The 56,900-nt window shown below is 59.0% G+C and carries 50 protein-coding genes and 1 pseudogene (1 of these 51 running past the window's edge); 22 read left to right on the top strand and 29 right to left on the bottom strand.

All coding sequences use genetic code 11. From position 1 onward, the window contains the following. The 7 genes from epd to L8H52_RS26800 form a co-directional block, all read left to right on the top strand. Positions 1–809: the 3' portion of an erythrose-4-phosphate dehydrogenase gene (gene epd / locus L8H52_RS26830; RefSeq protein WP_242209569.1), read on the top strand. 244 nt of this gene lie to the left of the window's left edge; only the last 809 of its 1,053 coding nucleotides appear in the window; its start codon lies off the left edge, out of view; it ends in the stop codon at positions 807–809. A 12-nt stretch (positions 810–821) separates the two neighbouring features. Beyond that, on the top strand, positions 822–1,985 hold the full coding sequence (locus L8H52_RS26825) for a phosphoglycerate kinase (protein ID WP_242209568.1): 1,164 nt from the start codon (positions 822–824) through the stop codon (positions 1,983–1,985). A gap of 34 nt (positions 1,986–2,019) precedes the next feature. Then, positions 2,020–2,241, top strand: a complete 222-nt coding sequence (locus L8H52_RS26820) for a hypothetical protein (protein ID WP_007913756.1) — start codon at positions 2,020–2,022, stop codon at positions 2,239–2,241. Between the two features lie 57 nt (positions 2,242–2,298). Next, a complete protein-coding gene (locus L8H52_RS26815; protein ID WP_016987235.1) occupies positions 2,299–2,631 on the top strand; it encodes an MliC family protein in 333 nt (110 codons plus the stop codon). 237 nt (positions 2,632–2,868) lie between these two features. Further along, a complete protein-coding gene (fba, locus tag L8H52_RS26810) occupies positions 2,869–3,933 on the top strand; it encodes a class II fructose-bisphosphate aldolase (protein ID WP_008081027.1) in 1,065 nt (354 codons plus the stop codon). Between the two features lie 157 nt (positions 3,934–4,090). Beyond that, positions 4,091–4,342 carry a helix-turn-helix domain-containing protein gene (locus L8H52_RS26805; RefSeq protein ID WP_099759367.1) on the top strand — a complete coding sequence of 84 codons (252 nt, stop codon included), beginning with the start codon at positions 4,091–4,093 and terminating at the stop codon, positions 4,340–4,342. After that, complete coding sequence (locus L8H52_RS26800) at positions 4,335–5,618, top strand: type II toxin-antitoxin system HipA family toxin (RefSeq protein ID WP_242209567.1); 1,284 nt, start codon at positions 4,335–4,337, stop codon at positions 5,616–5,618. The genes L8H52_RS26805 and L8H52_RS26800 overlap by 8 nt, the downstream gene beginning before the upstream one ends. Positions 5,619–5,799: 181 nt before the next feature. On the opposite strand, the gene L8H52_RS26795 is transcribed toward L8H52_RS26800, so the two are convergent. The 4 genes from L8H52_RS26795 to L8H52_RS26780 all read right to left on the bottom strand — a co-directional run bounded on the left by L8H52_RS26795 (position 5,800) and on the right by L8H52_RS26780 (position 7,970). Continuing rightward, entirely contained in the window at positions 5,800–6,072 is a 273-nt protein-coding gene (locus tag L8H52_RS26795; RefSeq protein ID WP_242209566.1) for a hypothetical protein, read from the bottom strand. A 284-nt stretch (positions 6,073–6,356) separates the two neighbouring features. Beyond that, entirely contained in the window at positions 6,357–6,608 is a 252-nt protein-coding gene (locus L8H52_RS26790) for a helix-turn-helix domain-containing protein (RefSeq protein ID WP_242209565.1), read from the bottom strand. Positions 6,609–6,827: 219 nt separating this feature from the next. Continuing rightward, positions 6,828–7,190: a DUF6124 family protein gene (locus L8H52_RS26785; protein WP_242209564.1), complete on the bottom strand. Its 363-nt coding sequence runs from the start codon at positions 7,188–7,190 to the stop codon at positions 6,828–6,830. A gap of 369 nt (positions 7,191–7,559) precedes the next feature. Then, positions 7,560–7,970 carry a hypothetical protein gene (locus L8H52_RS26780; protein WP_242209563.1) on the bottom strand — a complete coding sequence of 137 codons (411 nt, stop codon included), beginning with the start codon at positions 7,968–7,970 and terminating at the stop codon, positions 7,560–7,562. Between the two features lie 376 nt (positions 7,971–8,346). On the opposite strand from L8H52_RS26780, the gene L8H52_RS26775 reads away from it, so the two are divergent. Then, entirely contained in the window at positions 8,347–8,748 is a 402-nt protein-coding gene (locus L8H52_RS26775; RefSeq protein ID WP_242209562.1) for a hypothetical protein, read from the top strand. Positions 8,749–8,849: 101 nt separating this feature from the next. On the opposite strand, the gene L8H52_RS26770 is transcribed toward L8H52_RS26775, so the two are convergent. After that, a complete protein-coding gene (locus tag L8H52_RS26770) occupies positions 8,850–9,518 on the bottom strand; it encodes a polysaccharide lyase family 7 protein (protein WP_093429873.1) in 669 nt (222 codons plus the stop codon). Positions 9,519–9,839: 321 nt separating this feature from the next. Between L8H52_RS26770 and L8H52_RS26765 the strand changes: the two genes are divergently transcribed. Genes L8H52_RS26765 through L8H52_RS26755 form a run of 3 tightly spaced genes read left to right on the top strand, consistent with a single transcriptional unit; the run spans position 9,840 to position 12,823 of the window. Then, positions 9,840–11,963, top strand: a complete 2,124-nt coding sequence (locus tag L8H52_RS26765; protein ID WP_242209561.1) for an EAL domain-containing protein — start codon at positions 9,840–9,842, stop codon at positions 11,961–11,963. A gap of 44 nt (positions 11,964–12,007) precedes the next feature. Continuing rightward, positions 12,008–12,502 carry a M48 family metallopeptidase gene (locus tag L8H52_RS26760; protein ID WP_242209560.1) on the top strand — a complete coding sequence of 165 codons (495 nt, stop codon included), beginning with the start codon at positions 12,008–12,010 and terminating at the stop codon, positions 12,500–12,502. A 24-nt stretch (positions 12,503–12,526) separates the two neighbouring features. Next, positions 12,527–12,823: a winged helix-turn-helix domain-containing protein gene (locus tag L8H52_RS26755; protein WP_007913779.1), complete on the top strand. Its 297-nt coding sequence runs from the start codon at positions 12,527–12,529 to the stop codon at positions 12,821–12,823. 187 nt (positions 12,824–13,010) lie between these two features. Here L8H52_RS26755 and L8H52_RS26750 read toward each other — a convergent pair whose 3' ends face one another. Next, complete coding sequence (locus tag L8H52_RS26750) at positions 13,011–13,463, bottom strand: GNAT family N-acetyltransferase (RefSeq protein ID WP_034153611.1); 453 nt, start codon at positions 13,461–13,463, stop codon at positions 13,011–13,013. A gap of 255 nt (positions 13,464–13,718) precedes the next feature. Here L8H52_RS26750 and L8H52_RS26745 point away from each other — a divergent pair, with 255 nt between their 5' ends. Continuing rightward, positions 13,719–14,456, top strand: coding sequence for a transporter substrate-binding domain-containing protein (locus tag L8H52_RS26745; protein WP_242209559.1), 738 nt, complete (start codon positions 13,719–13,721; stop codon positions 14,454–14,456). A 121-nt stretch (positions 14,457–14,577) separates the two neighbouring features. On the opposite strand, the gene yccS is transcribed toward L8H52_RS26745, so the two are convergent. From yccS to betI, 10 genes and pseudogenes are all read right to left on the bottom strand, one after another. After that, complete coding sequence (yccS, locus tag L8H52_RS26740) at positions 14,578–16,770, bottom strand: YccS family putative transporter (RefSeq protein WP_242209558.1); 2,193 nt, start codon at positions 16,768–16,770, stop codon at positions 14,578–14,580. A 230-nt stretch (positions 16,771–17,000) separates the two neighbouring features. Next, positions 17,001–18,179, bottom strand: coding sequence for an NAD(P)/FAD-dependent oxidoreductase (locus tag L8H52_RS26735; protein WP_242209557.1), 1,179 nt, complete (start codon positions 18,177–18,179; stop codon positions 17,001–17,003). A gap of 34 nt (positions 18,180–18,213) precedes the next feature. Continuing rightward, positions 18,214–18,303, bottom strand: a pseudogene (locus L8H52_RS26730) (metal ABC transporter ATP-binding protein); the annotation flags it as partial. A gap of 28 nt (positions 18,304–18,331) precedes the next feature. Beyond that, a complete protein-coding gene (gene dbpA / locus L8H52_RS26725; RefSeq protein ID WP_008085781.1) occupies positions 18,332–19,717 on the bottom strand; it encodes an ATP-dependent RNA helicase DbpA in 1,386 nt (461 codons plus the stop codon). Positions 19,718–19,797: 80 nt separating this feature from the next. Further along, a complete protein-coding gene (gene mdtD / locus L8H52_RS26720) occupies positions 19,798–21,225 on the bottom strand; it encodes a multidrug transporter subunit MdtD (protein WP_242209556.1) in 1,428 nt (475 codons plus the stop codon). Positions 21,226–21,368: 143 nt separating this feature from the next. Beyond that, positions 21,369–22,706 carry a TldD/PmbA family protein gene (locus tag L8H52_RS26715; protein ID WP_242209555.1) on the bottom strand — a complete coding sequence of 446 codons (1,338 nt, stop codon included), beginning with the start codon at positions 22,704–22,706 and terminating at the stop codon, positions 21,369–21,371. Next, positions 22,706–24,148, bottom strand: a complete 1,443-nt coding sequence (locus L8H52_RS26710; RefSeq protein ID WP_242209554.1) for a TldD/PmbA family protein — start codon at positions 24,146–24,148, stop codon at positions 22,706–22,708. Before L8H52_RS26710 ends, L8H52_RS26715 begins: the two co-directional genes overlap by 1 nt. Before the next feature lie 257 nt (positions 24,149–24,405). Continuing rightward, entirely contained in the window at positions 24,406–26,109 is a 1,704-nt protein-coding gene (gene betA / locus L8H52_RS26705; protein WP_242209553.1) for a choline dehydrogenase, read from the bottom strand. 153 nt (positions 26,110–26,262) lie between these two features. Beyond that, entirely contained in the window at positions 26,263–27,735 is a 1,473-nt protein-coding gene (gene betB, locus L8H52_RS26700; RefSeq protein WP_123376206.1) for a betaine-aldehyde dehydrogenase, read from the bottom strand. A gap of 88 nt (positions 27,736–27,823) precedes the next feature. Next, a complete protein-coding gene (gene betI, locus L8H52_RS26695) occupies positions 27,824–28,417 on the bottom strand; it encodes a transcriptional regulator BetI (RefSeq protein WP_034153602.1) in 594 nt (197 codons plus the stop codon). A 429-nt stretch (positions 28,418–28,846) separates the two neighbouring features. Here betI and betT point away from each other — a divergent pair, with 429 nt between their 5' ends. Next, complete coding sequence (gene betT / locus L8H52_RS26690; protein WP_277930564.1) at positions 28,847–30,844, top strand: choline BCCT transporter BetT; 1,998 nt, start codon at positions 28,847–28,849, stop codon at positions 30,842–30,844. A 350-nt stretch (positions 30,845–31,194) separates the two neighbouring features. On the opposite strand, the gene choV is transcribed toward betT, so the two are convergent. From choV to L8H52_RS26675, 3 genes are all read right to left on the bottom strand, one after another. After that, entirely contained in the window at positions 31,195–32,373 is a 1,179-nt protein-coding gene (gene choV, locus L8H52_RS26685) for a choline ABC transporter ATP-binding protein (RefSeq protein ID WP_064119193.1), read from the bottom strand. After that, positions 32,370–33,215 carry a choline ABC transporter permease subunit gene (gene choW, locus L8H52_RS26680; protein ID WP_007962645.1) on the bottom strand — a complete coding sequence of 282 codons (846 nt, stop codon included), beginning with the start codon at positions 33,213–33,215 and terminating at the stop codon, positions 32,370–32,372. Before choW ends, choV begins: the two co-directional genes overlap by 4 nt. Before the next feature lie 66 nt (positions 33,216–33,281). After that, positions 33,282–34,226: a choline ABC transporter substrate-binding protein gene (locus L8H52_RS26675; protein ID WP_242209552.1), complete on the bottom strand. Its 945-nt coding sequence runs from the start codon at positions 34,224–34,226 to the stop codon at positions 33,282–33,284. A 437-nt stretch (positions 34,227–34,663) separates the two neighbouring features. Here L8H52_RS26675 and L8H52_RS26670 point away from each other — a divergent pair, with 437 nt between their 5' ends. Together L8H52_RS26670 and L8H52_RS26665 are read left to right on the top strand one after the other, a co-directional pair. After that, positions 34,664–36,040: an L-serine ammonia-lyase gene (locus tag L8H52_RS26670; RefSeq protein ID WP_242209551.1), complete on the top strand. Its 1,377-nt coding sequence runs from the start codon at positions 34,664–34,666 to the stop codon at positions 36,038–36,040. Between the two features lie 548 nt (positions 36,041–36,588). Further along, a complete protein-coding gene (locus L8H52_RS26665; protein ID WP_007949927.1) occupies positions 36,589–37,692 on the top strand; it encodes a GlxA family transcriptional regulator in 1,104 nt (367 codons plus the stop codon). Between the two features lie 159 nt (positions 37,693–37,851). On the opposite strand, the gene L8H52_RS26660 is transcribed toward L8H52_RS26665, so the two are convergent. From L8H52_RS26660 to L8H52_RS26635, 6 genes are all read right to left on the bottom strand, one after another. After that, entirely contained in the window at positions 37,852–38,115 is a 264-nt protein-coding gene (locus L8H52_RS26660; protein ID WP_007962640.1) for a hypothetical protein, read from the bottom strand. A gap of 384 nt (positions 38,116–38,499) precedes the next feature. Continuing rightward, positions 38,500–39,663 (bottom strand): gamma-butyrobetaine dioxygenase, encoded by a 1,164-nt coding sequence (locus tag L8H52_RS26655; RefSeq protein ID WP_242209550.1) that lies wholly within the window; start codon positions 39,661–39,663, stop codon positions 38,500–38,502. A gap of 24 nt (positions 39,664–39,687) precedes the next feature. Continuing rightward, a complete protein-coding gene (locus L8H52_RS26650; protein WP_242209549.1) occupies positions 39,688–40,164 on the bottom strand; it encodes a thioesterase family protein in 477 nt (158 codons plus the stop codon). Between the two features lie 346 nt (positions 40,165–40,510). Further along, a complete protein-coding gene (locus L8H52_RS26645) occupies positions 40,511–41,476 on the bottom strand; it encodes an L-carnitine dehydrogenase (protein WP_223027356.1) in 966 nt (321 codons plus the stop codon). Positions 41,477–41,619: 143 nt separating this feature from the next. Next, a complete protein-coding gene (locus L8H52_RS26640) occupies positions 41,620–42,507 on the bottom strand; it encodes a 3-keto-5-aminohexanoate cleavage protein (protein ID WP_016983621.1) in 888 nt (295 codons plus the stop codon). A gap of 109 nt (positions 42,508–42,616) precedes the next feature. Continuing rightward, positions 42,617–43,561 carry a choline ABC transporter substrate-binding protein gene (locus tag L8H52_RS26635; RefSeq protein WP_242209548.1) on the bottom strand — a complete coding sequence of 315 codons (945 nt, stop codon included), beginning with the start codon at positions 43,559–43,561 and terminating at the stop codon, positions 42,617–42,619. 205 nt (positions 43,562–43,766) lie between these two features. On the opposite strand from L8H52_RS26635, the gene L8H52_RS26630 reads away from it, so the two are divergent. Continuing rightward, positions 43,767–44,756: a GlxA family transcriptional regulator gene (locus tag L8H52_RS26630; RefSeq protein ID WP_242209547.1), complete on the top strand. Its 990-nt coding sequence runs from the start codon at positions 43,767–43,769 to the stop codon at positions 44,754–44,756. On the opposite strand, the gene L8H52_RS26625 is transcribed toward L8H52_RS26630, so the two are convergent. From L8H52_RS26625 to L8H52_RS26610, 4 genes are all read right to left on the bottom strand, one after another. Continuing rightward, positions 44,753–47,506, bottom strand: coding sequence for an RHS repeat-associated core domain-containing protein (locus L8H52_RS26625; RefSeq protein WP_242209546.1), 2,754 nt, complete (start codon positions 47,504–47,506; stop codon positions 44,753–44,755). The two genes, L8H52_RS26630 and L8H52_RS26625, sit on opposite strands and share 4 nt — an antisense overlap. Positions 47,507–47,594: 88 nt before the next feature. Next, on the bottom strand, positions 47,595–48,011 hold the full coding sequence (locus L8H52_RS26620; protein ID WP_242209545.1) for a DUF3010 family protein: 417 nt from the start codon (positions 48,009–48,011) through the stop codon (positions 47,595–47,597). Positions 48,012–48,040: 29 nt separating this feature from the next. Beyond that, positions 48,041–48,364 carry a helix-turn-helix transcriptional regulator gene (locus L8H52_RS26615; RefSeq protein WP_242209544.1) on the bottom strand — a complete coding sequence of 108 codons (324 nt, stop codon included), beginning with the start codon at positions 48,362–48,364 and terminating at the stop codon, positions 48,041–48,043. A 101-nt stretch (positions 48,365–48,465) separates the two neighbouring features. After that, complete coding sequence (locus L8H52_RS26610) at positions 48,466–48,867, bottom strand: lysozyme inhibitor LprI family protein (RefSeq protein WP_242209543.1); 402 nt, start codon at positions 48,865–48,867, stop codon at positions 48,466–48,468. Between the two features lie 234 nt (positions 48,868–49,101). On the opposite strand from L8H52_RS26610, the gene L8H52_RS26605 reads away from it, so the two are divergent. The 6 genes from L8H52_RS26605 (at position 49,102) to L8H52_RS26580 (ending at position 56,895) form a co-directional block, all read left to right on the top strand. After that, positions 49,102–50,079, top strand: coding sequence for a dipeptidase (locus L8H52_RS26605; protein WP_242209542.1), 978 nt, complete (start codon positions 49,102–49,104; stop codon positions 50,077–50,079). Between the two features lie 106 nt (positions 50,080–50,185). After that, on the top strand, positions 50,186–50,716 hold the full coding sequence (locus L8H52_RS26600) for a DUF5943 domain-containing protein (RefSeq protein ID WP_005792152.1): 531 nt from the start codon (positions 50,186–50,188) through the stop codon (positions 50,714–50,716). 15 nt (positions 50,717–50,731) lie between these two features. Further along, positions 50,732–52,792 (top strand): dimethylglycine demethylation protein DgcA, encoded by a 2,061-nt coding sequence (dgcA, locus tag L8H52_RS26595; protein ID WP_016983627.1) that lies wholly within the window; start codon positions 50,732–50,734, stop codon positions 52,790–52,792. Positions 52,793–52,945: 153 nt separating this feature from the next. Then, on the top strand, positions 52,946–54,895 hold the full coding sequence (gene dgcB / locus L8H52_RS26590) for a dimethylglycine demethylation protein DgcB (RefSeq protein ID WP_160042128.1): 1,950 nt from the start codon (positions 52,946–52,948) through the stop codon (positions 54,893–54,895). Beyond that, positions 54,895–56,115 (top strand): electron transfer flavoprotein subunit alpha/FixB family protein, encoded by a 1,221-nt coding sequence (locus L8H52_RS26585; RefSeq protein WP_242209541.1) that lies wholly within the window; start codon positions 54,895–54,897, stop codon positions 56,113–56,115. The genes dgcB and L8H52_RS26585 overlap by 1 nt, the downstream gene beginning before the upstream one ends. A gap of 9 nt (positions 56,116–56,124) precedes the next feature. Continuing rightward, entirely contained in the window at positions 56,125–56,895 is a 771-nt protein-coding gene (locus tag L8H52_RS26580) for an electron transfer flavoprotein subunit beta (RefSeq protein ID WP_242209540.1), read from the top strand. Positions 56,896–56,900: the final 5 nt, after the last annotated feature.

The following is a 56,900-nucleotide window of genomic DNA, read 5'->3' as shown; positions in this document are numbered from 1 at the left end:
TGCGCAGTGCCACTCCCGAAGGCATCGATTGGGCGTCGCTGGGCGTCGATCTGGTGCTTGAGTGTTCCGGTGCCTATAACACCCGTGAAGACGGTCAGCGCTTTCTCGATGCTGGCGCGCCACGCGTGTTGTTCTCGCAGCCAATGGCCAGCGAGGCGGATGTCGATGCCACAATCGTTTACGGCGTCAATCAGGATTGCCTGACTGGCGACGAACTGCTGGTGTCCAACGCCTCCTGCACCACCAACTGCGGCGTGCCGTTGTTGCGCCTGCTCGACAAGGCGATCGGCCTCGATTACGTGTCGATCACCACGATTCACTCGGCGATGAACGATCAGCCAGTGATCGACGCCTATCACCACGAAGACCTGCGCCGCACCCGTTCGGCGTTCCAGTCGGTGATCCCGGTGTCCACCGGTCTGGCGCGCGGTATCGAGCGCTTGCTGCCGGAACTTGCCGGGCGAATTCAGGCCAAAGCCGTACGCGTGCCGACGGTCAACGTGTCCTGCCTCGACATCACGATGCAGACCGCCACCGCGACCGACGCCAACGAGGTCAACCGGATCCTGCGCGAGGCCGCCACCAGCGGCCCGCTCAAAGGCCTGCTGGCTTACACCGAGTTGCCGCACGCCAGCTGTGATTTCAACCATGACCCACATTCGGCCATCGTCGATGCCAGTCAGACCCGTGTTTCCGGCCCCAAACTGGTGAACATCCTGGCCTGGTTCGACAACGAATGGGGTTTTGCCAACCGAATGCTGGACGTTGCAGAACACTATCTGCAAACAGCAACTTCAAAAAAACCGTAGGAAGTGCGACCCATGACCGTGTTGAAGATGTCCGACCTCGATCTGCAAGGTAAGCGCGTATTGATCCGCGAAGACCTCAACGTCCCAGTCAAGGACGGTGTTGTCACCAGCGATGCGCGTATCCTGGCTTCGCTGCCGACCATCAAGCTGGCCCTGGAAAAAGGCGCGGCCGTGATGGTCTGCTCGCACCTTGGCCGTCCGACCGAAGGCGAGTTCTCCGCCGAGAACAGCCTCAAGCCTGTCGCTGACTACCTGAGCAAAGCGCTAGGTCGTGAAGTGCCGCTGGTGGCTGATTACCTCGGTGGTGTTGACGTCAAGGCCGGCGACATCGTGCTGTTCGAAAACGTGCGCTTCAACAAGGGCGAGAAAAAGAACGCTGACGAACTGGCCCAGCAATACGCCGCCCTGTGCGACGTGTTCGTGATGGACGCGTTCGGCACCGCTCACCGTGCTGAAGGTTCGACCCACGGCGTGGCCAAGTTCGCCAAAATCGCTGCCGCAGGTCCACTGCTGGCCGCTGAACTGGATGCACTGGGCAAAGCCCTTGGCGCACCGGCTCAGCCAATGGCTGCCATTGTTGCCGGCTCCAAGGTGTCGACCAAACTCGACGTGCTGAACAGCCTGAGCCAGATCTGCAACCAATTGATCGTCGGCGGCGGCATCGCCAACACCTTCCTCGCGGCCGCCGGTCACCCGGTTGGCAAATCCCTTTACGAGCCAGATTTGCTCGATACCGCACGCGCCATCGCTGCCAAAGTCAGCGTGCCGCTGCCGGTCGACGTGGTGGTTGCCAAAGAATTCGCCGAAACCGCCGAAGCCACCGTCAAACTGATCGCTGACGTCGCTGCCGACGACATGATTCTGGACATCGGCCCGCAAACCGCAGCCAACTTCGCTGAACTGCTGAAATCGTCGAAAACCATTCTGTGGAACGGTCCGGTCGGCGTGTTCGAATTCGACCAGTTCGGTAACGGCACCAAAGTGCTGGCTCAGGCCATCGCTGAAAGCTCGGCGTTCTCCATCGCTGGCGGTGGCGACACCCTGGCCGCGATCGATAAATATGGCGTGGCTGAGCAAATCTCCTACATTTCCACCGGTGGTGGCGCGTTCCTCGAATTCGTCGAGGGCAAAGTGCTGCCAGCCGTTGAAGTCCTGGAAAGCCGGGCCAAGGCCTGAGGCCGCCCGTTTGGCCAGGCAAAGGAGTGTTTACATGGTCAAGTCGTTAGCACTGTTGTTGCTGACCGGTACGCTGGCGGCCTGCGGGAGTAACCCGAAGGCCGAAGCCACGCCGGCGCCGAGCGAGTCGCAGAAGGGCTGCTATCAGGCCGACTGGCAGGCCGAAACCAACCCGGTGCTGAACAAGCGCTCGGGCCCGGACGGTCTGGACAAATACGAGACGCAAACCCCGGCCAAGGAACATGGTTGTCCTTGACGGGTCTGACTCTTTAACTCAGGGCTGGCGGCGTGCGCCGTCAGTCGAGGAACACGGATGAAAGGCTTGATCGCCATTGCGGCGTTGGCATTGTTGGGCGGTTGCGCGCAGTTGAACCTGTTTCAGTCCTCCGCCCCGGCGGATAACTGGACGACCTGGACCTGCGACAGCCAGGCCAAAGTGCTGTGGCGCTACGCCGACGCCGGCCAGAAGGAAGTCGACGTCCGACTGGGTGGCGGTGATCAGGTCTATCGCCTGAAAGAAGAGCCAGGCGCCTCGGGCACGCTGTACAGCGACGGCATGCTGGCGTTTCACGTCAAGGGTGAGGAAGGCCTGGTGTACTGGGTCGCCACCAATGACCTGATCGGGCGCGGCTGCAAAGCGCAGTAACTGACACACCACAGTTCTAATGTGGGAGCGAGCCTGCTCGCGAAAGCGGTTCAACAGGCACTGCATCAGCGACTGCAAGATTGCTTTCGCGAGCAGGCTCGCTCCCACAGGGCAGGATTTTGCTTTATCGAATCACCAGACCGGGCCTCAACCCCCGATCTGCAATCACTTGAATAGCCGCCGCCGCTCCGGCAGGCTGGCACGATTAACGACCCTCAACCGGGAGAGACACACACAATGGCACTTATCAGCATGCGCCAGATGTTGGACCACGCAGCCGAATTCGGCTACGGCGTTCCAGCCTTCAACGTCAACAACCTTGAGCAGATGCGCGCCATCATGGAAGCCGCTGACAAGACTGACTCCCCGGTGATCGTTCAGGCCTCGGCCGGCGCTCGCAAATACGCCGGCGCGCCATTCCTGCGTCACCTGATCCTGGCCGCGATCGAAGAATTCCCGCACATCCCGGTGTGCATGCACCAGGACCACGGCACCAGCCCTGACGTCTGCCAGCGTTCGATTCAACTGGGCTTCAGCTCGGTGATGATGGACGGCTCGCTGGGCGAAGACGGCAAGACCCCGACCGACTACGACTACAACGTCCGCGTTACCCAACAAACCGTAGCCATGGCGCACGCCTGCGGCGTCTCGGTAGAAGGCGAGCTGGGCTGCCTGGGTTCGCTGGAAACCGGCATGGCCGGTGAAGAAGACGGCATCGGCGCCGAAGGCGTTCTGGATCACAGCCAAATGCTGACCGACCCGGAAGAAGCCGCTGACTTCGTCAAACGCACCCAGGTCGATGCCCTGGCCATCGCCATCGGCACCAGCCACGGCGCCTACAAGTTCACCAAGCCACCTACCGGTGACGTGCTGGCGATCGACCGCATCAAGGAAATCCACAAGCGCATCCCGAACACCCACCTGGTGATGCACGGTTCGTCCTCGGTGCCACAAGAGTGGCTGGCGATCATCAACCAGTACGGCGGCGACATCAAAGAAACCTACGGCGTACCGGTTGAAGAAATCGTCGAAGGCATCAAGCACGGCGTGCGCAAGGTCAACATCGACACCGACCTGCGCCTGGCCTCCACCGGCGCAATGCGTCGCCTGATGGCCACCAACCCGAGCGAATTCGACCCGCGTAAATTCTTCGGCGCCACCGTGACCGCAATGCGTGACGTGTGTATCGCTCGTTATGAAGCGTTTGGTACTGCCGGTAATGCTTCGAAGATCAAACCGATTTCGCTGGAAGCGATGTACCAGCGTTATCTGAAGGGTGAGTTGAACGCCAAGGTTAACTAAGCCTGAGTGTTGAACTGCTTTAAAAGAAACCCGCCGTGAGGCGGGTTTTTTGTGGGTGAAATGTTTGGTAGTGATACTTGAAAATCCGCACTTGAAATGTCACCTATAGTGAACTTTAATAATTCTTATCAGCTTAAAGTCCGGTATAGGTGACATTTTGATCCTGAATAATCCTGCGATTTTCGCCGAACGCATTCGTCAGCTGCGAAAAGCCAAGGGCTATAGCCAGCTAATGCTTGCGCACAAGGCCAAATGCAGTCGCAAGACCATCATCGATCTTGAGGCCGGTGAAAACGTCGCTTTTTATACGGTATTCCGGGTGATTGCCGCGTTGGGCATGGCGCTTGAAATTGTCGACAACCGAATCGATCTCAAGTCACTTGCCGATCTGGTAGAGCATGATGAGTAAGGTCAAACGACTCAACGTCATGACGCCGCAAGGCTGCGCGGGTGAGCTGTCCAAAGGTTCGCAGTTCTCGTTTGCCTACCAGACGGCAGAAGCGTCTCGGGAAGTCTCGTTGGTCATGCCCTATGACCCGACGCCCGCGGTGAGCAATGTGCTGCACCCGATCTTCGATATGAATGTGCCGGAGGGTTTTCTGGCCGATCAGATCAAGCGCCGAATGGCCAAGCATATGCAGGTCGATGAAATGCGCTTGCTCTCGGTCATTGGCGGCAATCAGATTGGTCGCCTCACCTATGAAAATATGGCTGAGCCGTCTACCGCTGTGCGCGCACAGGTCGGTCTGCAAGACATTCTGTCTGCCGACGCCTCTCAGGGTGTTTTCAACTTTCTGGTTGAAACCTACTTTGAGTCGGGTATTTCCGGAGTGCAGCCCAAGGTACTGGTGCCTGACCTGGACAAACTCGCCGGTAGCCGAAAAACCATGCTCAGCTCCGACCTTATCGTCAAATCAGGAGCCGAGGAGTATGAGCACTTGGCCCAGAACGAGTTTTTGTGTCTGGAAGCGGCACGGCTGGCAGGTTTGGAAACGCCACCGTTCTGGCTTTCCGAGAGCGGCGAGCTGTTCGTCATGGAGCGGTTTGACCTGACGTCGTCCGGCCGGTTCGGCTTCGAAGACATGGCGGTACTGTTGGGTCTGAACAAAGATCCTCACGACAATTACAAGTATTCGCAGAGCTATGAAACCCTCGCGGCTGTGATCCGCCAGGTATGTCGCCATGCCGATCCGATACGGGAGCTGGAGCGATACTTTTCCTCTGTCTGCCTTTCGGTGATGGTGCGCAATGGCGATGCACATTTGAAGAACTTCGGCGTGATATACACGCAGCCCGCGGCTCCAGAAACCGTGCAGTTGGCCCCGATTTACGATGTTACGACCACCACGGTCTATGAAAACTACAATCCGAAGTCCGGGCGGTCACTGGTTGACCGTACCCTGGCAATCAAAATGAATAAAACCAAAGACTACCCGGATCGCCAGCAACTGATCGATTTCGGCCGCAAACACTGCTCGGTGGATAGGCCGGCATTGATCATTGAGCGGATAGCTGAGGCAATGAGTCAGGCACTGGCTGCTCATAGGTCCCGAGTGGATGCTGAATTGTTTGTGGGGATGCAAAGTGAATGGGATGCCGGACGTACAGTTGCCTTGAATGACTCGGTTGGGGCGGGATTGAAGCGTAAGCCTGTATTGGATGCGAGGAAGAAACGCTCGAAGTGAGTTTGCCAGGATCGGGTGCTCATCAGGTGGCGGCGTTCTATATTTCAGTTTTATTGGAGGGGAGTCGAACATTTGGCTTCAGCTCGGGCTGGTTTTTTAACTGCATAAATAAAAAGCCGCCTGAAAGGCGGTTTTTTATAGTTGGTTAAAGCAGATAGTATAGGTTTCTAAAGTTTTTAAACTATTCAACCTTGAACTTATATACGTCTGACCATTTTGTGTTGTCAGCGAGCCCATTTACCAAGGCTGTTGCAACAACATCTTGTGAGCCTTTATTTGGGAAACTAATTAAAAATCCAAAATTTCCGTTTCCGTTAGAATCTCCTTCTCCTAACTGAGTCGCGCCGTGTGGAGATAGTGTGACGTAGATCCTGCGGTTAGGAACGGATGTTCCGGTAATGAAAAAGGCATTTACGTCTTTTCGGATGGCTGTGATACGTGTTTCATTAGCCATGTTTATTACTCCTTGTAATGTTTGTGGGAGCTTGCCCGATTTCTGAATGAGGCAAGTTCAGCCAATTGTATTTCTGTGCTTACCCTTGGCTTGAGGGGATTTTAATCGGTTATCTTATAAGGTGAACCTGTAATAACTGACAGGTTTTAATGTTCATTGGCGATAAATTTGTTCTGGGTTATTACTTTTATGCTGAATTCAGGTGGCGCGTTGAAGGGGCATCTTGTTGTTTTAAATCGTTCTGATAAATAACCCGCCAAGAGGCGGGTTTTTTATGGGTGTGATCAGACAAATATTTCCGCTACTTCTTCAAGCGTGGGCATCACTGCTGGAATGACGGTGAGCTCGCAATCCAGAGCGGCAATAACACGTGCATAGGCGTTCATGCTCACGGAAAGGTAGCCTTTCTCTATAGCGATGACTTTCTCTCGCGTCACTCTCGCGAGGTCGGCGAGTTGCGCTTGCGTTAGTCCGCGCGCCCTACGCTTTATGCGTAATTGGGCGGCGAGGCGGCTCATTAATAGAACGTGATCCATGTACTGTCTCTTTAACTTTCAAAGTTAAATGTGGCGTAAACGCTACATTTGATCGTTATGAGTCCGCCCGCCCGCGCCGCGCCTACTTGATCTTCCAGACCCTTTTTCAAGCTGCTTGCGCCGCCTTCTCCACAGTGGCACTTCACAAGGCACAGCTAACTGAATGGCACCTGTAAAGGAAGTTTGGAAGATTTTTCGACGAAAGTCCTTTATCAGTGACTACTCCTTCAGTTCAACGTGATCCAGTGCCTGATTCACCGCCAGTTCTCCAAGCATGACGACTTGCGCAATGCCCAGCGCGGTCTTGCGGTGGGAGGTGTCGAGCATGGCGGCGAAGTTGTTGAGCATTTCGCTGGCTGAACCCAGGGTCTCGCTGGCGTTGGCCAGCAGGGATTCGGTGTTGTACTTCGGGTTGGCGAGGTACATGGGTTCGGGTTTATGCATACTTGCCATGATGAAGGCGGACGGTTTGAGGTAATGGTCGAGGGCGCGCTCGGCGGCGTCGTTGAGTTTTTTTGAGTCGAGGGATTCGTAGGGGGATGCGGGATCTGTTTCTGGCGGGTGTGGCGTTGATTTAATCATTAGCTGAAAACTCCTGATGGAGCCGCTTCGTCTTCTCTACTAAAAGAAGGGTGGCAGCTGTGCGCAGGTTAGTAGACCGGGGAGTATTCAGCATTGACCGGCGCGCCGAAGCGCCCTGCACACAGCCACCATCAAGTCGGACAGCAATGACCGACGGATGCGCTTTGCACATAACTGAAAAACACCACGGGCTACTAAACCCGATCACTGGAAATCAGTGACGCGAATCAAGTTACCGATGGCCCGCCAGGCGCACAAGCCGGCGGATTCTGGCGTAGTGGTAGGCAACGGCGCAAGCTGTTGTAGGCATCCGGACGTAACTGCTGACAGATCTAAACAGCGCTGTTTAAAGGCTGGATTTAAAACAGGTCAACCGAGCATCCAGCGCTTCAACTGAACGAATAATCCACCGTAAAGCGGTGCCTCCGCACTTGAATGAGCGCAGTGTTTTGACTGGGGAGGAGGCTTCTCTTTCAAGTGATAACCGGTCAGGGCATGGCGCCCGCCTCCCGTGGCATGAGCGCGGATGGCGCTGAGTGTCGGGTAACCTCTCAAAAAGTCCATTTCTCCTTGCCAGCTGTCTTTTGCATCGGCGATGTCGGTCATGAACCAAACGTCGGTGTAGGTACTGTCTCGGTGGTAATAAGACCCGGCAATCGGGTAGCTCTGAGCGTTATCTTTCAGCGTGCCCCATAACTGACCGTTGTTTGCGTTTGCATGGGTAATGTCTATGCAAAAGCTGTTGTCGTCGTTGCAGAAGTTTCCGAGTGGACCAGGCATGGGCGGCTTCTTGGCGGATTGATGTGTCAACAACGTTATCGGGGTTGGTTAACAGGGCCAACTGTCAGGTCTGACAGGTTTTTATATCTTTTTTGGATTTCTGTACGTTTTTTAATTCCGTTTTGAATGTAACGGAAATGGTTGTTGTGCCTAAAAGAGGACAGATCTATTTAATCTATCCTTCCCCTCGGTATTTTTATTAGCGTCCGCACCACTTCGCAATCCAACCAGTTGTTCTTGGCCGGATTCGCTCATTGAGTTGTTAAGAAGTCTTTGGGTATTCTTTTTAAGTATAAGAACCTGTCAGATGTTACAGGTGTGGAAAATTTTTTAGCCATTTATTGTAAGGGCACATTTATCTATCAGGACGGTAAAAATGCAAAAGGACAAAAGAGTTACCAGTGTTGGTGTTGGCGACGTTCAGATGTTTCTGGCGACTCCCGATGGGGAAAGCTTTACTGTCTCAATTCGTGGGCGAGAGTTTTTGGAACACAATGGAGAGTATTTTAGATTTAAATTTTTTCAGTATTTAGGCAAAAATGAGTTTTATATTGGTTCCGGAATCGACAAAAAACTTCCACTTAACGTGCCGCACAGTCTAGGTAACCCCGGCACAGCTGCCCACGTGCAGCTGGAGTTGGACGGGATTGATAACTCAAGGAGTGCCAAGGGCTTTGTTTGTTTGGAGCGAGGCGGAGATTATCCGAAGGGTGTGATCTATTGTTCCGAAGAAAAAGCATTTTCTTTGATTGCGATGTTTGATTTTAAAAATAGTTAATTTCATCTTTGCTGCGATATCAATGTCATGCGGCAGACTTGAGAAAGTCTGCCGATTTTGATTTTAAGTCATCGATCATTGATGCTCAGTTAAGTGCCCTGTTATTTGTCATGATCAATATCAAGCTTGCTGAAGGTCACTTGCCCACCCTCACTCGTATACCCGGTGTTGTCCTGCACATAAACCCCCGCCTTGAAGTACAACGGCTTGTTTCGCCACGTCGCACTGATCTGTGAATCCCACTGATAACCCGCCGCACTCACACCCAACGCACCGCCGGGGCTCAGGTGTATGAGGTAGTTGAATTCGCGATCCAGTTTGATCCCGGTCGCCAGGGTGATAACGCGACTCTCATCCTCGTCCGGGTGCATGCGCACCTTGATCACCAGGTTGCCGGTCTCGGTTTTGGTTTTGTATTGATATTCAAGTTTGACCATCGGCTTCTGGCTTTCATAAGCATGAATCTGGCCGATGACGATCTTGCCGGAGCTCGGTACTTTGTTCACCGTCACGGTCGCGCGCAGTGAATTGTCGGCGTCCGGGTAATACCAGTTGCGCAGCGTGCCGTTGCTGTAGGTCTCCCGCAGTTCGGTGCGCGGGTAGATGGCGTTTTCGGTTTTTGACCCGGTAACCGGTGACCAGAAGAACAAGGTGCCGGTGTCGGAATGGAAGTACTGATCTTTGAAGCCGTTCACCAGTTTGGAGGTTTCGACGGTGTATGGCGGGCTGCCAACGGGAACGCTGAGGTTCCAGGTTGCGAGATCGATCATGTCGGTTCTTCCACTCAAGATTCACTGCACGTACGTGCCAGAAGCTCTAGCCCGCACGTTTTGGGGCGGCCTTTATAAGCGTAGAGGGATTTTTTGTTAATGCCCGTTTGGCAGATGATTGACGTCAACATCCTGTCGAAATGCCATCTCTGCCGGTTTCCGGGGGCTTCAGCGCTGACCGTTAGTCGGCAAATTCACGCTTTGGTTAAATGATGGCCTGATGACAGCTTCTGCTTTCCTGGATCCAGTACTAGAGTGAAGGCTCAGTATGTGTGCGGTTTTTACCGGAAACCGACCGAAAGTCCCGACAAGAGAAGCAGCATGGAATGCGCGCAACCCCCGCCAGGTGAAGGCAGCTCTGTCCTTTTGATCGTCGATGATTACCCTGAAAATCTGATCAGCATGCGCGCGTTGCTGCAGCGCCAGGATTGGCACGTCCTCACCGCAGCCTCCGGTTTCGAAGCGCTCAATATTCTGCTCTCCCACGACGTCGATCTGGTGCTGCTGGATGTGCAGATGCCGGGCATGGACGGCTTTGAAGTGGCGCGCCTGATGCGCGGCAGTCAGCGCACGCGCCTGACGCCGATAATCTTTCTGACCGCCAACGAACAATCCCAGGACGCCGTGATCAAGGGTTACGCCAGTGGTGCGGTGGATTACCTGTTCAAGCCGTTCGACCCACAGATCCTCAAGCCCAAAGTGCAGGCGTTGCTTGAACACCAGCGTAATCGCCGCGCGTTGCAGCGCCTGAGTCATGACCTGGAAGTGGCGCGCGCCTTCAATGCCTCGGTGCTGGATAACGCTGCCGAGGGGATATTGGTGGTGGGCGAGGACGGTTTGATCCGCTTTGCCAATCCGGCGATTTCGCGGTTACTGAATGCGCCGGTGAAGGAGCTGGAAGGTCAAGAGTTTCTCGATTATCTGCAGAAGCCGCACATTCCGCTGTGGGCCGATTCCGAGTTTTATGCCGGCTACAAACGTGGCGAAACGCTAAGGCTGCACGATGCCTTGCTGCGCACCGCGCCCGGCCAGCAGGTGCCGGTGGCCCTGTCCTGCGCGGCGTTGCCTACCGAACAACATGCGATGGTGGTGACCGTGCTGGACATGTCGGTGGTGCGTCACTTGCATCAGCAACTGGAATTTCAAGCGGTCACCGATCCGTTGACCGGTTTGCTCAACCGTCGTGGCTTCTACCAGACCGTGGAAAATCTGCTGCTGCGCGGTGAGCGCAGCGATAGCAGTTGGGTCTTGCTGTATCTGGATCTTGATGGCTTCAAACGGGTAAACGATTCACTCGGTCACGACGTCGGCGATCGGGTGTTGCGCTGGGTCTCCGAGCAATTGAAAGCCTGTCTGCGGCCATTCGACATTCTGGCGCGCATGGGCGGCGATGAATTCACTGCGCTGCTGGATCTGGAGTTTCCCGAGCAAGCGGCGAAGATTGCCGAAAAACTCATTGAGCGGGTGTCGATCTGTCAGCAGATCGAAGGGCTGGACATCGCGTTGGGCGCCAGTATCGGCATCGCCACTTATCCGGACTGCGGTTCGAACCTTGACGGATTGCTGCGCGCCTCCGACATCGCCATGTATGAAGCCAAGCGCGCTGGCCGCCAACAATACCGTTTCTACGATCACGAAATGAATGGCCGTGCGCGCTCGCGGCTGATGCTCGAAGAAAGCGTGCGCAGCGCCATTGAGAACCGTGATTTCAATCTGGTCTATCAGCCGCAAGTGGCCATCGACACGGGGCAGATTCGTGGTTTCGAAGCCTTGCTGCGTTGGCAGCACCCGAGCGTCGGCGATGTGCCGCCGGGATTGTTTTTGCCATTGCTGGAGGAGGCGCGGCTGATCAGTCGCCTCGGCAGCTGGATCTATCATCGCGGCGCCGGCCAGCGCAAAGCCTGGGAGACCTTGTTTGCCGAAGATCTGGTGCTTGGCGTGAGTTTGAGCAACACCCAGTTCAGTCTGCCGAATCTGGTCACCGAGTTGCGTCAGGTGATGGAGCGACATGCCTTGCAGCCTCGGCAGCTGGAGGTCGAAGTCACTGAAGAGGCGTTGATGCAAAACCCCGACGAGACCCGCAAGCAGTTGCGCTTGCTGCGCAATCTCGGCGTGCGCGTGGCGCTGGACGATTTTGGCTCCGGGCCGTGTTCGCTGGCGCATCTGCGCGATCTGGAGCTGGATACGCTCAAGCTTGATCGCCATCTCATTGCGCGATTGCCTGGCTCGAAACGCGACGCCTCACTGGTCAGCACGGTGATCAGTCTGTGCAAACAATACGGTTTGCTGGTGATCGCTGAAGGGGTGGAAACCATCGAGCAATACCAGTGGCTGCAAGCTCACGGCTGCGAGTACGTGCAAGGCTTCCTCGTGGCGCGGCCATTGGTTGCCGAAGACGCCGCAAGTTTTGCCGCACCGTTTGACTGGAGCGCGCTGCCCGGTTGAATTCGCTACACTGGCGCACCTTTTTCGAACCGTGTCGCTCGTCCATGACTGTGTTGAAGTACCTCCAGGCCTATCCCGCGCAATTGCAGGATCAGGTGCGCCAACTGATCGCCGAAGGGCGGCTGGGTGAATACCTGAATCAACGCTATTCAGGGCGGCACGACGTGCAGAGCGACAAGGCCTTGTACAGCTACGCGCTGGACTTGAAGCAGGAATATTTGCGCAACGCCCCGGCCATCGACAAGGTGCTGTTCGACAACCGCCTCGACCTGACGCACCGCGCCCTCGGTCTGCACACCACGGTGTCGCGAGTGCAGGGCGGCAAGCTCAAGGCCAAGAAAGAGATTCGTATCGCCTCGTTGTTCAAGGAGGCCGCGCCGGACTTTCTGAAAATGATCGTCGTGCATGAACTGGCGCACTTCAAGGAATCTGATCACAACAAGGCGTTCTATAAATTGTGCGAGCACATGCTGCCGGGGTATCACCAGGTCGAGTTTGATCTGCGTGTGTACCTGACGTGGCGGGATATGCAGGCTTAGCAGTACGCAACCGGGAAGGTGTGGATGGACGTCAGCAAGACCAAAAGCAGTTTCTACCGCCGCTTGTATGTGGCGTACCTGATCGACAGCGGTCTGGCGCCGAGTGTGCCGACGCTGACCGAAGTGACCGGCATGCCCCGGCGCACGGCGCAGGACACGATTGCGGCGTTGGCGGATCTGGATATCGTCTGTGAATTCGAGCAGGAAGAGGGCGCACGTAATCATGCCGGGCGCTATCGGATTCGCGAGTGGGGGGCGATTGATCGCGGGTGGATCGAGCGTAATTTGCGACAGATCAAGGCAGTGCTTGAGTATCCCTGAAAAGAGCCCCTCACCCTAGCCCTCTCCCGGAGGGAGAGGGGACTGATTGGGGGATATTGGAGAGATACGCCGACCTGAACGTGTTGCATTGAATCCATAATCGACTTGGTTTTTCAGGTCGATGTCTGCCGCAAGACAACTCGTTCAGTCCCCTCTCCCCCTGGGAGAGGGCTAGGGTGAGTGCTGTTCAGGCGCGACGCATCCCAATGTGTGGAATGTCATCCTCCAGATACTCTTCACCCGCCACAACAAACCCGTACCGACCGTAATACCCCTGCAAATGCGCCTGCGCCGACAAATAGATCGGCACCTGCGGCCAATGCTTCTCGGCCTGTTTCAACGCCTGCTCCATCATTTCGTGCCCCAGCCCTTTGCCGCGTCCCTGTGGTGCGGTAATTACCCGGCCGATCACCACGTCTCCGCCCTGAGATTCCGGATCCAGCAGGCGCAGGTACGCCATCAGCTGATCATCTTCCCAACCCATCAGGTGATAGGTATCGCCTTCCAGATCCTGACCGTCGAGGTCCGGATAAGCGCATTTCTGTTCGACGACGAACACGTCCGAGCGCAGCTTCAACAGCGCGTATAGCTGTTCCTTGCCCAGATCACTGTGATGTTTGCAGACCCACTCGATTGTCATGTGCCGATTCCTTGAACGTGTCACCGGATACTAAGCGCCTGAGACAAAGATGTCTTTATGGCGTAAGAGTCTGTGACAAAGGTCAAAATGCCATCATTCCTTTCTCGCAGCCTCGGCGACTTTGTGTAATCTGCTGGAGAGTCCTGTGCACTGGCTGCAATGAGCTAATGTTAGGGCCTGGGTTTTGCCGGTAAGGGGCCTTGGGGTTTTGACTGAAAACATGCTGGGCAACTTGCCCGCTAAGGATTTTCAAGCATGCCGCGTTTGCATCGAGCCTTTGCTTTGATCGGATTGCTCTTGCTGGCTCAGACCGCCGCAGCGGAGAAGCTGCGGCTGGTGTTTGATATCTGGCCACCCTTTACCGACGACACCCTGGTCAACGGCGGACTGGCCACCGACATCGTCAGCACCGCGCTGGCCCGTGCCGGTTATGCCAGCGGCTACGAGCAGGTGCCTTGGGCGCGGGCGCTGCTTGGCGTGGGCGAGGGCCGCTACGACGTGTTGGTCAACGCCTGGTACAACGACGAGCGGACCAAGCTGGGCCAGTTTTCTGGTGAGTATTTACTCAACCGCATTCGCTTTCTCAAGCGCAAAGACACGCCACTCGACTACAGCAATCTGCAACAACTGCACACCTATCCGATTGCGGTGGTGCGTGGCTACGCCTATTCGGCGCCGTTCGATGCCGACACGGCGTTGCAGAAAGTCCCTGTGCATAACTTCGCCATGGCCGTGCGCATGCTCGCGGCGGATCGGGTCAAGCTGACGCTGGAGGATGAGTATGTGGCGAAGTATTACCTGGCGCGGGAATCCGCCAGGGTGCGCAACTCGGTGGAGTTTTTGCCCAAGCCGTTGAGTGAGAACAGCCTGCACATTCTGGTCAGCCTGAAGAATCCGCAGCATGAGCAGATTGTCGCGGGTTTTGATAAGGCGATTGCGGCGATGAAGGCGGATGGGAGTTATGACAAGTTGCTTCGTCAGCATGGCATGTGAGGGCTGGTCCAGAATTTTGTGTTTGGCTGATGGCCTCTTCGCGAGCAGGCTCGCTCCCACATGGGTTCTGTGTCGTGCACACTTTCACTGTGGGAGCGAGCCTGCTCGCGAAGGCGTCCTGTCAGCCAGCACTAACCTCACTGGTGTCTTTGATCAGGTGTGCCGCCAAGGTACGCAACGGCCCCAACTGCCGGCAAATCAACGCCAGTTGCGTCTGCACCAACCGCTGCCCCTCATCAATCTCGTCAGGCATCTGCTCCAGCTCATTGGCCAGCGCTTCTTCTTCGTCACTCTGAATCGCCACTGGCTGCTTGTTCGCCAGCCCTTGGGCGATTTCGTCGATGCTCGTTGCCAGTTTCACCCCGGCGCCATCAATCAACTGCTCACGCACATCCGCCGGCAACTGGGTCTCACGATGCGCGCCCAGCCCTGAGAGATAACTCAACAGCGTGTGCGACAACACCAGAAAGCGGAATCCGACATCCGCTTCCTTGCGGAAATGCCCCGGCTCCATGAGCATGTTCGCCAGCGTCGTCGACAGTGCCGCATCGGCGTTGTGTGCGTTGCGCCGGGCGAGGCGATAAGCGAGGTCATCGCTTTTGCCAGCGGCGTATTGCTGCATGATCTGGCGCAGGTAGATGCTGTTGCAGGTCAGGGTGTTGGCCAGCACTTTGTTCAGCCGTCGGCCCTGCCAGTCCGGCAGGAACAGGAACACCGTCAGGCCGGCAATCAGGCTGCCCAGCAGCGTATCGAACAGGCGTGGCAGGAACAGTCCGTAACCGTCACCGACCTGGTTGAAGCAGAACAGCACCATGATGGTGATCGCGGCTGTCGCCAGGGTGTAGCGGGTGGTGCGGTTGGTGAAGAACACCACGCCGGCGGCGATGGCGAAGCACGACTGCACCAAGGGACTCGGGAACAGATCGAACAGCGCCCACGCCACGGTCAGGCCGATGGCGGTGCCGAAGATCCGCTGACCGAGTTTGCGCCGGGTCGCGCCGTAGTTCGGCTGGCAGACGAACAGGGTGGTGAGGATGATCCAGTAACCCTGCGACGGGTGAATCAAATGCACCATGCCGTAGCCGATACTCAGCGCCAATGGCAGGCGCAGGGCGTGACGGAACAACAACGACGTTGGCGTCAGTTGCGTGCGCAAACGAATCCAGACGTCCTTGAGGTTGCGCGGCGAGCGGTCGAGCAGGCTGCTGTCGGTCGCATCGGCCAAGGCGTCGGGATTACTCGCGTCGCTGAGCAAACGGTCGAGGGTGCCGAGGTTGGCCGCCAGTGCGCGCAGCGAACGCAGCAGTCCGCGCCACGCCGGATTGCTCTGAATTCGCAGGTGTTCGAGGGAGGCGTCGAGGTCGCTCAGCGCTTCGGCGAAACTGGCGTCGTAGATGAATGGCTGACGCATCTGGATCGATTCGGCCAGTGCGCGGCAGGCTTTGCCTTGCTGGCGCAACAGGCGTTGGCAGCGGAACAGCACGTCACTGTGGAAGAACGCTTCGGCCAGTGCGTTGTACGGATAGTGCGAAGAACTCGCGCGTTCGTGGATGTCTTGAGCGAGGAAGTACAGCTTCAGGTAACGGCTGACTTTCGAACCGGGGCGGCCGTTGCCGACGCGGTGCAGGATGATTTCCTTGGCACTGTTCAGCGCCGCCACCACGCGACCGTTTTGCTGGGCCAGTTCCAGCCGCCGGGCTTCGACGTCCATCTGCCGGATCGGCTCGAACAGCGAGGATTTCAGCTTCAGGTAAAAACCCAGTTCGCGGAACAACCGCGCCAGACTTTGCTGCACCGGCTGGTTGGAAAACAGCGCCTGCCACAACACCGAGAGCAAGCCGTACCACGCCGCACCGGCGACCAGCAGCATCGGCTCATGCCAGAAATCGGTGACCGCACCGCCGCGCTGATCGACGCCGATCATCGTGTATACGGACAGAATCAGCGTCGCCGAAGCAATCGCGCCATAACGCTCGCCGAGCGCACCGAGCATGGTCAGGCCGAAACTGGCCAGCGCCAGGGCAATGGCAAAGACGATGGGGTAGGGGAAGAGCAGTTCCACCGACAGCGCGGCGATGCTGAAACACACCAGTGTCACCGCGAGGGCGTTGAGGCGGCCCTGCCAACTGTCGTCGGTTTCGGCCAGGGCGCTGGCGATAATCCCCAGGAACAACGGGATCAGCAGGCCCATTTCATCCTGATACCAACACAGCGCCATGCTGCCGGTCAGGGCGATGAACACCCGCACGCTGTAGCTGAATTTATCCAGCGCCCACAGGCGCCGCAAAGACTGACGAAACGAGGTCGAGGACATGAAGTGCGAAGGCCTTCCGAGGCGATGCCGCTAAATTGAGCCAGTAATGACGCCGACGCAATGGCGCCGATCACATCTGACAGCAAAAAGTGTTCCTTTTACTTACACCACAAACCACTGTGGGAGCGAGCCTGCTCGCGAAAGCGGAGTGTCATTCAACATATATGTCGACTGATATACCGCATTCGCGAGCAGGCTCGCTCCCACAGGGTTTTGTATTGGGGCTCGTATCAAACGTACTGCGCGGCAGCGTAACCGGAGGCCCACGCCCACTGGAAGTTGAACCCGCCCAGATGCCCGGTGACATCGAGCACTTCACCGATGAAATACAGACCAGGGCTTTTCAGCGATTCCATGGTTTTCGACGACACTTCGCGGGTGTCGACGCCACCGAGGGTCACTTCGGCCGTGCGATAACCCTCAGTCCCCGCCGGCACGACTTTCCAGCTGCCGAGCTTCTCGGCGATTTCCGCCAGCTCAGCGTGGGTGTACTGCTTCATCGGCTTGGAGACAAACCAGTTGTCCGCCAGCAGATTGGCCATCTTCTTGGTGAAGATTTCACCCAGCAGGGTTTTCAATTCACTGTTCGGGCGCTCGGCCACTTGCTGTTGCAGCCAGCTCGCCGCGTCATGGTCCGGCAGCAGATTGATTTCCACCGTGTCGCCGGATTCCCAGAACGAGGAAATCTGCAAAATCGCCGGACCACTGAGGCCACGGTGCGTGAACAGAATGTTCTCGCGAAAGCTCTGGTCGTTGCAGCTGACCAGGCAATCCACCGAAGTCCCGGACAGCTCGGTGCACAGTTCCTTGAGCTGATCGGTGATGGTGAATGGCACCAGCCCGGCGCGGGTCGGCAGCAATTCATGGCCGAACTGCTTGGCCACCTGGTAACCGAAACCGGTGGCGCCCAGCGTCGGGATCGACAGACCGCCGGTGGCGATTACCAGCGACTGGCACTGGACCTGACCGAGGGTGGTGTCGAGCAGGTAACCGCTTTCGACCTTCTCGATCGTTTGAATCGACGTGTCCAGATGCAGCTCGACGCCGGCCTGATCGCACTCGGTGAGGAGCATTTCAAGGATGTCGCTGGATTTGTTATCGCAGAACAACTGGCCGAGTTTCTTCTCGTGGTACGGCACGGCGTGTTTGCCGACCATGCCGATGAAATCCCACTGGGTGTAGCGCGCCAGTGCGGATTTGCAGAAATGCGGGTTCTGCGAGAGGAAATTGCTCGGTTCGGTGTAAATGTTGGTGAAATTGCAGCGGCCACCGCCCGACATCAGGATTTTCTTGCCGGCCTTGTTCGCGTGGTCGAGCAGCAACACCTGACGCCCACGCCCGGCGGCGGTCAGTGCACACATCAACCCAGCGGCGCCAGCGCCAATGATCACGACTTCGGTAGAGCGCAAAACGGTGTCCTCATGGTGGGTCGCTACAAACAAACTGTGGGAGCGAGCCTGCTCGCGAAAGCGGTGTGTCATTCAACATTGATGTTGGCTGACAGATTGCCTTCGCGAGCAGGCTCGCTCCCACAGGGGATCTTCGTTAAATGGAAGATCGTTTACAAAATACGTACGCGCAGCGAACGGCCTTTGATCTTGCCGTCGTTCAGACGCTGCAAGGCCTGCATGGCCACGGTGCGGTCCACGGCTACATAAGCCTGGAAGTCGAAAATCGCGATCTTGCCAACCTGCGCACCGGGAATCCCGGCATCGCCGGTCAATGCACCCAGAATGTCGCCCGGGCGAACCTTGTCTTTACGGCCAGCGCCGATGCACAGGGTGGTCATCGGCGGCTGCAGTGGGGCGAGGCCCTGGGATTTGAGGTTATCGACCTGATCCCAGTTCAGCGGTGATTTCTGCAGTTGTTCGATGGCTTGCGCGCGGTGCGCTTCGCCCGGAGCAACCAGGCTGATCGCGATGCCTTTCTCGCCAGCACGACCGGTACGGCCAACGCGGTGAATGTGGATTTCCGAATCGCGGGCCAGTTCGACGTTGATCACCATGTCCAGCGCATCAATGTCCAGACCACGGGCGGCGACGTCGGTGGCAACCAGTACCGACGTACTGCGGTTGGCGAACATGGCCAGCACCTGATCGCGGTCACGCTGTTCCAGATCGCCGTGCAGGCCGACGGCGGAAATGCCTTTGGCGGTCAGGTGATCAACGGTTTCCTGAACCTGCTGTTTGGTGAAGCAGAACGCCACGCATGAAGCCGGGCGGAAGTGGTGCAAGACTTTGGTCACCACGCTCATGCGATCTTCCGGAGAAATCTCGTAGAAACGCTGCTCGATCTGCGTGTCATCGTGGAACGCTTCGGCTTTCACCGTTTGCGGATCACGCATGAATTTCGACGCCAGTTGCTTGATGCCCACCGGGTAAGTCGCGGAGAACAGCAGGGTCTGACGACGCTCCGGGGTCTTGACGATGATGTCTTCGATGGCGTCGTAGAAACCCATGTCGAGCATGCGATCGGCTTCGTCGAGGATCAGCGTGTTCAGGCCATCAAGCACCAGCGAACCCTTGCGCAGGTGCTGCTGGATGCGGCCCGGGGTACCGACGATGATGTGCGCGCCGTGTTCCAGCGAAGCGATCTGCGGGCCGAACGACACGCCGCCGCACAGGGTCAGGACTTTGATGTTGTCTTCGGCACGGGCCAGACGACGGATTTCCTTGGCAACCTGGTCGGCCAGCTCGCGCGTCGGGCAGATCACCAACGCCTGGCAACCGAAGTAACGCGGGTTGATCGGGTTCAGCAGGCCGATGCCGAACGCGGCGGTCTTGCCGCTGCCGGTCTTGGCCTGGGCGATCAGGTCCATCCCCTTGAGGATCACCGGCAAGCTCTGCGCCTGGATCGGCGTCATCTGGGCATAACCGAGGGATTCGAGGTTAGCCAGCATGGCGGCGGACAGCGGCAGAGTATTAAAAGCGGTGGCGATGGTGGTCACGGGACTGGCCTGCAAAACAAAATGTCGCGCAGTGTAGCAGCCCCGTGCCACTTTCTTCGAAAGTTCTGGACGAACAGTGGTTAATGTTCGATGTGTTCTTCCGGGCGTTTCGCGCGGCGGCCGTCTTCTTTCGACAGTTGCGAGAAGATCGTCGCAGCGAGCATGGCCATGATGCCGACGGTGACGAAGGTCAACTGGAACGCGCCGAGTACGGTTTCCACGCCATCGTTACCGATCTCTGCGGTAAACCCGCCAAGCAACGCACCGGCGCAGGCAACGCCAAGACTCAACGACAACTGCGCGACCACCGAGAGCAAGCTGTTGCCGCTGCTGGCGCTAGCATCATCGAGGTCGATCAGCGTCACGGTGTTCATCGCCGTAAATTGCAGCGAGTTGATCGCGCCGAGAATCGCCAGCAGACACAACAGCAGCCAATACGGCGTCTGCTCGCTGACCAGCCCCATGCTCGCCAGCATGATCCCCAGTGCCAGCGTGTTGCCGGTCAGCACGATGCGATAACCGAGACGTTCGATCAGCGGCCGTGCCACCCACTTGGCGACCATCGCCGCCGCAGCCAGCGGCAGCATGCTCATCCCCGCTTGCGACGGCGAATAACCCAGCGCCACTTGCAACAGCAACGGCACCAGAAACGGCAGCGCACCGCTGCCCAAACGCGCGAACAGATTGCCGAGAATACCGACGGCAAAGGTTCGGGTCTTGAACAGCGATGGCGCGAACAGCGGATTTTCGATGTGCCCCGCGCGCAACCAGTACGCCGCCAGACAGGCCATGCCGCCGAACAGCAGCAACATCACCCGCAGGTGCGGCAGGTGCAACTCGCCGAGGCCTTCCATGGCGATGGTGATCAGAATCATCGCCGCGCCGAACAGCAGGAAACCCAGGCTATCGAAGCGTGTGCGCTCGGTGCCGCGCAGGTCGGGAATGAATTTCCACACGGCGTAGCACCCGATGACACCGACCGGGAGGTTGATCAGGAAGATCCAGTGCCACGTCAGGTATTCGACCATCCAGCCGCCCATGGTCGGCCCGATCAGCGGGCCGAGCAGGCCGGGGATGGTGATGAAGCCCATGATCCGCACCAGTTCGGATCGTGGATAAGCGCGCAGCACCACCAGTCGCCCGACCGGCAACATCAACGCACCACCCAGACCCTGGATGACCCGGGCGCCAATCAGCATGCTCAGGCTGCTCGACAGCGCACAGAGTAGCGAGCCGAAACTGAACAGCAGAATTGCGCCGAAGAAGATTTTCTTGGTGCCGAAGCGGTCAGCGATCCAGCCTGAGGCGGGGATCAACAACGCCACGGTGAGCATGTAGGCGATGATCACGCCCTGCATACGCAAGGGATCTTCGGCCAGATCGCGAGCCATGGCTGGCAGCGCGGTGTTGAGGATGGTCCCGTCGAGGGACTGCATGAAGAAAGCGATAGCGACGACCCACGGCAACCAGCGGGCGGTGATGGCGTCGAGAGGCGGGCGGTTGGGCATGGAACCTCTTGTCGTTGGAGTTAATGCATGATCGTTCCCACGCTCTGCGTGGGAATGCCTCAACGGACGCTCCGCGTCCGCTTTTGGCAGGGACGCGGAGCGCCCGGGCTGTATTCCCACGCCGAGCGTGGGAACGATCGCCGTCAGAGGGTCAGGGTCAAACGGCTGACCAGTGCTCCCGGCAGCAACGCCGACGAGGTATTGCGCTGGCTGTAGGTACTCGCCGACAGCAACAACTCACGTTCGGCGGTCAACGCTTCCAGCTGCGAACCGAGCAGGCTGTAAGCGCTGTCGTCAAAGCGCATGGTGCTGACCGGCGCCTGGATTTCGCCGTTCTCGACCCAGAAAGTCGCGAAGCGGGTCATGCCAGTCATGCGCGCCGCTGGTTGATCCGAGTAGTTCAGGTACCACAGGTTGCTGATATACAGCCCGGTGCCCAACTGCTTGAGGATCTCTGCTTGCGACAGATCACCGGCGGCCATGTTCAACGCACTCGGCATTTCCCCGCCGCCGGCGCCGTTGGCGGTCAAGCCGTATTCGGCGGCACTGCGCGAGCCGACCAGTTGATCACCAGCCTTGCCTTCGACGATCAGCCGCAGATCGCTGCGCGGATAACCTTCGCCGGAAAACGCCGGGCTCAACGATTCGCTGACTTTCTCATCCAGCGACACCAGCGGACTGAACGCCTGATCGCCGACATACAGCTTCTGTAACGGGCTGCTCTTGCTGGCAATCGACTGCGCCGAGAAACCGCCCCAGCTCAGCATGCCCATGATTTCTTCCAGCGCCGCTGGCGCCAGATACGCGCGATACTGCCCCGGCGCCAGGGTGCGCAGCGGGCGACCGAGAAACTCCAGTTGCTCACGCGCCTGAGCAAAGCGCTTGGCAAAACCTTCGCTGCTCCAGTCATGCCCGGCGTAGCTGGCTTTCACCGCTTCGCCGTTTTCGTGAAACAGGCTGAAATCGAAGTTGAAGCTGTTGGCCTGATGCCAGCCGAACGCCCCCGAAGAACTGGCGAAACCACGGCTGATCGGCCCGGCGGCATAGAATCCCACCAAGTCGAGACCTTCAGCAGCGGCGCAGATTTCATCGACAACCTGTTCGGTATCCGGCAGCGGATGCTCCTGCACGTTCTGGCTTTGCCAGCCGGTGTGATTGAGCAGCAAGTACGGATCCTGCGGCAACAGCGGCAAGGTTTCGCGCAGTTGTTGCAGGCCTTCGGCGAGGCGCTGCAGATCGCCTTCCTGGTCGCCGGACAGGGTGACTTGCAGGTCGGCATGACGCCCGTCGTTGATCAGTTTCAGAACGATGTTGGCCTGCTGCACTTGCCCGGCCTGACGCACCTTGGCGTGGTTGAAACGCACGAAGGCCGAGGATTCGGCGGCGTAGCTGAGGGTGAACTGCTCCGGCTCGCGCACGCTGTCGCGCAGCCAATTGACCATGACCTTGAAGGCGTCGGACTGACTCTTCGAAATGCTCATCAGGCGTCTCCCCCAAACACATCAACATTGCTGAATACGCAGGCCGGCGAAGCGTGGCCGACGCGGATCACCTGGTTCGGTTCACCCTTGCCGCAGTTCGGCGTGCCCAGCACCTTGACGGTGTTGGCGTCGCCGACGGCGCGCAGGCTTTTCCAGAAGTGCGCGGAAATTGCCCGGTAGTTCGGATTTTTCACCGCACCTTTGAGTTCACCGTTTTCGATCAACTGGCCCCATTCGCAGCCGAACTGGAATTTATTGCGCGCATCGTCGATCGACCATGAGCGGTTGGTGCTCATCAGGATGCCGTTCTCGATACCTTCGATCAGTTTGTTTAAAGGCTGATCGCCCGGTTCAATATTGAGGTTGGCCATGCGGTCGATCGGCGGCCGGTTCCAGCCACAGGCGCGGCTGTTGGCGACGCCTTCCATCCCGGCACGATATTGCGACAGCGCCCCGCCCAGTGGACGCAACAACAGGCCATCGCGGATCAGAAATTGTTTGCTGGCCTTGGTACCGTCGTCATCGTGGCCATAGCTGGCGAGTTCTTCGGGAATGCCCGGATCGAACGTTACGTTGAGCAGTTTCGAGCCGTATTGCAGGCTGCCGAAGTCGCTGGCTTTGACGAAACTGGTGCCGGCGTAATTGCGTTCATCACCGAGGATGCGGTCGAGTTCCAGCGGATGGCCGATCGATTCGTGGATCTGCAGCATCATTTGATCGGGCATCAGCAGCAGGTCGCGCGGGCCTTGCGGGGTGTTCGGTGCGAGCAGCAGTTGCAATGCCTGGTCGGCGACTTGCGGGCCGGCACCGATCAGGCCGCAGCGGCTGATCACGTCAGCACCGCCCTGTTGGCCGAAGTTCTCGCGGCCGAGGCTGCGGGTCTGGCTGTCGTTGCCGTCGTAGGCGGTGACGTCGAGACCTGGATAGACGAAGCGCTGGGCCTGGCGCAATTCGGCCCCGGCGCTGCTCAGGTAGATCTGTTCGACGTGGGTGATGCCGATGCTCACTTGCCAGTTCACCAGGCGCTCATCCTTTGGCACCGAGGCGGATTCCGCTCCGAGCAGCTCGAAGCATTCGCTCAGGGACGGGAAGGCTTGTTCGAGATTGGGTGAAAAGTAATCAGCGCGATCGCTGGACACTGGCTGATCACGCAGGTCGAGCAAGGCGTGCGGCTTGAGTCGGCGGGCTTGCAGTTCGGCGCGTTCAAGCGCGGCTTGCAGGCCTTGTTGCGACAGGTCGTTGGTCGCGGCATAGGCCTCAACACCATTGACGCGCACGGTGAGCATCGCGCCTTCGTCGCGGCTCAGGCTCGGCGGCTCGGCGACGTTTTTACGTACCGACAGGTATTGGCCGGACTCGCGTACGTACCGCAGGGAAAAAAACTCGGCGCCCGTGCGCAAGGCAGCGAAGCGCTGCTTGAGCTGGGGGTGGAAATCGAACATTCGGGAACCTCCTTGTCAGGGGGAAGCGGTAGAGCTACGGCGAGGAAGGGGGTGAAACGGTTGCGCGAGGTCTAGAGTAGGCCTGCGTGGGGGTAGGATCAAGTGAAGAGGGGGTGTAGGGGGATTTACTGTGCGAGGCAGGAGATCGTTCCCACGCTCTGCGTGGGAACGCCGCCATGGACGCTCTGCGTCCGCTGTGTGACGCGGAGCGTCACCGGATGCATTCCCACGCGGAGCGTGGGAACGATCACTTCCGGCTACTGAGCAACCGGGGTGATATCACGCATCGGCTTGCCCTTCACCGGCGCATCGCCCGCAACGTAGTACGGCGCGGTGCTACGCGGCAGCGGCTGACGGCCACGGATCTTGTCGGCGATTTTCTCGGCGATCATGATCGTCGGCGCGTTCAGGTTGCCGGTGGTGATGATCGGCATGATCGAGGCATCGACCACGCGCAGGCTCTGCATGCCGTGCACGCGACCTTCGCCATCCACCACAGCCATTTCGTCGGTGCCCATCTTGCACGAGCAGGACGGGTGGAACGCGGTTTCGGCGTGCTCGCGGATGAACTTGTCCAGCTGCTCATCGGTTTGCACTTCGATGCCCGGGCTGATTTCGCGACCACGGAAAGCGTCCAGCGCCGGCTGTTGCATGATTTCACGGGTCAGGCGGATGCCGTCGCGGAATTCCTGCCAGTCCTGCTCGGTGGCCATGTAGTTGAACAGGATGCTCGGGTGCTGGCGCGGGTCTTTCGACTTGGCCTGGATGCGACCACGGCTTGGCGAGCGCATGGAACCCATGTGCGCCTGGAAACCGTGCTCTTTCACACCGTTGCTGCCGTTGTAGTTAATCGCCACCGGCAGGAAGTGGTACTGGATGTTCGGCCATTCGAATTCCGGACGCGAACGGATGAAACCGCCGGCTTCGAACTGATTGCTGGCGCCGATGCCGGTGCCGTTGAACAGCCACTCGGCACCAATGGCCGGCTGGTTGTACCAGAGCAGCGACGGGTACAGCGAAACTGGTTGGGTGCAGGCGTATTGCAGGTACAGCTCAAGGTGATCCTGCAGGTTTTCACCGACGCCCGGCAGGTCGTGGACGACCGGGATGTCGAGCGACTTCAGCAGTTTGGCAGGGCCGACACCGGAGCGCTGCAGAATCTGCGGCGAAGCGATGGCGCCGGAGCACAGCAGCACTTCTTTGCGCGCTTTGACTTCAACGCGCTCTTCAGCGTCGCCGACCAGGTAACGCACGCCAACGGCACGCTTGCCTTCGAACAGGATCTTGTCGGTCAGGGCGTGGGTGACGATGGTCAGGGTCGAGCGCTTCTTGGCGACGTCGAGATAACCACGGGCGGTGGAAGCACGACGGCCGTTCGGCGTTACCGTGCGGTCCATCGGGCCGAAGCCTTCCTGCTGGTAACCGTTGAGGTCTTCGGTGCGCGGGTAACCGGCTTGTACGCCAGCTTCAACCATGGCGTGGAACAGCGGGTTGTTGCCCGCCTTCGGCGTGGTCACGCTGACCGGGCCTTCGCCGCCGTGGTAGTCGTTCGGGCCGATGTCGCGGGTTTCGGCTTTGCGGAAGTACGGCAGGCAGTCGAGGTACGACCAGTTTTCCAGGCCCGGCAGTTTCGCCCAGCCGTCGTAGTCCATCGCGTTACCGCGGATGTAGCACATGCCGTTGATCAGCGACGAACCGCCGAGGCCTTTGCCACGACCGCATTCCATCCGGCGACCGTCCATGTGTGGCTCGGCGTCGGTTTCGTAAGCCCAGTTGTAGCGACGACCTTGCAGCGGGAATGCCAGTGCAGCCGGCATTTGCGTGCGGAAGTCGAAACGGTAGTCCGGGCCGCCTGCTTCGAGCAGCAGAACGGTGACGCCGGCGTCTTCAGTCAGACGGGTCGCCAGGGTGTTACCGGCCGAGCCGGCACCGATGATGATGTAATCGAATTCTTGGGACATTGAATGCACCCTCTTTAGATGTGGTCAGGTCGGGCCTGACGAGTGCTTTGCACTCGATTCGCAAGTAGGCTCGCTCCCACATTGGAATGGGATCTCCTGTGGGAGCGAGCTTGCTCGCGAAGACGGCCTCACGAGCAATACAAGACTCGGGTCTTAGAACACCGAGACGTAATCGCCCAGCTCGACCTGTACCGATTTGATGCGGGTGAAGTTGTTCAGCGAGCTGATGCCGTTTTCACGGCCAACACCCGACTGCTTGTAACCGCCGACCGGCATTTTTGCGTCGGACTCGCCCCAGGCGTTGATCCAGCAGATACCGGCTTCCAGTTGATGAATCACGCGGTGGGCGCGGTTCAGGTCTTTGGTGACGATACCGGCGGCCAGGCCGAAGTCGGTGTCGTTGGCGCGGCGGATCACTTCTTCTTCGGTTTCGTAGGAGAGGATCGCCATCACTGGGCCAAAGATTTCTTCACGAACGATGGTCATGTCGTCGGTGCAGTCGGTGAACACGGTCGGCGCGACGAATGCGCCTTTGGCGAATTCGCCGTCGGTCAGACGCTCGCCGCCGCACAGGACACGGGCGCCTTGTTCTTTGCCTTTGGCGATGTAGCCGAGCACGCTTTCCATGTGCGCGAAGCTGACCAGCGGGCCGAAGTTGGTGTTTTCGTCTTCCGGGTTGCCAACGCGGATGCGCGCAACGCGTTCAACGATCTTGGCTTCGAAAGCGGCTTTCAGGTGCGCCGGAACGAACACGCGAGTGCCGTTGGTGCAGACCTGACCGGAGCTGTAGAAGTTGGCCATCATCGCGGTGTCGGCAGCGCGATCGAGGTCGGCGTCGTCGCAGATGATCAGCGGGGATTTGCCGCCCAGTTCCATGGTCACGTCTTTCAGCGACGAAGCCGAAGCGCTGGCCATGACTTTCTTGCCAGTGTCGGTGCCGCCGGTGAAGGAGATTTTTTCGATGCGCGGGTGCTCGGTCAGCCAAGTGCCGACTTCACGGCCGCTGCCGGTCAGTACGTTGAACACGCCATTTGGAACGCCGGCTTCGGTGTAGATCTCGGCCAGTTTCAGGGTGGTCAGCGAGGTCACTTCGCTTGGCTTGAAGATCATCGCGTTACCGGCAGCCAAGGCTGGCGCGGATTTCCACAGGGCGATCTGGATCGGGTAGTTCCACGCGCCGATACCGGCGACCACGCCCAGCGGCTCGCGACGGGTGTAGACGAAAGAAGTGTCACGCAGCGGGATCTGCTCGCCTTCGATGGCGGGTACCAGGCCTGCGTAGTATTCCAGTACGTCAGCGCCGGTAACGATGTCGACGTACTTGGTTTCGGAGAAGGATTTACCGGTGTCCAGGGTTTCCAGCGCGGCCAGTTCATCGTTGCGCTCGCGCAGGATGTCGACGGCGCGACGCAGGATGCGCGAACGCTCCATGGCGGTCATCGCGGCCCAGATTTTCTGGCCCTTTTCAGCGCTGACCACGGCGCGCTCGACGTCTTCCTTGGTCGCACGTTGCACCAGTGCGAGGACTTCACCGTTAGCCGGGTTGATGGCTTCGAAGGTGGCATCGCTGCCGGCGTCGGAGTACGCGCCATCGATGTAAAGTTTTTGCAGTTCGAAACGGGCCATAGTGTCCTCGCAAGTGCATTGGTGGTTGGCGTTGACCACCGCGGTGAGGCTGCGGTGGCGTTCAGGGGCCGAGCGTTTTCTGTGTGCTCTAGCTCACCTTCTTGGCCAATTGGAAATCCATGTATTCGTAAGCGATCTGTTGCGCCTGCGCCGTGTCGAAAGCGTCTCCCGACAAAGCGCCGCGCAACCACAAGCCGTCGATCAACGCTGCCAGGCCACGCGCGGCGGTGCGCGCATCTTCGAGCGGCAACACACGGCGGAACTCGCAGCACAGGTTGGAATACAGACGGTGATCGTTGATCCGCTGCAACCTGTGCAAAGACGGCTGGTGCATGCTGGTGGCCCAGAAGGCCAGCCAGGTTTTCATTGCCGGGCCATTGACCTGGCTGGCGTCGAAGTTGCCTTCGATGATCACCTGCAGATGCGCCCGTGGGCTGTCATCTGCCAGCGCCTGACGGCGCGCGGTGACGCTCTCGCTGAGGGCTGTCATCAGATACCGCATCGTGGCGGCAATCAGGCCGTTCTTGTCCTGAAAGTAATGACTGATGATGCCATTCGAGACACCGGCCAAACGGGCGATCAGCGCAATGCTGGCGTCCCCCATTCCGACCTGATCGACCGCCTGCAATGTGGCTTCGATCAGTTGTTGGCGGCGGATGGGTTGCATACCGACCTTGGGCATCTTGCACATCTCCTTAGGCCTTCCGAGCGGCGAATCACGCCTATCGGATTGACGGCCAGTCTATTTTGTTTTGATTGAACGTTCAATCAACAAAGAATAAGATCTGCGACAAATCGTCGCTGCCTACAGATTTTTCCTACGTGTAAGTGGCGATAAAACCGACATCCGAAACAGCTCGAAACCTGCGTGGGGCATGGCGCGGTTCGCGATTCGATGGACGTGTTGAAAGGGCAAGACGCTCAGGGCCAGGTTTCGGATGAACGTCCGTCCACCTTCGGCCACGAAAGCGATTCGCAGCGCCATTTCAGCAGGTTCGGGCATTTTTCGGGGTGTCTTTATATCACCCGCCGGTCGGCTGCCAACTAACCGATTGGTCGGGTTCCGTGTTGCCTTGTGTTCTTCTCTCGCACTGCCTGGAGCATTTGTGCCATGAGTTCTGCCTCGCTAATAAAGACCCCGCCCGAGAAGGTGACGGTCAACGGTTGGGTGTTTTACACCTCTACCGCGCTGATTCTGTTGTTGACCGCCATTCTGATTATCGCCCCGCAAGAGGCCGGCAGATTGTTGGGTATCGCTCAGGCCTGGTTGTCGCGCAGCTTCGGCTGGTACTACATGGTGGTGATCGCCGCCTACCTGGTGTTTGTGGTGGGCCTGGCGTTTTCCTCGTACGGCAAACTCAAACTGGGCAGCAAGGATGACACCCCGGATTTCAGTTACGGCGCCTGGGCGGGGATGCTGTTCTCGTCGGGTATCGGTATTTCGCTGCTGTACTTCGGCGCGTCCGAGCCACTGGATCACTATTTCAATCCGCCGGAAGGCGCATCGGCCAGCAACCTGGCCGCGCGTCAGGCAGTACAGCTGACGTTCCTGCATTGGGGCCTGCACGGCTGGGCGATCTACGCACTGGTCGGTCTGGCCGTGGCGTACTTTGCCTACCGTCATAATCAGCCGCTGGCGCTGCGTTCGGCGCTGTATCCGCTGGTGGGTGAGCGTTGGGTCAAGGGCGCGGCCGGTCACGCGGTGGACGGCTTCGGCATGTTCGTGACGCTGCTGGGTCTGGTGACGAACCTGGGGATCGGTTCGCTGCAAGTGTCGTCGGGCCTGGAAAACCTGTTCGGCATGGGACACAGCAACACCAACCTGTTGATCGTGATCATCGTGATGAGCACCGTGGCGACCATCGCTGCCGTGTCCGGCGTGGAAAACGGCATCCGTCGTCTGTCCAACCTGAACATCGTGTTGTTCAGTGGTCTGTTGATTTTCGTGCTGTTGTTTGGCCCGACGTTGCACCTGCTCAACGGCTTCGTGCAGAACATCGGTGATTACCTCAATGGCATCGTGCTGAAAACCTTCGACCTTTATGTGTACGAAGGCGACAACGCCAAGTCCGAGCGCTGGATGGGCCTGTGGACTCTGTTCTATTGGGCGTGGTGGATTTCCTGGGCCCCGTTCGTAGGCATGTTCATCGCGCGTATTTCCCGTGGTCGTACCGTGCGTGAACTGGTCGCCGGCGTGCTGTTGATTCCGCTGGGCTTTACCCTGGCTTGGCTGTCGATCTTCGGTAACTCGGCACTGGACCTGGTGATGAACCATGGCGCGGTGGAGCTCGGCAAGACGGCGCTGGAACAGCCGTCGATGGCGATCTATCAATTGCTCGAGCACTACCCGGCGTCGAAAGTCGTCATCGGCGTGTCGATCTTTGTCGGCTTCGTGCTGTTTCTGACCCCGGCCGACTCCGGCGCGGTGATGATGGCGAATCTGTCCTGCAAGGGCGGTAACGTCGACGAAGATGCGCCGCACTGGCTGCGGATCTTCTGGTCGGTGGTGATCACCCTGGTGACCATCGGTCTGTTGTTTGCCGGTAACTTCGAAGCCATGCAAACCATGGTGGTGCTGGCCGGTCTGCCGTTCTCGGTGGTGCTGGTGTTCTTCATGTTCGGCCTGCACAAGGCGATGCGCCAGGACGTGCAAATCGAACAGGAGCAAGCGCAACTGGCTGAACGCGGTCGTCGCGGTTTCAGCGAGCGTCTGACGCAACTGGATCTGCAACCGAGCCAATCGGTAGTGCAGCGCTTTATGGACAAGCAGGTCAGCCCGGCGCTGGAAGATGCCACCGCGCAGATGCGTGCGCAGGGTCTGGAAGTGCAGACGCTGTTGGGTAAATCCAAGCGTTGCATGGGCGTGCGCGTCGAGATGGAAGAGGGCAACCCTTTCGTTTACGAAGTGAGCCTTGACGGCTATCTGGCGACCCCGACCGAATCGGCCCAGTCCGATGAAGCGCGCCAGCGTTACTACCGCGCCGAGGTGTATCTGCACAACGGCAGCCAGGATTACGACCTGATGGGCTTCACGCAGGATCAGATCACGCGGGATGTGCTCGATCAGTTTGAAAGCCATCGGCAGCTCCTTGGCCGGGTGTATAGCTAAAGTCAAAAGCCCCCTCACCCCAGCCCTCTCCCCAAGGGAGAGGGGGAAAGGGAGCAGATCGGGGGCTTTTCAAGACCTGAGTTCGACTCGATATTTCAATGCCAGTCAAAAGCTCCCTCACCCCAACCCTCTCCCGGAGGGAGAGGGAGCTGACCGGGGTGTCTGGCGTTGTACATCGACCTGAAAGATCGAGTCGATTATGGATTCGGTGAAGCAAGATCAGGTCGGTGTAGATCTGCAGCATCCCCCGGTCAGTCCCCTCTCCCTCTGGGAGAGGGCTAGGGTGAGGGGCTTATCCCTGACCCAACAAAAAAGGGATCGCTCACTGCGATCCCTTTTTTTATCCCGCTTTAACCGAGGTTCTTGCCCAGCAACGCGTGATACAGCTCACTGTCGCCCAGGATCCCCACCACATGATTGTCATCGTGCAGCACCAGCTTGTTGCCGGTCTGATAACGAATCTGCAGCGCATCACGCATACCGATGTTCGAATCCACCAGCGTCGGTTTGCGTTCCAGGCCTTCCACCGCTTGCCCCGGTGCCCAGTTCTGCAGGTTCAGCACCGAACCATTCTGCCGCGCGCCTTTGATGGTGTTGCCTTCGGCCAGGTCCAGCCACGAATCGCCGCCCGGATCGAGGCATACCGAGCCGTTGATGCGTTTGCACTTGTCCAGCGTGCGCATCAGGCTGCGACCGCAGAGCACATTGAGCGGGTTGGTGTGCGCCACGAAAGTGCGCACATAGTCGTCCGCCGGGTTCAGCACGATCTCTTCCGGCACGCTGTACTGGATGATCCGGCCGTCCTTCATGATCGCGATGCGGCTGCCCAGTTTGAGCGCCTCATCAAGGTCGTGACTCACAAACACGATGGTCTTGTTCAGCTTGCGTTGCAGCTCCAGCAGTTCATCCTGCAGACCCTGACGGATCAGCGGGTCGAGGGCCGAGAACGGTTCGTCCATCAATAGTATGTCGGCGTCCATCGCCAGCGCCCGCGCCAGACCGACACGCTGCTGCATGCCGCCGGAGAGTTCATCAGGCTTCTTGTTGCGCCATTGGGTCAGGCCGACCAGTTCGAGTTTCTCGTCGACGAGCTTCTTGCGTTCCTTCTCCGGGCGACCCTGCATTTCCAGACCGAAACTGATGTTCTCGCGCACCGTCAGCCACGGCATCAGGGCGAATTTCTGAAAGACCATGGCGATGCGTTTGGTGCGCATCATTTTCAGCTCGGCCGGGGTGCAGGAAGCGATGTCGATCTGGCGGTTTTCATGCTCGACGAACAGCTTGCCGCGACTCACGGTGTTGAGGCCGTTGATGCAGCGCAGCAGGCTCGACTTGCCGGAGCCGGACAGGCCCATCAGCACGCAGATCTCGCCTTTGTTGATGTCCAGCGTGGCTTTTTCCACGCCGACAATCTGTCCGGTCTTCTTCAGGATCTCGTTGCGGGTCATGCCCTGATCCAGCAGCTTGAGCGCCTCGCGCGGATCTTTGGAGAAGATTACGTCGACGTCTTCGAAGCGAATTATGCTCATGCGTCACCCCCTACTTTAGCGTCGGGTTGTTTGCAGATACGGTCGAGCATGATCGCCAGCAGTACGATCGCCAGGCCCGCTTCGAAGCCCAGGGCGATATCAGCAGTGTTCAGTGCGTTGACCACCGGTTTGCCGAGTCCGTCGGCGCCCACCAGTGCCGCGATCACCACCATCGACAATGACAGCATGATGCACTGGGTGATGCCGGCCGCGATGCTCGGCATGGCGTGAGGCAGTTCGATCCGTGAGAGCAATTGGCGACGCGAGCAGCCGAAGGCCTTGCCGGCGTCCATCAGTTCTTGCGGGACATCGCGGATGCCCAGGTAGGTCAGGCGGATCGGCGCAGCGATGGCGAACACCACCGTGGAGATCAGGCCCGGCACCACACCCAGCCCGAAGAGGGTCAGGGTAGGAATGAGGTAAACGAAGGTCGGTACGGTCTGCATCAGATCGAGTACCGGACGCATTAACGTGTAGAACATCGGTTTGTGCGCGGCGACGATGCCCAACGGCACGCCGATGACCACGCAGACCAGGGTCGCGAACATGACCTGGGCGAGGGTTTCCATGGTTTCCTGCCAGTACCCCAGATTGAGGATCAGCAGGAAGGAGGCGATGACGAAAACGGTCAATCCCCATTTGCGCTGGATGAAATGCGCGAGCAGGGCGATGAGGCCGATCAAGACAAAAGGGTTGAACCAGGTGAGCGCAAACGTCACGCCGTGGATCATCGTTTCCAGGGTCACGGCGATTGCGTCGAAAGTGCTGGCGCCGTGTTGCGTCAACCATTCAACGAAGCCCGCGATGTACTGGCCCAGAGGTATTTTCTGATCAATCAGCATGGTAGTGAACGTCCGCATGCAAGGAAATAAACAGCCCGGGCGGGCGAGCCCACCCGGCATAAGCGATTACTGAAGCTTGGCTTTCACGGCCTCCAGGCCAGGTTTACCGTCAATGGTGGTCACGCCAGCGAGCCAGGTATCGAGCACTTGTGGATTCTTTTTCAGCCAGGCCTTGGCGGCCGCATCAGGCTTCATTTTGTCGTCGAGGATGTTGCCCATCAGTTCGCTTTCCATGTCGACGTTGAACTCCAGGTTCTTCAGCAACTGACCGACGTTGCTGCATTCCTCGGAGTAACCCTTGCGGGTGTTGGTCGCCACGGTCGCCGCACCGAAGTCGGGGCCGAAGAAATCATCGCCACCGGTCAGGTATTGAATCTTGAAGCGCTTGTTCATCGGGTGCGGCGCCCAGCCGAGGAAGACCACGGCGGTGTCGCGTTTCTGCGCGCGGTCGACCTGCGAGAGCATGCCCGCTTCCGATGATTCGACGACTTTGAAACCGGCGGTCTTCAGGCCGAAGGCGTCCTTGTCGATCATGCTCTGGATCAGACGGTTGCCGTCGTTGCCAGGCTCGATGCCGTAGATCTTGCCGTCGAGTTCTTTCTTGAATTTGGCGATGTCGGCGAAGTCATGCAGACCTTTGTCATACAGGGCTTGCGGCACGGCGAGGGTGTACTTGGCGCCCTTAAGGTTGGTGCGCACGGTTTCCACGGTGCCGGCATCGCGATAGGCCTTGATGTCGTTTTCCATGGTCGGCATCCAGTTGCCGAGGAACACGTCCATGTTCTTGCCGTCGGCCAGCGACTTGTAGGTCACGGGCACGGAGATCATGGTGGTCTTGGTCTTGTAGCCGAGGGCGTTGAGGACAACGGAGGTGGTGGCGGTGGTGGCGGTGATGTCGGTCCAGCCGACATCGGAGAAGTTAACGGTACTGCATTGCGCCGGTTCTGCAGCTTGCGCCAGTAACGGCAGACTCAGCATGGCGGCCAACAACAACGACGGGGAACCTTTCATGGATGGACTCCTTGGTGTTTTTTTTGGCAGTGTTCCGACTGTGGACCACCGCACTTATAGGTTGCGGTTGGATGGCGTTCTGGAGACAGCTCTGTCACGGCGCCTTGCAATCGAGTCATACCGATCATGTACCAGTGAAAATCTGACGCCTACAGGGGGGGTCGTATCCAGTACAGGGATGGTCGCATCCAGTGTCAGTGACGTCGTTTACAGCTTTTTTCTGCCCCGAATGGCCATCTGAACCGCACAAAAACGGCGAAAAACCGGGACGAAAACGGCGCGGCGCTGGTGGACATGAGTGCGTCGGTGTCAGACGCCGTGCGCTCCGGCAAAAGCCTGATGATGCGGGCATTCCGGCGGATCGCAGCTTGAGCGTAGCAGCTCCGCCAGCGGGCGCTTTTGCGTTCCGGACCGGCATCCTCAGGAGCTCTGCAGCAATGGCTATCAGCGTTTTCGACCTGTTCAAAATCGGCATCGGCCCTTCCAGTTCCCACACCGTCGGGCCGATGCGCGCGGCGGCGTTGTTCGTCGAGTCGTTAAGGGGCAAGCATCAACTGGAACAGGTGCGGCGGATCGAAGTGCAGCTGTACGGTTCGCTGTCGGCCACCGGTATCGGTCACGGCAGCGACAACGCGGTGATCATGGGCTTGATGGGCGAGTGGCCAGACGCAATCGACCCGGCGCAGATCGGTCCGCGCATTCAGGCTCTGCGTGAAACTCACACCCTTTTATTGGATGGTCGTCTGGCGGTGCCGTTCGTCTGGGCGCGGGACATGCGCCTGATCGACGAGAACCTGCCGTTCCATCCCAATGCCATGACGATTGTTGCCGAGGGCGATCACGGTGAACTGCATCGCGACACCTACTATTCAGTGGGTGGCGGTTTTGTCGTCGATCAAGCGCAGGCGTCCAGTGGCGTGGTCGATCTGGATCGCACTGAATTGCCTTATGACTTTTCCAGCGCGGTTGAATTGCTGGAGCTGTGCAAGCGGAACAATCTGCGCGTCGCTGAATTGATGATGGCCAACGAAAAGGTCTGGCGCAGTGAAGAAGAAATCCGTGCCGGCCTGATGAAACTGTGGCGGGCGATGCAGGATTGCGTCGAGCAGGGCCTCAAGCACGAAGGCATCCTGCCAGGCGGTTTGAATGTGCGGCGACGTGCGGCGAAGTTGCACCGCAGTCTTCAGGAACTGGGCAAGCCCAATGTGATCGGCTCGACGCTCAGCGCGATGGAGTGGGTCAACCTGTTTGCGCTGGCGGTTAATGAAGAGAATGCGGCCGGCGGGCGCATGGTCACGGCGCCGACCAATGGCGCGGCGGGGATTATTCCGGCAGTGCTGCACTACTTTATGAAGTTCAGCGAAGCGGTGACGGACGCCAACGTGGTCGACTACTTCCTCGGTGCAGCGGCGGTGGGGATTTTGTGCAAGAAGAATGCTTCGATCTCTGGCGCTGAAGTCGGCTGTCAGGGTGAGGTCGGTTCAGCGTGCGCGATGGCGGCGGCGGGGCTGACGGAGATTCTCGGCGCTACGCCGGAGCAGTTGTGCAACGCGGCGGAGATTGGCCTGGAACATAACCTCGGGCTGACCTGCGATCCGGTCGGTGGCCTGGTGCAAGTGCCGTGCATCGAGCGCAATGCGATTGCGGCGGTGAAAGCGATCAACGCGGCACAGATGGCGTTGCGCGGCGATGGTCAGCACTTTATCTCGCTGGATCGGGTGATCCGCACCATGCGCGACACCGGTGCCGACATGCATGACAAATATAAAGAGACCTCGCGTGGTGGATTGGCGGTCAGCGCGGTTGAGTGCTGAATCAGCAATACCGAGTTGAATTCTTCGCGAGCAGGCTCGCTCCCACAGTAGATCTCCAGTGAACACAAAATGTGTGAACGCCAGGTTCCAATGTGGGAGCGAGCCTGCTCGCGAAGGGGCAGACCAGTCAAAACTGCTCACCAAGTGAACACAGACAATAAATCACGCCACCTTTTAGCGCGTCGCAAACAGATAAGAGTCTTTCCCACCTGTTACATACGATCCGCGCCCCTACCGTCCGTCACCCGTGCTTGCGGTGACACTCGCCGCAAACTGCGCGCAGGCCAGTTCCCACAAGTGCTACCGATTTGCTCACACACCTCGGGGCAGGGCTTTATCAGCCGCTGATGGCACTTCGAAATACCTTTCGTCGGACCGCTCGTATAGACACGTCGCGACGTCGTTTTCAGGAGTTATTGAACGGCCATCCAATTTTAGGCATGGCAATTGCTCTGTCATAACAAAGCCCGTCTCCCACGCGAGAACGCTGGCAATAACAAGAGCCTCCGCCTGAGGCCATCACCCGCTTTGTGTGAGGAGATACCGCGATGACGTCGTTCAACTCCGGGGCCCAACCCCAGAACCGTGCGCCTCAATCCATCGGCTTTCTGCTGCTGGACAATTTCACGCTGATTTCTCTGGCATCCGCAGTAGAACCCCTGCGCATGGCCAACCAATTGTCCGGTCGCGAGCTGTATCGCTGGAGCACCCTCACCGTCGATGGCGGCCAGGTGTGGGCCAGTGACGGTCTGCAAATCACTCCAGACGCCTCCATGCACAAAGCCCCGCCACTGGACACCGTGATTGTCTGCGGCGGCATCGGTATTCAACGCACCGTGACCCGTGAACACGTTTCCTGGCTGCAAAGCCAGGCGCGCCAGTCCAAGCGCCTCGGCGCCGTGTGCACCGGTAGTTGGGCATTGGCCTGCGCTGGCCTGCTCGACGGTTTCGATTGCAGCGTGCACTGGGAATGTCTGGCGGCGATGCAGGAAGCCTTCCCGCGCGTGGCCATGAGTACACGTTTGTTCACCCTCGACCGTAACCGTTTCACCAGCTCCGGTGGCACCGCGCCGCTGGACATGATGCTGCACCTGATCAGCCGCGATCACGGCCGTGAACTGTCTGCCGCGATCTCGGAAATGTTCGTCTACGAACGCATTCGCAACGAACAGGACCACCAGCGCGTGCCGCTCAAGCACATGCTCGGCACCAACCAGCCGAAACTGCAGGAAATCGTCGCGCTGATGGAAGCCAACCTCGAAGAGCCGATCGACCTTGATGAGTTGGCGGTTTACGTCGCCGTGTCGCGTCGACAGCTGGAGCGGCTGTTCCAGAAATACCTGCACTGCTCGCCGTCGCGTTATTACTTGAAGCTGCGTCTGATCCGCGCCCGGCAACTGCTCAAGCAGACGCCGATGTCGATCATCGAAGTGGCGTCGGTGTGTGGATTCGTTTCCACGCCGCACTTCTCCAAGTGCTACCGCGAATACTTCGGCATTCCGCCGCGTGACGAGCGCGTAGGTTCCAACACCACCCAGCAAGTGGCGATGTTGCCACTGCCGCAGGCAATCGTGATGTCGCCGCTGTCGGGGCCGATGTCGGCGTTGAGTCAGGCGCGCAACGAGTCGACGTTTGCCAGCGTAAGGCTCTGATAAAGATCGTTCCCACGCTCTGCGTGGGAACGCAGCCTGGGACGCTCTGCGTCCCAAAAGGCCGAACGCGGAGCGTCCGTTGAGGCATTCCCACGCAGAGCGTGGGAACGATCATTGACGCAGACCCTGTGGGAGCGAGCCTGCTCGCGAATGGATTTATCAGGCGCTATGGCTTTGCTGGTAGTCCGCCAATGCCGGCAGTAATTGTTTGTCGATCGCCTGCCGCACCGCCGGCTGGATACTGGCGCCGCTGGTGTACATGTCCTTGACCATCTTGCGCAGTTCAAATGCGCGAACATTATCCAGCCCGCGCACCGCGCATTCGCAAGCCTGCTCGGCCGTTGAACCGCTCGGCACTTGAAAACCCAACGCCTTGAGCTGGCCCAACAAATCTTCCTGATCGATCAAATCGGCATACATCATGACGCGCATCCTTCTTCGGTAACGGAGGTCGTGGCTCGATTCTGGTAGCCCCGCCGGGGCACGGCAAGGGCGTTTTGTCTGCGTGGCTGCGACGACTATGAACAGGTCGTTTTCGGCTAACTCGCCGTTCCAGGGAGTGGGCACACTGAACTCAGCTTGCAACACGAAGGTTTGGTCACCCTCGCACGGCAGCTCCTCAACAGTAGCTTGAGCCCCGATCCAGTCACGGCTGGTATCGGGGCTTTTTTTGCCTGTGAGCCAGAGAATGGTGTGTTGCTGCTGATGCCTTCGCGAGCAGGCTCGCTCCCACAGGTGAACGCGTTCATTCAGGGGAATGCGATTAGATGTGGGAGCGAGCCTGCTCGCGAAGAACGATGACGCGGTCTAACGCTGTAGCACCAGAATCCGCGACAACAACTCATCCCGGTCGATATAGCAGCCTTGGAAGTGCCGCGCTCCGGTGGCCGGGTCGAATGCATTGCGCGCATGCAGCGTGCGGCGATTATCAAAGCACCACAGCTCACCGGGATTGAGCCGTTGCATCAGCCGAAACCGTGGCTCGCGCGTCATCGCGATAAACCGTCGATACGCCCGATATAACAACGGCATCTGCTCCACCGACGTATCAAATGCCCCACGCAAAAAGTTCGCCATGCGAGTTTCCGCCACACGCCCCAACGCATCCAAAGCAATGATCGGCGCCAGGCAGCGATAGTCGCTATGGCGATCCTTGTTGCGAAACTCCACGGGGATTTCGCACAGCGCCTTGAAGGCCTCGGGATCTTCCTGACGCAACGCATCGGCAATCGCAAAACCATCGACAAAAATGCTCTCGCCACCCTCTGCATCATTTACCAGGCAATGCAGAAATTGCAGCCCCGGTTGCAGCTCGCGAGTCGGCAGGTCGGTATGCAACGGCAAATTGAAAGCGGTGTAGGCATTGCTGTCGGCATCGGCCTTGGACTGCACGTTGAACAGCACGCCGAAGTTGCTTTCACGAATGAAGGAAATTCGTTGCGCGATGAGCTTCAGCGAACCGGGTTCAGTGGGTACGCCGCGCACTTGCGTCAGGCCGATGTCGCGCACGGCGAGCAGCCATTGCAGTAACGCGGCGTTGTCGTTCATCAGTGCCGCGTATTCGAACACCGGGAGTTGCAGATCGCTACGCCAAAGAAAGGGCTTGGGCTTGGCGGCCAGACGTTCGGCGCGGGATTCATCATCGTAGGCATGCGCGCGCAACCAGCCCGGATCGAAACGGCTGAGGTGGCCGTCCTGCCAGTCGACGCGCAGACAGCCATCGGTATCGATGTGCGCGGCTGTCGGTTTCAGATCCTCAGCGGCATCGACAATCTCGAATACCTGTTCACGGGTGACGTTGTAGACGCACTGCTGACACGGGCAGTTATCCCGCAACCAGACAGCGTGAAACGGGCTGACACGACCGTCAGCCCATTCAATGGCAACGCGATCCGCCAGGCTCTGCACGCCACTTAGCGCGCTGATCAACGGATAAGTACGGAAGTCGGCAACAGCGGCAGCGGTGTTCATGGCGGCTCCTTGCGATCGATGGATTTACCTTGCAGGTGGCAGCGCGATAACGCGGCCGATACAAGCGGGGGCGGGCAGGTCTTTCTGCTCGGCGACGATGGATTGCAGGCGGCTCAAGGTGTCTGCGCTGAACGGCGCCGAGCGCGGGCCGGCGAGGTCGACATGCAGGAGCATTTGTTCGTTGCCGGCCAGTTCCTGCTCATCACCGACCTTGTACAGGCTGTGATAGAGGTGCAGGCGTTTGCTGTCGTGGCCGATGATTTGCGTGCGCACTTCGACCTCGCTGTCGAGCTTCACTTCGTGCAGGTAGTTGAGGTGCAGCTCGAGGGTGAACAGCGAGTGGCCGCTGTCTTCGCGGTTGTTGCTGTCCATGCCGAGACGGTCCATCAGGGCGTCGGTTGCGTAGCTGAAAATCAGCAGGTAGAAGGCGTCGCGCAGGTGGCCGTTGTAGTCGACCCAGTCTGGGATGATTCTGGTTTGGTAGGTGGTCAGGTGTGACATGGTTTGGGTTCCGGCAGTGGGCGGGTCGTTAAGATCAAGAGCAACCCCCTCACCCCAGCCCTCTCCCCCAGGGGGAGAGGGGGAAAGGGAGCAGATCGGGGGCCTTTCAAAACTTGAGTTCGGCTCGGTGGTGCAAGTCGGCGTAACTCGAACAATCAACTCGGTCAGTCCCCTCTACCTCAGGGGGGAGAGGGGGAAAGGGGGAAAGGGAGCAGATCGGGGGCCTTTCAACACTTGAGTTCGGCTCGATAGATCAAGTCGGTGTAACTCGCATGAGCACCGCGGTCAGTCCCCTCTACCCCTGGGAGAGGGCTAGGGTGAGGGCTGCAATGTCACGGCAGACATATCACTCGCTGAACGCCATCCCATGCTTCTCCTTGGTGGTCTTCACCGCTTCAAGCACCGCCAACAAGCAATCATCACGATAGCGCTCCAGCGCCGAAATACTGTGACGGCCGAGCTGATCACTGGTGCCATCGACCACATCATCAATCAACTTTTCAGTCAGTTCCGGTGCCGGAAGATACGTCCACGGCAACTGCAACGCCGGGCCGAATTGCGACATGAAGTGGCGCATGCCCGCATCACCCCCAGCCAGCGTGTAAGTCAGGAACGTCCCCATGAACGACCAGCGCAGACCAGCGCCAAAACGGATCGCATCGTCGATCTCGCCAGTGGTCGCCACGCCGTCATTGACCAGGTGCAGCGCCTCACGCCACAGCGCTTCGAGCAAACGGTCGGCGATGAAGCCGGGCACTTCCTTGCGCACGTGCAACGGGCGCATGCCGAGAGATTCGTAGACTTTCATTGCCGCTTGCACGGCCTCGGGCGCGGTGTTTTTGCCACCGACAACTTCCACCAGCGGCAACAGATAAACCGGGTTGAACGGGTGGCCGACCACGCAACGCTCCGGGTGCGTCGAGCTCTCGTAAAACTCGCTCGGCAACAAGCCGGAAGTGCTTGAGCCGATCAACGCATTGGGCTTGGCCGCTGCACTGATTTTGCTGTGTAGATCGAGCTTCAACTCGAGACGTTCCGGGGCGCTTTCCTGAATAAAATCGGCATCGCGCACGCACTCCTCGATGGTCGCGACAAAGCGCAGACGATCCTGCGAAGCGCCCGGCGCCAGACCGTTTTTCTCCAGCGCGCCCCAGGCATTGGCCACGCGTTTGCGCAGCGCCGCTTCCGCGCCGGGGGCCGGGTCCCAGGCCACCACGTCGAGGCCATGGGCGAGGGCGCGGGCGACCCAACCGCTGCCGATGACACCGCTGCCCAGTGCGGCGAAGGTTTTGATTTCGGTGATAAAGCTCATTGGATTTTTCCTGAATTCGGCTCGAAAAAAATTGTGGGAGCGAGCCTGCTCGCGAATGCGGTGGCTCTGCTGCTGAAGATGCTTCGGATGTACCGGCCTCTTCGCGAGCAGGCTCGCTCCCACAGGGGGAAATGAGCGGTCGTTTAACCGCGCTGGGTCAGGCCCATTTTCTTGCGGCCCTCAGCCGGGGTCAGCACCCGGGCGCCGAGGCGGCTGAGGATCTCGGTGGCGCGTTCGACCAGTTGGCCGTTGGTCGCCAGCACACCTTTGTCCAGCCACAGGTTGTCTTCCAGCCCGACCCGCACGTTGCCGCCGAGCAACACCGCTTGCGCCGCCATCGGCATCTGCATCCGGCCAATGCCGAACCCGGCCCACACCGCATCTGCCGGCAAGTTATCGACCATGGCTTTCATGGTGGTGGTATCGGCCGGTGCGCCCCACGGAATGCCCAGGCACAACTGGAACAGCGGGTTATCGAGCAAGCCTTCCTTGATCATCTGCTTGGCGAACCACAGGTGACCGGTGTCGAAAATCTCCAGCTCGGCCTTCACGCCCAGCTCGGTGATGCGCTTGGCGCCGGCCCGCAATTGCGCCGGGGTGGAGACGTAAATGGTGTCGCCATCGCCGAAGTTGAGGGTGCCGCAATCGAGAGTGCAGATTTCCGGCAGCAGTTCTTCAACGTGAGCCAGACGAGTCAGCGGGCCGACCAGATCGGTGTTCGGGCCGAACTCCATCGGGTTCTCGCCGGCACCGATCTCCAGGTCGCCGCCCATACCGGCGGTGAGGTTGACGATGATGTCGACGTCGGCCTCGCGGATGCGCTCCATCACTTCGCGGTACAGCGCCACGTCGCGGCTGAACTTGCCGGTTTGCGGATCGCGTACATGGCAGTGCACAACCGTGGCGCCTGCTTTGGCCGCTTCAACAGCCGCTGCGGCGATTTGTTTCGGGGTAACCGGCACGTGCGGGCTCTTGGCGGTCGTGTCGCCAGCACCGGTGAGTGCGCAGGTGATGATGACGTCGTGGTTCATGGTGCGGTTTCCTTCAGGCGTGATGGGTCTGTCCGCAGCCCTTTTCGGGGCTGCGAAGCTTCGTCCGGTTCCCTCTCCCCTTGGGAGAGGGCTAGGGTGAGGGTGGGGGTTATTTGCTGGTCAGCTGCAGGTTTTCAGCGGCCGGTTTGCCATCGAACGTGGTCACACCGTCGAGCCAGCGCTGCTTGTCTTCGGGATGATCCTTGAGCCATTGCCTGGCCGATTCGAAGGCGTCCTTGTGATCGAGCAGCGGCTGCATCATCCGGCTCTCGTCTTCGGCGGTGAACGTCAGGTTGGTCAGCAGACGGCCAACGTTCGGGCACTGCTCGGCGTATTTCGGCGCAGTGACGGTCCACACCGTGGCCATGCCTTCGTTCGGGCCGAGGGCGTCGTCGCTGCCGGTCAGATACGTCATCTTCACATTGACGTTCATCGGGTGCGGCGCCCAGCCGAAGAACACCACGGCCTCTTTGCGGCGCACGGCGCGGTCGACGGCGGCGAGCATGCCGGCCTCGCTGGACTCGACCAACTGGAATTTGCCGAGACCAAACTGGTTCTTGGCGATCATTGCCTTGATCTGCGTGTTGGCGCCCGAGCCAGGCTCGATGCCGTAAATCTTGCCGCCTAGCTCTTTTTCAAACTTGGCGATGTCGGCGAAGGTCTTCAGGCCCTTGTCGGCCAGATAAGTCGGCACCGCGAGGGTCGCGCGAGCGTCTTTCAGGCTCGGTGCTTCGAGAACCTTGACCTGATTGGCGTCGACGAACGGCGTGATGGTCTGGGTCATCAGCGGGTTCCAGTAACCGAGGAACAGGTCCAGGCGCTGATCGCGGATCCCGGCGAAGATGATTTGCTGGGAGGCGCTGGTTTGTTTGGTGTTGTAGCCGAGGCCGTCGAGCAGGACCTGGGTCATGGCACTGGTGGCGATCACGTCGGTCCAGTTGACCACGCCCATGCGCACGTTCTGGCACGATGCCGGGTCGGCCGCCATGACGCTGGCGCTCAAGAAAGCGGTACCGCTGAGTGCAAGAACACAGCTGCTGATCAGTCGTTTCATGTCGGGTTCCTCGGCAGGTCGTTATTGTGAGTTCCGGCATCTGTCGTGCCGGTGATGCAAAGTTACGCAGCTATACGCCCATGAAAGCGCACTGCGGCGACTGGCATTTGCACTGTAGCGACCTGTGCGCTTGAACGCCGACGACAATCGGCGTATCAACGAGCCACGCTCCTCTCCCTCTCGTTACCCGCGAATCGAGTGCGCCATGTCCCAGGATTTCTACTTTTTGCTGATGCCGGGCTTCTCCGCCATCGGCTTTATTTCCGCGATCGAACCGCTGCGCGTGGCCAACCGCTTTCGTGGCGAGTTGTACCGCTGGCATGTGCTCAGCGCGGATGGCGGGGCGGTGCTGGCGAGCAACGGCATGTCGGTCAACGCCGATGCGGCACTGGAGCCGCTGAAGAAAGGTGCGACGTTGTTGGTAGTAGCCGGGTTTGAACCACTGAAGTTCGCCACGCCAACCCTTGAGCATTGGTTGCGGCGGCTGGACAACGAAGGCGTGACCCTCGGCGCCATCGACACCGGCAGCTTTGTCCTTGCCGAGGCGGGCCTGCTCGATGGCCATCGCCTGACCCTGCACTGGGAAGCCATCGACGCGTTCAAGGAATCTTATCCACAGCTCAGCGTGACCCAGGAGCTGTTCGAGATCGACCGCCGGCGCATTACCTCGGCCGGCGGCACCGCTTCCATCGATTTAATGCTCGATCTGATCGCTCAGGCCCACGGTCCGCAACTGGCGATTCAGGTCAGCGAGCAATTTGTGCTGGGGCGCATTCGTCCGCGCAAAGACCACCAGCGCATGGAGGTCGCCACGCGTTACGGCATCAACAACAAGAAACTGGTGCAGGTGATCGGCGAGATGGAGCAGCACAGCGAACCGCCGCTGACCACGCTGCAATTGGCGGAATCGATCAAGGTGACGCGGCGGCAATTGGAGCGCTTGTTTCGGCTGCACCTGAACGACACACCGAGCAATTTCTATCTGCGGCTAAGGCTGGAAAAGGCCCGACAGCTGCTGCGTCAGACCGACATGAGCGTGCTCGAAGTCAGCATCGCCTGCGGCTTTGAATCACCGTCCTACTTCACCCGCAGCTACCGCGCCCGCTTCGCCCGCTGCCCTCGCGAAGACCGCCGAAGCGTTGGGGGGCGGCAGGATGTTGATGTCTCGCCTCCCCAATACACGCCGATTGCTTAGTGAGTACCGCCAGATCTGAACTGAAGAGCTAGGGCGGCCAGGCTGTCAGCGTTTTTGGTCGTGATAGCGATTTGTGCGGCCAACGCCTGTTCGTCCGGAGAATGAAAGCTGTTCATTGCTCGTTGAGTTAGTTTTGCTACAGCGGCGCGATTCTTTTCTTTCATTTTTGAAACGTCGGGGCCGTTTTTGGCGATCAATGACGATTTCTGCAGGGCCTTTTCCATATTTGCGTCGATCATCTCTTTTGTATCGTCAGGGGACGAATCGGCAAACAAATACCAGAAGTCTTTTGTGCCGGCATGGACATGACTGAGTTCGTGGAAAAGGGTGGCGGCGTTGCGGGGTGGCGATTGTTGGCGGCCCTTGAGATTCAGGTAGATTGTTTCCGAACCTTGGGATTTGAATTTTTTCCGTACTGCTCTTTGACCCGGCTTTAGAGGGTGGTTTGAGGTAAAGACAAAACGATCTGCTTTTCCTTGATCATTCACTGCCCCATGAAGAACTTTTTTTAGTTGTTTGCTGGCTTTGTGTGCGGCGGTTTTGAGGTGTTCTTCATCCAGGTTGTTGCCGTAAATGTGCCGCAACTTTGCCTGAGTTTCAGATGTCAGGTTTTTCCCGGATAAAGCAGATATGGCATTTTTTGTGAAATCGAGCATCGTTGAGTAGTTACTCTCGAACTCCCTTCGCTCGTTTTCAGGCAGATCTTTTGCTCGTCGGTAAAGAATCACATGTCCTGCTTCGGCGTTTGTCCTTTCGTATTCATTGATTGGCTCAACCGGCGAAAGGCCTTGGTCATCCTTGAACCGCAACGGGTTGTTTTGCACCATCCGGTAGCGATTCACGCCGTCAATATCGCCAGCCGGATCCGGATTGATCCACCGCAGTAGCCAGGGTGCGTAATAACGAAGCCCGTAGTAATAAAGCCCCGTGGCATCCTGTTCTTTGCCCGAGTACCGGACGGTCTTGTATTGAGCTTCAGTGTCACTTCGGGCGATCCACCAGGCTGTGCCTCCGAACGCGTAGTAACCCTCTTGGCTAATCACCGCCGCCGCCTCATCCAACTCAAGCGTGCAAGACCCGAGGTGATCGCCAAGGCTGTAGCGGAGCTGATCGCTGGCGATGCCAGCAGGTGGCTTTTCTTTCCAGTGCAGCGCGCGCGCGTTGCAATCTCCAGCGTCCGTCGTCATGACATGGCGCACTTCCACGTCACCCCTGATATGGATCTCCAGCCCCGGCAGATAACGCACTTCACGCGTAGCGGTTGAGGATTTCGTCTTGCGACGTAGAACCTTGCGTAGACGCTGGCCGAGACTGTCGTAACGGTATGACTCATCATCGTCAGGCTCATCTTCTCTGCGGACGTGGACAACCTCGCTAAGTTGGTTGCGACAGTCCCAGTGCAGAACACGCGTCCCCGAGGACAAGGTGAGTAAATTGCCGTTGTTGTCGAAGCTGTTGATGAAGTCCGGTTCTCCCGCGTCCGGTTTGGGCAGACTTCTGTTGCTTGCAGGAGTTGTCACCATTTCACGGGTGTGGCCTCGAAGCCCCTCATGGATCAGGGTCGTTAAGTTTCCCGCCCGATCGTAGGAAAATTTCTGTTTGTAAGTGCTTGACGATTTCGCGCTAATGGCGGGAGCCTGGTGTATGCCGGGTACCAGATTATCGGGAACACATTCACGACCGCAGGCTTCTACCAATTGAGACAGGGAGTCATAGCGATATTGGCTAGTGGCGTCCGTGCGCTGACTTCTGAAGTAGCGGGTTATCGCTACCAAATCCTGGATCTGGCTGATATTGCCGACAGGGTCGTAGCGGTAAACAAGGTTCTGTAAGACATGACCGGTGCGCGCGGACATGAGCTGGATTAACCGATCGCTTTCAGCGTCATATCGACGAGTTGTAACCACCCCGTTTCCTGAGGTCTCAGTCTCGATCTGGCCATTGGCGTTATAACCTCGATGGCTGATCAGCACCGCGTCGGGACACGATGGTCGCCGGAGTTTGATTTGGGCAAACCGGCCTGCAATGTCATAGGTAAAAAGGTATTGGTTCGCGCGCGCATCCGATTGAATCAGCAGATCGCCTAGCGTGTTAAATGTCCATCGAGTGACGGCAACATCGCTTTCGAGTTTTTTGTCGCGATCCGGTAGTTCTTCGGGCCAGTGGGTAACTGACAAGTCGCTTGAGAACTGTCGAGACTCACTGATCTTCGTGCCTACGAGGTTGTAATCATTGAAATGGACACAGCCAGCAGTGTCATCGTGGCGAACCAGTCGGCCACACTGGTTATTCAGCGCATAACCAGTGTCGCTGTTGGCGTAAGTCAGCCGTTCCGTAGTAACGGCCGGCTGGTCGATAGGGTGTTCTGCAATGGCAGTCGGACGCAGTTGGCCGTCGTAGTCAATACGACGCTGGTGGCGTCGACCATTCCATTCGAATCGAGGTTCGCTGACGGCGCCCGGCATTGTCGCTTTCCAGCCAGCGTCGACACTGTCGTTCAGCAGTTGCACACCGGAAAGAGAGTGCTGCGTTGTCAGATTGGGAGCGCCCCGCTTCATCCATTGACGCGGGTCCCAGACCGCAGCCAAGTGCCCGTTCGGACCATATACCTGACGGGTAATACGCGGCTCCGGCGTTTCAGCGGGATCGGCGCGGTAATAGGCCACGTTGCGAATCGTCAGACCGCGTGAATCCTGCACGATCAGGCTCGGAGTCGCGTGATGAATATTACCGTGTGGGGATGCGGCCATTTGACCAATCCGCGGTGCTGGAAAGTGTCAACGTAGCGCTATTTCACCAGGTTGACCACTGTCAGAAATTACAGGTGCTGCAATCTCCTTACTTCTTGAGCAACGCTGAGCAGGCAGCTTTATAAGCCTCATGCTGATACTTGTTCAACGTCCCCGGAAGCTCGAAATTATGCTTTTTCGCCTGCGCATTGATCGTCTGCGGCGACAACAACGTCACCTCACAGCCATCCAGCAACTGCAAAATCCCTTCAATCTTGAACGTCGTCGGTCCACCGGCAAACTCACCCTTCTTGCTGCGCTTCTTGATCGCAATCCGGTTAACTGAATTCTCGCGCACAAACGACGCGACCTGCGCCGCGAACACTTTCACGTTGGCCGCCTCGTCATCGTCTTCGAGGGCGATCTTCTTGGTGGCAAGGGGAACGTGGCTCAGGTTCGAACCGTCGAGAGCGGCCACGGCGATAATCGCTTCGCTGCCTTTGATTTCGATGCCGCAGATGTTCATGGGGAATTCCTTGAAGTGAAGAGGGCAGCTTACAGCTCTAGCTGATTGGCGGTGATGCCGAACGCCGACGCAATTTTCTCACGCGTAGCCTTGCGAGGTTTGGCAACTGTTTCCTGTTGAGCAAACGCCGGTTGCGAAATGCCCATGCGTTTGGCGACTTCTTCCTGAGTCAGGTTTAGGTATTCGCGCCAGGCACGGATCGGTGTCGCTCCGTCGACCATCCGACTGACCACTTCATGGGGAATCAGATCGGGCTGCATTTTCTGCGCGACGTATTGCGCATAGGGAAAGACCACGAAGGCCGGTTTGCCCTCGGCGTCGTTGATGATCTGGATATCTGTGGATAACTTCATCTTCGGAGAAATATAAGTCTTTTATAAGATTTCGGAATTTTGCTTATATTTCTCCCAAATACCAATCAGCAAGCTTGACGGCATGTTGCGAGAAGTCAGGATCACTCCTGCCCAATCGACTCCAAAAACTCCGACCGTTCATCACTCATCCGCGCCACGCAATCATTTTGCGCAATGGTAAACGCCTTGCTCCCCGCCGTCGCCGGGAACGCCTCTACCGCGCAATCCGCGTCCCGCGTCTTCAACCACTGCTGCTGAGCCGTCTTGATTTTGGCAGTGATGTCCGCCAATTGCGTCGGGTTCTTGCCATACGCGGTCTGCATGCGTTCGGTCAGGCTGGCGTAGTTGTCCTTGAGCAGGTCTTCAGCGGTGCTGCGGCTGTAGGTCGAGCATTCCAGGGTCTGGACGTCGTTTTCGACGGCGTCGCAGGGGTTGTTGTCGGACTCTTCAGCGGCATGTACGCCGGTCGCAATCAGTGCCAAAGCCAGGAAGATCGATTTCATCGTTGTCGCCGCTCTAATCCAGTGGTGTATCCAAGATGCCGGAGATTCTGGCTCAAGCTTGCGGGCTTGAACAGGTAGCTGATCGGAGCGTCCGGCGACCCTTTGTCGCGGATTGACGCTTTCGGCAATTCCCCTGTCGTTTTTGCACCCGGTCGCCCCGGCACCGAGGCATATGCTGGCCCCAAAGCGCCGGCAGACGATTCGGCGCATGAATCGCCAATAAGGGGACGCCTGATGAGCCCAGCCGAATTACACGCCGACAGCATCGTTATCGACGGTCTGATCATTGCCAAATGGAACCGCGAGCTGTTCGAAGACATGCGCAAGGGCGGTCTGACGGCGGCCAACTGCACTGTGTCGGTGTGGGAAGGCTTTCAGGCGACCGTGAACAACATCGCTGCCAGCCAGAAGCTGATCCGCGAAAACAGCGACCTGGTGATGCCGGTGCGCACCACCGCCGAAATCCGTCGCGCCAAGGAACAAGGCAAGACCGGCATCCTCTTCGGCTTCCAGAATGCTCACGCCTTTGAAGACCAGATCGGCTATGTCGAGGTGTTCAAACAGCTCGGCGTCGGCATCGTGCAGATGTGCTACAACACTCAGAATCTGGTCGGCACCGGTTGCTACGAACGTGATGGCGGCCTGTCGGGTTTCGGTCGCGAGATCGTCGCCGAGATGAACCGCGTTGGCGTCATGTGCGACCTGTCCCACGTCGGTTCCAAGACTTCCGAAGAAGTCATCCTCGAATCGAAAAAACCGGTGTGCTACTCCCACTGCCTGCCGTCGGGCCTGAAAGAACACCCGCGCAACAAGTCCGATGAAGAGCTGAAGTTCATCGCCGACCACGGCGGTTTTGTCGGTGTGACCATGTTCGCGCCGTTCCTCGCCAAGGGCATCGATTCGACCATCGACGACTACGCCGAAGCGATCGAATACACCATGAACATCGTCGGCGAAGACGCCATCGGTATCGGCACCGACTTCACCCAGGGGCACGGTCAGGACTTCTTCGAATACCTGACCCACGACAAGGGCTACGCCCGCCGTCTGACCAGCTTCGGCAAGATCATCAACCCGCTGGGCATCCGCACCGTCGGCGAGTTCCCGAACCTGACCGAAACCCTGCTCAAACGCGGCCACTCCGAGCGCGTCGTGCGCAAGATCATGGGCGAGAACTGGGTCAACGTCTTGAAAGACGTCTGGGGCGAGTAACGCTTTCTCAAGACCGCCGCCGATCTGCTCCCTCTCCCTCTGGGAGAGGGCTGGGGTGAGGGCCGCGGCCAACACTGAATCTAAAATTTTCTGGAGTTAAGTTTCCATGGCCAAGATCGCCCCGCAATTGCCAATCGAAGTCGACAGCGAGACCGGTGTCTGGACCTCCGACGCCCTGCCAATGCTCTACGTGCCGCGTCACTTCTTCGTGAATAACCACATGGGCATTGAAGAGGTTTTGGGCGCTGACGCCTATGCCGAGATCCTCTACAAGGCCGGCTACAAATCCGCCTGGCACTGGTGTGAAAAAGAAGCTGAATGCCACGGCCTGGAAGGGGTCGCGGTGTTCGAGCACTACATGAAGCGCCTGTCGCAACGCGGCTGGGGCCTGTTCAAGATCCAGGACATCGACCTCGACAAAGGCACCGCCAGCGTCAAGCTCGAACACTCGGCGTTCGTCTACGTCTACGGCAAGGTCGGACGCAAGGTCGACTACATGTTCACCGGCTGGTTTGCCGGTGCCATGGATCAGATTCTTGAGGCGCGCGGCAGCAAGATTCGCACGGTTGCCGAGCAAGTTTACGGTGGCTCCGAAGAAGGCCACGACGACGGCCTGTTCACCGTCAAGCCGTTGTAAGTCGAGGAACCCGCCATGGCTTTCGAAGCAATGTTCCAGCCGATCCAGATCGGCAAACTGACCATCCGCAACCGCGTGCTCAGCACCGCGCACGCCGAGGTCTACGCGACTGACGGTGGCATGACCACCGACCGCTACGTCAAGTATTACGAAGAGAAAGCCAAGGGCGGCATCGGCCTGGCGATCTGTGGCGGTTCCTCCGTGGTCGCCATCGACAGCCCGCAGGAATGGTGGAGCTCGGTGAACCTGTCGACCGACCGGATCATTCCGCACTTCCAGAATCTGGCCGACGCCATGCACAAGCATGGCGCCAAGATCATGATCCAGATTACCCACATGGGCCGGCGCTCGCGCTGGGACGGCTTCAACTGGCCGACCCTGATGTCGCCGTCGGGTATCCGTGAACCGGTGCACCGTGCCACCTGCAAAACCATCGAGCCGGAAGAAATCTGGCGGGTGATCGGCAACTACGCCCAGGCTGCGCGCCGGGCCAAGGCCGGTGGTCTCGACGGCGTTGAACTGTCGGCGGTGCACCAGCACATGATCGACCAGTTCTGGAGCCCGCGCGTCAACAAACGTACCGACGAATGGGGCGGCACCTTCGAAGGCCGGATGAAGTTCGGTCTGGAAGTGCTGAAAGCCGTGCGCGCCGAGGTCGGTGACGACTTCTGCGTGGGCATGCGTCTGTGCGGTGACGAGTTCCACCCGGACGGCTTGTCCCACGAGGACATGAAGCAGATCGCCAAGTATTACGACGACACCGGCATGCTCGATTTCATCGGCGTGGTCGGCTCGGGTTGTGACACTCACAACACCCTGGCCAACGTGATTCCGAACATGAGTTATCCACCGGAGCCGTTCCTGCATCTGGCTGCCGGGATCAAGGAAGTGGTCAAGGTGCCGGTGCTGCACGCCCAGAACATCAAGGACCCGAACCAGGCCACACGGATTCTTGAGGGCGGTTACGTCGACATGGTCGGCATGACCCGCGCGCACATCGCCGACCCGCACCTGATCGCCAAGATCAAAATGGGCCAGATCGACCAGATCAAGCAGTGCGTTGGCGCCAACTATTGCATCGACCGCCAGTATCAAGGCCTCGACGTGTTGTGCATCCAGAACGCCGCGACGTCCCGTGAATACATGGGCGTGCCGCACATCATCGAGAAATCCACCGGGCCGAAACGCAAAGTGGTCATCGTCGGTGCCGGCCCTGCCGGGATGGAAGCGGCCCGCGTTGCCGCCGAACGTGGCCACGACGTGACCCTGTTCGAGAAGAAAGAATTCATCGGCGGGCAGATCACCACCGCCTCGAAAGCGCCGCAGCGCGACCAGATTGCCGGTATTACTCGCTGGTTCCAGCTGGAACTGGCGCGGCTGAAAGTCGATCTGCGTCTGGGCACGGCGGCCGATGCCGACACCATCATGGACTTGCGTCCGGATGTAGTGGTGCTGGCGGTCGGCGGGCATCCGTACCTGGAACAGAACGAGCACTGGGGCGCCGCCGAAGGGCTGGTGGTCAGCAGCTGGGACGTACTCGACGGCAAGGTCGCGCCGGGCAAGAACGTGCTGGTCTACGACACCATTTGCGAGTTCACCGGGATGTCGGTTGCCGACTTCCTCGCCGACAAGGGCAGCCAGGTCGAGATCGTCACTGACGATATCAAGCCGGGCGTGGCCATCGGCGGTACGTCGTTCCCGACCTACTACCGCAGCATGTACCCGAAAGAAGTGATCATGACCGGCGACATGATGCTGGAAAAGGTCTACCGCGAAGGCGACAAACTGGTCGCGGTACTGGAGAACGAATACACCGGCGCCAAAGAGGAACGGGTGGTCGATCAAGTGGTGGTGGAAAACGGCGTGCGGCCGGATGAGGAAATCTACTACGCGCTCAAAGAGGGTTCGCGCAACAAGGGCCAGATCGACGTCGAAGCGTTGTTCGCGATCCAGCCGCAACCTTCGCTGAGCGAAGCGGGCGACGGCTACTTGCTGTTCCGCATCGGCGACTGCGTGGCGCAGCGCAATACCCACGCCGCGATCTATGACGCCCTGCGGCTCTGCAAAGACTTCTAAAGGCTTGCACACAACCCTGTGGGAGCGAGCCTGCTCGCGAATGCAATCTGTCAGTGAAAGATGAGCTGACTGATTCACCGCTTTCGCGAGCAGGCTCGCTCCCACAGTAAAGCGGATCGTGTTTCTCCAGGTTGTACTGGTGGGAGCTTCACCATGTTGAACACCCTTCTTCCAATCCTGTTGTTCGCAGCTATCGGCCTTGGTGTCCTCGGCGCGTTGCGGCGGGTAGCGATGTGGCGCCGGGGCCGGGCCTCGAAGGTCGACCTGATCGGCGGCCTGTTGGCCATGCCCAAGCGCTACATGGTCGATTTGCACCACGTGGTCGCGCGGGACAAATACATCGCCAACACCCACGTGGCCACGGCCGGCGGTGCGGTGGCGTCGATTGTGCTGGCGCTGCTGGTGCACGGTTTCGGCCTGCATAACCGCATTCTTGGTTATGCCTTGCTGCTGATGACGGCGGTGATGTTCGTCGGTGCGATCTTCGTTTACCTGCGTCGGCGCAACCCGCCGGCGCGGCTGTCGAAAGGCCCGTGGATGCGCCTGCCGAAAAGCCTGCTGGCGTTCTCGGCGTCGTTCTTCCTGCTGACCTTGCCGGTGGCCGGGATTCTGCCGGAGAACTTTGGCGGTTGGGTGCTCGCGGTCATCCTCGGAATTGGCGTGCTGTGGGGCGTGTCGGAACTGTTCTTCGGCATGACCTGGGGCGGGCCGATGAAGCACGCCTTCGCCGGTGCCTTGCACCTGGCCTGGCACCGTCGCGCCGAGCGTTTTGGCGGCGGCCGCTCCACCGGTTTGAAACCGCTCGATTTGAACGATCCGAGCGCGCCACTGGGTGTGGAAAAACCCAAGGATTTCACCTGGAACCAGTTGCTCGGTTTTGACGCCTGCGTGCAGTGCGGCAAGTGCGAAGCGGCGTGCCCGGCTTTTGCCGCCGGCCAGCCGCTGAACCCGAAAAAACTGATTCAGGACATGGTCGTCGGCCTCGCTGGCGGCACCGATGCGAAGTTCGCCGGCAGCCCGTATCCCGGCAAACCCATTGGCGAACACAGCGGCAATCCGCATCAACCGATCGTCAACGGTCTGGTCGACGCCGAAACCCTGTGGTCGTGCACCACCTGCCGCGCCTGCGTCGAGGAATGCCCGATGATGATCGAGCACGTCGACGCCATCGTCGACATGCGCCGTCACCTCACTCTGGAAAAAGGCGCAACCCCGAACAAGGGCGCTGAAGTCCTCGAAAACCTCATCGCCACCGACAACCCCGGCGGTTTCGCCCCGGGCGGTCGGATGAATTGGGCAGCGGACTTGAACCTCAATCTGCTCAGCGAGAAGAAGTCCACCGACGTGCTGTTCTGGGTCGGCGACGGTGCCTTCGACATGCGTAACCAACGCACCCTGCGCGCCTTCGTCAAAGTGTTGAAAGCAGCGAAAATCGACTTCGCCGTGCTCGGTCTCGAAGAGCGTGACAGCGGTGACGTCGCACGGCGTCTTGGCGATGAAGCGACCTTCCAGTTGCTCGCCAAACGCAACATCCAGACCCTGGCCAAATACAGCTTCAACCGCATCGTCACCTGCGATCCGCACAGCTTCCATGTGCTGAAAAACGAGTACGGCGCCTTCGACGGTAACTACCTGGTGCAGCACCACAGCACCTACATGGCGGAAATCATCCAGGCCGGCGCGCTGAACCTTGGTCAGCACAAAGGCAACAGCGTGACTTATCACGATCCGTGCTACCTCGGCCGCTACAACGGCGAGTACGAAGCGCCGCGCGAAGTGCTGCGTGCCCTCGGTATCGAAGTCAAAGAGATGCAACGTTCCGGCTTCCGCTCGCGCTGCTGCGGCGGCGGTGGCGGCGCGCCGATCACTGACATTCCGGGTAAACAGCGGATTCCCGACATGCGCATGGAAGACATCCGCGAAACCGGCGCCGAACTGGTGGCGGTGGGTTGTCCACAGTGCACGGCGATGCTCGAAGGCGTGGTCGAACCGCGTCCGCTGATCAAGGACATCGCCGAACTGGTGGCCGACGCGTTGCTCGAAGACGCCGCGCCGAGCAAGCCTGCGACCCCGGCCAAACGTGAACCTGCGGAGGCCCACTGATGAGCGACCTTATCCGCCGCGACCCGCGCGCCGAATGGATTGCGCGTAACCGTTTGCACCCGCTGCACGCGGCCATGCAACCGGCGCAACACAGCTGGATGGGCCCCAACGGCGTCATTCGCAAGAATCTGCACGGGATCGGTTTTATCGGCCCCAACGGCATCAAAAGGATCGATCGCAGCGGCGCGCAACAGGGCGGGGCGGTCAAACGTTCGGCTACTGTGGAAGTGCAATTGCCGCTGCATCAGGTTCCGGCTCCGGCGTTCTACATCAGCGTGGTGCCGGACATGGTTGGCGGTCGCTTGAGCAGCCACGACCGTGATCTGCTCGGCCTCGCCCATCAACTCGCCGGTACTGACGGCGCGGTGTTGGCGGTGGTCTTTGGCGAGCACAAGGAAAGCGCTTTCGCCACCGCCGGCGTTGATCGCTTGCTGGTAGTCGAAGGCGAACAGTTCAGCGGTTATGCACCGGAGCAACGTGTGCAAGGTTTGCGGGCTGTGGATAACCAGTTCAACCCGCGTCATTGGCTGCTGCCGGACAGCCGCAGCGGTGGCGGCGAACTCGGCCGACGTTTTGCTGCAGCACTCGGCGAACGCCCGGCGACGCGAGTCTGGCAGGTCAAGGATCAGGAATGCATCGGCCGCGCTGGCGCCGGTCTTCAAGACCTCGCCCGACCGGTTGCACGGTTGATTTTGGCGGCGGCCGAATGCGCCGAGCCGGTCAGCGAAACTCGCCACGAAGCGTTGTCGGTGGAGTTATCCACAAGCGTCGCGCGCAGCCTGTCGCGGATCGAAGATCTCGGCGCAGTGGCGGTCGACCCGGCAGCGATTCCGATGGCCGAAGCCGAATTCATTTTCTCCGGCGGCAATGGGGTCAAAGACTGGGCACTGTTCCACGAAGCGGCGGCGGCACTCGGCGCTACCGAAGGCGCTTCGCGGGTCGCCGTGGACGATGGCTTTATGGCCCGTGATCGCCAGGTCGGCGCGTCCGGCACCTGGGTCACCGCGCGGGTCTATGTGGCTGTGGGTATCTCTGGCGCGATTCAGCACCTGCAAGGTATTGGTGCCTGCGACAAGGTCGTGGCAATCAACCTTGATCCGGGTTGCGACATGATCAAGCGTGCCGATTTGTCGGTGATCGGCGAGAGCGCAGAGATTCTGCAGGCGTTGATCGAAGCAGTCGCGGCTTACCGCAACGAAGCCAAGCGCGATGCGGCTTAAGGAAACGCTATGAACACGAAAGTAATCAGTCTGGTTTCAATCGGCGCTCACCCGACTTCCGGGCGGCCACGCCGTGCTGATCAGGACGCGCGCGCCGTGGAACTGGGTCTGCAACTGGCTGGGGATAACCTGCAAGTTTTGCATGCCGGCGACGTTGCGGAACCGGCGTTGCGCGCCTATCTGGGCATGGGTCTTGAGCAGATGCATGTGCTGGAGCAACCGGCTGGCGCCGATGCGTTGCCGGCGCTGACCGCGTATCTGCGCGATGCCGGTGCGCAAGTGGTGCTGACCGGGAGCCAGGCGGAAACCGGCGAAGGGTCGGGAATGCTGCCGTTCTTGTTGGCGGAGGGTCTGGGCTGGCCGTTGGTGGTGGGGCTGGCGCAGGTGGAGTCGATCAACGACGGCTCGGCGCTGGTGCTGCAGGCGTTGCCGCGTGGTCAGCGTCGGCGCTTGAAGGTGAAGCTGCCGTTTCTGGCGACTGTGGATAATGCTGCGCCGAAGCCTCGGCAGAGTGCTTATGGGCCGGCGCGGCGGGGTGTTTTGCAGGCTGAAGATGTCGAGGTGGTGGACGATGAGTTGCTCGCGGTTGCCACTTTGCAAGCGGCCAAGCCACGGCCGAAACGCTTGAAGGTGATCAAGGCCAAAAGCGGGGCGGACCGGATGAAAGCCGCGACGGCCAAGGCCAGTGGCGGCGGGGGGCAGGTGCTCAAGGGCGTTACCCCTCAGGCCGGTGCTGAAGCGATCCTCAAGTTGCTGATTGAAGAAGGTGTGGTTCGCTGAAGAGC

It is taken from the genome of Pseudomonas sp. CROZ-RG-20F-R04-15, assembly GCF_022662375.1.
Classification (GTDB): domain Bacteria; phylum Pseudomonadota; class Gammaproteobacteria; order Pseudomonadales; family Pseudomonadaceae; genus Aquipseudomonas.
This window is presented reverse-complemented; position numbering and strand designations above follow the sequence as displayed.

What these genes read in the sequence shown, in the direction of transcription:
- L8H52_RS26650 (WP_242209549.1), bottom strand. Translation starts at nt 40,164, where the DNA reads ATGTCACACCTGACCACCTACCAAACCAGAATCATCCCAGACTGGGTC.
- L8H52_RS26775 (WP_242209562.1), top strand. Translation starts at nt 8,347, where the DNA reads ATGCAAAAGGACAAAAGAGTTACCAGTGTTGGTGTTGGCGACGTTCAG.
- L8H52_RS26755 (WP_007913779.1), top strand. Translation starts at nt 12,527, where the DNA reads ATGGACGTCAGCAAGACCAAAAGCAGTTTCTACCGCCGCTTGTATGTG.
- dgcB (WP_160042128.1), top strand. Translation starts at nt 52,946, where the DNA reads ATGTTGAACACCCTTCTTCCAATCCTGTTGTTCGCAGCTATCGGCCTT.
- L8H52_RS26610 (WP_242209543.1), bottom strand. Translation starts at nt 48,867, where the DNA reads ATGAAATCGATCTTCCTGGCTTTGGCACTGATTGCGACCGGCGTACAT.
- L8H52_RS26605 (WP_242209542.1), top strand. Translation starts at nt 49,102, where the DNA reads ATGAGCCCAGCCGAATTACACGCCGACAGCATCGTTATCGACGGTCTG.
- L8H52_RS26750 (WP_034153611.1), bottom strand. Translation starts at nt 13,463, where the DNA reads ATGACAATCGAGTGGGTCTGCAAACATCACAGTGATCTGGGCAAGGAA.
- L8H52_RS26785 (WP_242209564.1), bottom strand. Translation starts at nt 7,190, where the DNA reads ATGATTAAATCAACGCCACACCCGCCAGAAACAGATCCCGCATCCCCC.
- L8H52_RS26640 (WP_016983621.1), bottom strand. Translation starts at nt 42,507, where the DNA reads ATGAACCACGACGTCATCATCACCTGCGCACTCACCGGTGCTGGCGAC.
- betA (WP_242209553.1), bottom strand. Translation starts at nt 26,109, where the DNA reads ATGTCCCAAGAATTCGATTACATCATCATCGGTGCCGGCTCGGCCGGT.
- L8H52_RS26615 (WP_242209544.1), bottom strand. Translation starts at nt 48,364, where the DNA reads ATGAAGTTATCCACAGATATCCAGATCATCAACGACGCCGAGGGCAAA.
- mdtD (WP_242209556.1), bottom strand. Translation starts at nt 21,225, where the DNA reads ATGCCCAACCGCCCGCCTCTCGACGCCATCACCGCCCGCTGGTTGCCG.
- L8H52_RS26630 (WP_242209547.1), top strand. Translation starts at nt 43,767, where the DNA reads ATGTCCCAGGATTTCTACTTTTTGCTGATGCCGGGCTTCTCCGCCATC.
- L8H52_RS26710 (WP_242209554.1), bottom strand. Translation starts at nt 24,148, where the DNA reads ATGTTCGATTTCCACCCCCAGCTCAAGCAGCGCTTCGCTGCCTTGCGC.
- L8H52_RS26660 (WP_007962640.1), bottom strand. Translation starts at nt 38,115, where the DNA reads ATGATGTATGCCGATTTGATCGATCAGGAAGATTTGTTGGGCCAGCTC.
- L8H52_RS26620 (WP_242209545.1), bottom strand. Translation starts at nt 48,011, where the DNA reads ATGAACATCTGCGGCATCGAAATCAAAGGCAGCGAAGCGATTATCGCC.
- L8H52_RS26675 (WP_242209552.1), bottom strand. Translation starts at nt 34,226, where the DNA reads ATGAAAGGTTCCCCGTCGTTGTTGTTGGCCGCCATGCTGAGTCTGCCG.
- L8H52_RS26770 (WP_093429873.1), bottom strand. Translation starts at nt 9,518, where the DNA reads ATGATCGATCTCGCAACCTGGAACCTCAGCGTTCCCGTTGGCAGCCCG.
- betI (WP_034153602.1), bottom strand. Translation starts at nt 28,417, where the DNA reads ATGCCCAAGGTCGGTATGCAACCCATCCGCCGCCAACAACTGATCGAA.
- L8H52_RS26580 (WP_242209540.1), top strand. Translation starts at nt 56,125, where the DNA reads ATGAACACGAAAGTAATCAGTCTGGTTTCAATCGGCGCTCACCCGACT.
- L8H52_RS26670 (WP_242209551.1), top strand. Translation starts at nt 34,664, where the DNA reads ATGGCTATCAGCGTTTTCGACCTGTTCAAAATCGGCATCGGCCCTTCC.
- L8H52_RS26765 (WP_242209561.1), top strand. Translation starts at nt 9,840, where the DNA reads ATGGAATGCGCGCAACCCCCGCCAGGTGAAGGCAGCTCTGTCCTTTTG.
- L8H52_RS26625 (WP_242209546.1), bottom strand. Translation starts at nt 47,506, where the DNA reads ATGGCCGCATCCCCACACGGTAATATTCATCACGCGACTCCGAGCCTG.
- choV (WP_064119193.1), bottom strand. Translation starts at nt 32,373, where the DNA reads ATGAGCATAATTCGCTTCGAAGACGTCGACGTAATCTTCTCCAAAGAT.
- L8H52_RS26780 (WP_242209563.1), bottom strand. Translation starts at nt 7,970, where the DNA reads ATGCCTGGTCCACTCGGAAACTTCTGCAACGACGACAACAGCTTTTGC.
- L8H52_RS26635 (WP_242209548.1), bottom strand. Translation starts at nt 43,561, where the DNA reads ATGAAACGACTGATCAGCAGCTGTGTTCTTGCACTCAGCGGTACCGCT.
- L8H52_RS26745 (WP_242209559.1), top strand. Translation starts at nt 13,719, where the DNA reads ATGCCGCGTTTGCATCGAGCCTTTGCTTTGATCGGATTGCTCTTGCTG.
- L8H52_RS26715 (WP_242209555.1), bottom strand. Translation starts at nt 22,706, where the DNA reads ATGAGCATTTCGAAGAGTCAGTCCGACGCCTTCAAGGTCATGGTCAAT.
- dgcA (WP_016983627.1), top strand. Translation starts at nt 50,732, where the DNA reads ATGGCTTTCGAAGCAATGTTCCAGCCGATCCAGATCGGCAAACTGACC.
- betB (WP_123376206.1), bottom strand. Translation starts at nt 27,735, where the DNA reads ATGGCCCGTTTCGAACTGCAAAAACTTTACATCGATGGCGCGTACTCC.
- L8H52_RS26665 (WP_007949927.1), top strand. Translation starts at nt 36,589, where the DNA reads ATGACGTCGTTCAACTCCGGGGCCCAACCCCAGAACCGTGCGCCTCAA.
- L8H52_RS26825 (WP_242209568.1), top strand. Translation starts at nt 822, where the DNA reads ATGACCGTGTTGAAGATGTCCGACCTCGATCTGCAAGGTAAGCGCGTA.
- fba (WP_008081027.1), top strand. Translation starts at nt 2,869, where the DNA reads ATGGCACTTATCAGCATGCGCCAGATGTTGGACCACGCAGCCGAATTC.
- L8H52_RS26655 (WP_242209550.1), bottom strand. Translation starts at nt 39,663, where the DNA reads ATGAACACCGCTGCCGCTGTTGCCGACTTCCGTACTTATCCGTTGATC.
- choW (WP_007962645.1), bottom strand. Translation starts at nt 33,215, where the DNA reads ATGCTGATTGATCAGAAAATACCTCTGGGCCAGTACATCGCGGGCTTC.
- yccS (WP_242209558.1), bottom strand. Translation starts at nt 16,770, where the DNA reads ATGTCCTCGACCTCGTTTCGTCAGTCTTTGCGGCGCCTGTGGGCGCTG.
- betT (WP_277930564.1), top strand. Translation starts at nt 28,847, where the DNA reads ATGAGTTCTGCCTCGCTAATAAAGACCCCGCCCGAGAAGGTGACGGTC.
- L8H52_RS26815 (WP_016987235.1), top strand. Translation starts at nt 2,299, where the DNA reads ATGAAAGGCTTGATCGCCATTGCGGCGTTGGCATTGTTGGGCGGTTGC.
- L8H52_RS26760 (WP_242209560.1), top strand. Translation starts at nt 12,008, where the DNA reads ATGACTGTGTTGAAGTACCTCCAGGCCTATCCCGCGCAATTGCAGGAT.
- L8H52_RS26820 (WP_007913756.1), top strand. Translation starts at nt 2,020, where the DNA reads ATGGTCAAGTCGTTAGCACTGTTGTTGCTGACCGGTACGCTGGCGGCC.
- L8H52_RS26585 (WP_242209541.1), top strand. Translation starts at nt 54,895, where the DNA reads ATGAGCGACCTTATCCGCCGCGACCCGCGCGCCGAATGGATTGCGCGT.
- L8H52_RS26800 (WP_242209567.1), top strand. Translation starts at nt 4,335, where the DNA reads ATGAGTAAGGTCAAACGACTCAACGTCATGACGCCGCAAGGCTGCGCG.
- L8H52_RS26790 (WP_242209565.1), bottom strand. Translation starts at nt 6,608, where the DNA reads ATGGATCACGTTCTATTAATGAGCCGCCTCGCCGCCCAATTACGCATA.
- L8H52_RS26645 (WP_223027356.1), bottom strand. Translation starts at nt 41,476, where the DNA reads ATGAGCTTTATCACCGAAATCAAAACCTTCGCCGCACTGGGCAGCGGT.
- L8H52_RS26795 (WP_242209566.1), bottom strand. Translation starts at nt 6,072, where the DNA reads ATGGCTAATGAAACACGTATCACAGCCATCCGAAAAGACGTAAATGCC.
- L8H52_RS26600 (WP_005792152.1), top strand. Translation starts at nt 50,186, where the DNA reads ATGGCCAAGATCGCCCCGCAATTGCCAATCGAAGTCGACAGCGAGACC.